Origin of the sequence: Bacillus sp. J14TS2, assembly GCF_018333015.1 — a bacterium.
In the GTDB taxonomy this organism is placed as follows: domain Bacteria; phylum Bacillota; class Bacilli; order Bacillales; family Bacillaceae_C; genus Lederbergia.
This window is the reverse complement of the sequence record NZ_BORE01000020.1, coordinates 1-57219: the sequence shown is the minus strand read 5'-3', so window position 1 is coordinate 57219 and position 57219 is coordinate 1. Positions and strand designations below refer to the sequence as shown.

General features: G+C 37.2%; 64 protein-coding genes and 2 pseudogenes (1 of these 66 only partly in view). 40 read left to right on the top strand and 26 right to left on the bottom strand.

Annotated elements, in window-relative coordinates; translation table 11 throughout:
* On the bottom strand, window positions 1–65 hold the 5' end (the start) of the coding sequence (locus tag KI375_RS23420; protein ID WP_212975807.1) for a VOC family protein. The gene continues 673 nt to the left of window position 1, outside the view; only the first 65 of its 738 coding nucleotides appear in the window; it begins with the start codon at window positions 63–65; its stop codon lies beyond the left edge, outside the window.
* A gap of 349 nt (window positions 66–414) precedes the next feature.
* Between KI375_RS23420 and KI375_RS23415 the strand changes: the two genes are divergently transcribed.
* Together KI375_RS23415 and KI375_RS23410 are read left to right on the top strand one after the other, a co-directional pair.
* Window positions 415–924, top strand: coding sequence for a MepB family protein (locus KI375_RS23415; protein WP_212975806.1), 510 nt, complete (start codon window positions 415–417; stop codon window positions 922–924).
* 244 nt (window positions 925–1168) lie between these two features.
* Complete coding sequence (locus KI375_RS23410; protein WP_244853011.1) at window positions 1169–2428, top strand: HipA domain-containing protein; 1260 nt, start codon at window positions 1169–1171, stop codon at window positions 2426–2428.
* A 457-nt stretch (window positions 2429–2885) separates the two neighbouring features.
* Here KI375_RS23410 and KI375_RS23405 read toward each other — a convergent pair whose 3' ends face one another.
* On the bottom strand, window positions 2886–3437 hold the full coding sequence (locus KI375_RS23405) for an NAD(P)H-dependent oxidoreductase (protein ID WP_212975805.1): 552 nt from the start codon (window positions 3435–3437) through the stop codon (window positions 2886–2888).
* A gap of 32 nt (window positions 3438–3469) precedes the next feature.
* Window positions 3470–4060 carry an NADPH-dependent FMN reductase gene (locus KI375_RS23400; RefSeq protein WP_212975804.1) on the bottom strand — a complete coding sequence of 197 codons (591 nt, stop codon included), beginning with the start codon at window positions 4058–4060 and terminating at the stop codon, window positions 3470–3472.
* A 183-nt stretch (window positions 4061–4243) separates the two neighbouring features.
* Here KI375_RS23400 and KI375_RS23395 point away from each other — a divergent pair, with 183 nt between their 5' ends.
* Complete coding sequence (locus KI375_RS23395; RefSeq protein ID WP_212975803.1) at window positions 4244–4615, top strand: winged helix-turn-helix transcriptional regulator; 372 nt, start codon at window positions 4244–4246, stop codon at window positions 4613–4615.
* A 192-nt stretch (window positions 4616–4807) separates the two neighbouring features.
* On the opposite strand, the gene KI375_RS23390 is transcribed toward KI375_RS23395, so the two are convergent.
* A complete protein-coding gene (locus tag KI375_RS23390) occupies window positions 4808–5209 on the bottom strand; it encodes a VOC family protein (RefSeq protein WP_212975802.1) in 402 nt (133 codons plus the stop codon).
* A 770-nt stretch (window positions 5210–5979) separates the two neighbouring features.
* On the opposite strand from KI375_RS23390, the gene KI375_RS23385 reads away from it, so the two are divergent.
* The gene (locus tag KI375_RS23385; RefSeq protein WP_212975801.1) at window positions 5980–7170 is read left to right on the top strand and encodes a multidrug effflux MFS transporter; all 1191 of its coding nucleotides are present in this window, start codon (window positions 5980–5982) and stop codon (window positions 7168–7170) included.
* A 247-nt stretch (window positions 7171–7417) separates the two neighbouring features.
* Here KI375_RS23385 and KI375_RS23380 read toward each other — a convergent pair whose 3' ends face one another.
* Window positions 7418–7858, bottom strand: coding sequence for a cell wall hydrolase (locus KI375_RS23380; protein WP_212975800.1), 441 nt, complete (start codon window positions 7856–7858; stop codon window positions 7418–7420).
* A 363-nt stretch (window positions 7859–8221) separates the two neighbouring features.
* On the opposite strand from KI375_RS23380, the gene KI375_RS23375 reads away from it, so the two are divergent.
* On the top strand, window positions 8222–8455 hold the full coding sequence (locus KI375_RS23375; RefSeq protein ID WP_374706897.1) for a type II toxin-antitoxin system Phd/YefM family antitoxin: 234 nt from the start codon (window positions 8222–8224) through the stop codon (window positions 8453–8455).
* 290 nt (window positions 8456–8745) lie between these two features.
* Here KI375_RS23375 and KI375_RS23370 read toward each other — a convergent pair whose 3' ends face one another.
* Complete coding sequence (locus tag KI375_RS23370; protein ID WP_212975798.1) at window positions 8746–9735, bottom strand: DUF4179 domain-containing protein; 990 nt, start codon at window positions 9733–9735, stop codon at window positions 8746–8748.
* Complete coding sequence (locus KI375_RS23365; protein WP_212975797.1) at window positions 9728–10261, bottom strand: sigma-70 family RNA polymerase sigma factor; 534 nt, start codon at window positions 10259–10261, stop codon at window positions 9728–9730. The genes KI375_RS23370 and KI375_RS23365 overlap by 8 nt, the downstream gene beginning before the upstream one ends.
* 354 nt (window positions 10262–10615) lie before the next feature.
* On the opposite strand from KI375_RS23365, the gene KI375_RS23360 reads away from it, so the two are divergent.
* Window positions 10616–11197, top strand: a complete 582-nt coding sequence (locus KI375_RS23360) for a GNAT family N-acetyltransferase (protein ID WP_212975796.1) — start codon at window positions 10616–10618, stop codon at window positions 11195–11197.
* Window positions 11198–11439: 242 nt separating this feature from the next.
* Here the strand turns inward: KI375_RS23360 and KI375_RS23355 are convergent, their stop codons facing one another.
* Complete coding sequence (locus KI375_RS23355) at window positions 11440–11877, bottom strand: VOC family protein (RefSeq protein ID WP_212975795.1); 438 nt, start codon at window positions 11875–11877, stop codon at window positions 11440–11442.
* Between the two features lie 287 nt (window positions 11878–12164).
* On the opposite strand from KI375_RS23355, the gene KI375_RS23350 reads away from it, so the two are divergent.
* From KI375_RS23350 to KI375_RS23315, 8 genes are all read left to right on the top strand, one after another.
* Window positions 12165–13082 (top strand): class I SAM-dependent methyltransferase, encoded by a 918-nt coding sequence (locus tag KI375_RS23350; RefSeq protein ID WP_212975794.1) that lies wholly within the window; start codon window positions 12165–12167, stop codon window positions 13080–13082.
* Window positions 13083–13208: 126 nt separating this feature from the next.
* Window positions 13209–13667, top strand: a complete 459-nt coding sequence (locus KI375_RS23345; protein ID WP_212975793.1) for an AraC family transcriptional regulator — start codon at window positions 13209–13211, stop codon at window positions 13665–13667.
* A gap of 23 nt (window positions 13668–13690) precedes the next feature.
* On the top strand, window positions 13691–14281 hold the full coding sequence (locus KI375_RS23340) for a DUF6434 domain-containing protein (protein ID WP_212975792.1): 591 nt from the start codon (window positions 13691–13693) through the stop codon (window positions 14279–14281).
* A gap of 304 nt (window positions 14282–14585) precedes the next feature.
* Window positions 14586–14996: an NUDIX hydrolase gene (locus tag KI375_RS23335; protein ID WP_212975790.1), complete on the top strand. Its 411-nt coding sequence runs from the start codon at window positions 14586–14588 to the stop codon at window positions 14994–14996.
* Window positions 14997–15242: 246 nt separating this feature from the next.
* The gene (locus KI375_RS23330) at window positions 15243–15692 is read left to right on the top strand and encodes a VanZ family protein (protein WP_306419864.1); all 450 of its coding nucleotides are present in this window, start codon (window positions 15243–15245) and stop codon (window positions 15690–15692) included.
* 49 nt (window positions 15693–15741) lie between these two features.
* The gene (locus KI375_RS23325) at window positions 15742–16314 is read left to right on the top strand and encodes a bifunctional transcriptional activator/DNA repair enzyme AdaA (RefSeq protein ID WP_212975788.1); all 573 of its coding nucleotides are present in this window, start codon (window positions 15742–15744) and stop codon (window positions 16312–16314) included.
* A gap of 270 nt (window positions 16315–16584) precedes the next feature.
* Window positions 16585–16794 (top strand): alcohol dehydrogenase catalytic domain-containing protein, encoded by a 210-nt coding sequence (locus tag KI375_RS27725; protein ID WP_306419863.1) that lies wholly within the window; start codon window positions 16585–16587, stop codon window positions 16792–16794.
* Window positions 16795–17107: 313 nt separating this feature from the next.
* Complete coding sequence (locus tag KI375_RS23315; RefSeq protein ID WP_212975787.1) at window positions 17108–17329, top strand: hypothetical protein; 222 nt, start codon at window positions 17108–17110, stop codon at window positions 17327–17329.
* 362 nt (window positions 17330–17691) lie between these two features.
* Here KI375_RS23315 and KI375_RS28045 read toward each other — a convergent pair whose 3' ends face one another.
* Entirely contained in the window at window positions 17692–17778 is an 87-nt protein-coding gene (locus tag KI375_RS28045) for a putative holin-like toxin (protein WP_374706899.1), read from the bottom strand.
* Between the two features lie 173 nt (window positions 17779–17951).
* Between KI375_RS28045 and KI375_RS27580 the strand changes: the two are divergent.
* Window positions 17952–18134 (top strand): annotated as a pseudogene (locus KI375_RS27580) (transposase); the annotation flags it as partial.
* A gap of 29 nt (window positions 18135–18163) precedes the next feature.
* Window positions 18164–18358: a hypothetical protein gene (locus KI375_RS27575; protein WP_244853009.1), complete on the top strand. Its 195-nt coding sequence runs from the start codon at window positions 18164–18166 to the stop codon at window positions 18356–18358.
* Window positions 18359–18948: 590 nt separating this feature from the next.
* Here the strand turns inward: KI375_RS27575 and KI375_RS23305 are convergent.
* A complete protein-coding gene (locus KI375_RS23305; protein WP_212975786.1) occupies window positions 18949–19695 on the bottom strand; it encodes a hypothetical protein in 747 nt (248 codons plus the stop codon).
* A 357-nt stretch (window positions 19696–20052) separates the two neighbouring features.
* Between KI375_RS23305 and KI375_RS28040 the strand changes: the two are divergent.
* A pseudogene (locus KI375_RS28040) lies at window positions 20053–20148 on the top strand (DUF1659 domain-containing protein); the annotation flags it as partial.
* A gap of 201 nt (window positions 20149–20349) precedes the next feature.
* Here KI375_RS28040 and KI375_RS23295 read toward each other — a convergent pair.
* From KI375_RS23295 to KI375_RS23275, 5 genes are all read right to left on the bottom strand, one after another.
* On the bottom strand, window positions 20350–20685 hold the full coding sequence (locus KI375_RS23295; protein ID WP_212975784.1) for a type II toxin-antitoxin system PemK/MazF family toxin: 336 nt from the start codon (window positions 20683–20685) through the stop codon (window positions 20350–20352).
* Window positions 20685–20960: an AbrB/MazE/SpoVT family DNA-binding domain-containing protein gene (locus KI375_RS23290; protein ID WP_244853006.1), complete on the bottom strand. Its 276-nt coding sequence runs from the start codon at window positions 20958–20960 to the stop codon at window positions 20685–20687. Before KI375_RS23290 ends, KI375_RS23295 begins: the two co-directional genes overlap by 1 nt.
* Before the next feature lie 173 nt (window positions 20961–21133).
* On the bottom strand, window positions 21134–22129 hold the full coding sequence (locus KI375_RS23285; RefSeq protein ID WP_212975783.1) for an LLM class flavin-dependent oxidoreductase: 996 nt from the start codon (window positions 22127–22129) through the stop codon (window positions 21134–21136).
* Between the two features lie 121 nt (window positions 22130–22250).
* Window positions 22251–22913, bottom strand: a complete 663-nt coding sequence (locus tag KI375_RS23280) for an NAD(P)-dependent oxidoreductase (RefSeq protein WP_212975782.1) — start codon at window positions 22911–22913, stop codon at window positions 22251–22253.
* A gap of 14 nt (window positions 22914–22927) precedes the next feature.
* Window positions 22928–24118 carry an MFS transporter gene (locus KI375_RS23275; RefSeq protein WP_212975781.1) on the bottom strand — a complete coding sequence of 397 codons (1191 nt, stop codon included), beginning with the start codon at window positions 24116–24118 and terminating at the stop codon, window positions 22928–22930.
* A gap of 264 nt (window positions 24119–24382) precedes the next feature.
* Between KI375_RS23275 and KI375_RS23270 the strand changes: the two genes are divergently transcribed.
* Window positions 24383–24727: a MerR family transcriptional regulator gene (locus KI375_RS23270; protein ID WP_242698492.1), complete on the top strand. Its 345-nt coding sequence runs from the start codon at window positions 24383–24385 to the stop codon at window positions 24725–24727.
* 161 nt (window positions 24728–24888) lie between these two features.
* On the opposite strand, the gene KI375_RS23265 is transcribed toward KI375_RS23270, so the two are convergent.
* Window positions 24889–26043, bottom strand: coding sequence for an MFS transporter (locus KI375_RS23265; protein ID WP_207453086.1), 1155 nt, complete (start codon window positions 26041–26043; stop codon window positions 24889–24891).
* 202 nt (window positions 26044–26245) lie between these two features.
* Window positions 26246–26989 (bottom strand): SDR family NAD(P)-dependent oxidoreductase, encoded by a 744-nt coding sequence (locus tag KI375_RS23260; protein ID WP_212975780.1) that lies wholly within the window; start codon window positions 26987–26989, stop codon window positions 26246–26248.
* A gap of 228 nt (window positions 26990–27217) precedes the next feature.
* Here KI375_RS23260 and KI375_RS23255 point away from each other — a divergent pair, with 228 nt between their 5' ends.
* The 4 genes from KI375_RS23255 (at window position 27218) to KI375_RS23240 (ending at window position 30382) form a co-directional block, all read left to right on the top strand.
* Complete coding sequence (locus KI375_RS23255; protein ID WP_207453084.1) at window positions 27218–27556, top strand: winged helix-turn-helix transcriptional regulator; 339 nt, start codon at window positions 27218–27220, stop codon at window positions 27554–27556.
* 94 nt (window positions 27557–27650) lie between these two features.
* Window positions 27651–27890, top strand: coding sequence for a hypothetical protein (locus KI375_RS23250; protein ID WP_212975779.1), 240 nt, complete (start codon window positions 27651–27653; stop codon window positions 27888–27890).
* 14 nt (window positions 27891–27904) lie between these two features.
* Window positions 27905–28483 (top strand): GNAT family N-acetyltransferase, encoded by a 579-nt coding sequence (locus tag KI375_RS23245; RefSeq protein WP_212975778.1) that lies wholly within the window; start codon window positions 27905–27907, stop codon window positions 28481–28483.
* 180 nt (window positions 28484–28663) lie between these two features.
* Window positions 28664–30382 carry a multicopper oxidase family protein gene (locus tag KI375_RS23240; RefSeq protein ID WP_212975777.1) on the top strand — a complete coding sequence of 573 codons (1719 nt, stop codon included), beginning with the start codon at window positions 28664–28666 and terminating at the stop codon, window positions 30380–30382.
* A 71-nt stretch (window positions 30383–30453) separates the two neighbouring features.
* On the opposite strand, the gene KI375_RS23235 is transcribed toward KI375_RS23240, so the two are convergent.
* The gene (locus KI375_RS23235) at window positions 30454–31362 is read right to left on the bottom strand and encodes a helix-turn-helix transcriptional regulator (protein ID WP_212975776.1); all 909 of its coding nucleotides are present in this window, start codon (window positions 31360–31362) and stop codon (window positions 30454–30456) included.
* A gap of 77 nt (window positions 31363–31439) precedes the next feature.
* Here KI375_RS23235 and KI375_RS23230 point away from each other — a divergent pair, with 77 nt between their 5' ends.
* A complete protein-coding gene (locus KI375_RS23230; RefSeq protein WP_212975837.1) occupies window positions 31440–31895 on the top strand; it encodes a VOC family protein in 456 nt (151 codons plus the stop codon).
* 159 nt (window positions 31896–32054) lie between these two features.
* Here the strand turns inward: KI375_RS23230 and KI375_RS23225 are convergent, their stop codons facing one another.
* Window positions 32055–32597, bottom strand: a complete 543-nt coding sequence (locus KI375_RS23225; RefSeq protein ID WP_244853004.1) for an AAA family ATPase — start codon at window positions 32595–32597, stop codon at window positions 32055–32057.
* A 724-nt stretch (window positions 32598–33321) separates the two neighbouring features.
* Between KI375_RS23225 and KI375_RS23220 the strand changes: the two genes are divergently transcribed.
* The 8 genes from KI375_RS23220 (at window position 33322) to KI375_RS23185 (ending at window position 42134) form a co-directional block, all read left to right on the top strand.
* Window positions 33322–34773, top strand: a complete 1452-nt coding sequence (locus KI375_RS23220; protein WP_212975775.1) for a glycoside hydrolase family 32 protein — start codon at window positions 33322–33324, stop codon at window positions 34771–34773.
* A gap of 312 nt (window positions 34774–35085) precedes the next feature.
* Window positions 35086–35889 (top strand): sulfite exporter TauE/SafE family protein, encoded by an 804-nt coding sequence (locus KI375_RS23215; protein ID WP_212975774.1) that lies wholly within the window; start codon window positions 35086–35088, stop codon window positions 35887–35889.
* 716 nt (window positions 35890–36605) lie between these two features.
* Window positions 36606–37472 carry an aldo/keto reductase gene (locus KI375_RS23210; RefSeq protein ID WP_244853001.1) on the top strand — a complete coding sequence of 289 codons (867 nt, stop codon included), beginning with the start codon at window positions 36606–36608 and terminating at the stop codon, window positions 37470–37472.
* Window positions 37473–37685: 213 nt separating this feature from the next.
* Window positions 37686–38009, top strand: a complete 324-nt coding sequence (locus KI375_RS23205; protein ID WP_242698491.1) for an ArsR/SmtB family transcription factor — start codon at window positions 37686–37688, stop codon at window positions 38007–38009.
* Window positions 38010–38203: 194 nt separating this feature from the next.
* The gene (locus KI375_RS23200; RefSeq protein ID WP_212975772.1) at window positions 38204–39172 is read left to right on the top strand and encodes a cation diffusion facilitator family transporter; all 969 of its coding nucleotides are present in this window, start codon (window positions 38204–38206) and stop codon (window positions 39170–39172) included.
* A gap of 251 nt (window positions 39173–39423) precedes the next feature.
* The gene (locus tag KI375_RS23195; RefSeq protein WP_212975771.1) at window positions 39424–40089 is read left to right on the top strand and encodes a hypothetical protein; all 666 of its coding nucleotides are present in this window, start codon (window positions 39424–39426) and stop codon (window positions 40087–40089) included.
* Window positions 40090–40361: 272 nt separating this feature from the next.
* Window positions 40362–41237: a hypothetical protein gene (locus KI375_RS23190; RefSeq protein WP_212975770.1), complete on the top strand. Its 876-nt coding sequence runs from the start codon at window positions 40362–40364 to the stop codon at window positions 41235–41237.
* 78 nt (window positions 41238–41315) lie between these two features.
* Entirely contained in the window at window positions 41316–42134 is an 819-nt protein-coding gene (locus KI375_RS23185; RefSeq protein ID WP_212975769.1) for a metallophosphoesterase, read from the top strand.
* Window positions 42135–42566: 432 nt separating this feature from the next.
* Here the strand turns inward: KI375_RS23185 and KI375_RS23180 are convergent, their stop codons facing one another.
* A complete protein-coding gene (locus tag KI375_RS23180; protein ID WP_244852999.1) occupies window positions 42567–43313 on the bottom strand; it encodes an SDR family NAD(P)-dependent oxidoreductase in 747 nt (248 codons plus the stop codon).
* 428 nt (window positions 43314–43741) lie between these two features.
* Here KI375_RS23180 and phaZ point away from each other — a divergent pair, with 428 nt between their 5' ends.
* The 4 genes from phaZ to KI375_RS28035 all read left to right on the top strand — a co-directional run bounded on the left by phaZ (window position 43742) and on the right by KI375_RS28035 (window position 46960).
* Window positions 43742–44608 carry an intracellular short-chain-length polyhydroxyalkanoate depolymerase gene (gene phaZ, locus KI375_RS23175; RefSeq protein ID WP_212975768.1) on the top strand — a complete coding sequence of 289 codons (867 nt, stop codon included), beginning with the start codon at window positions 43742–43744 and terminating at the stop codon, window positions 44606–44608.
* A 111-nt stretch (window positions 44609–44719) separates the two neighbouring features.
* Window positions 44720–45607 (top strand): nucleoside hydrolase, encoded by an 888-nt coding sequence (locus KI375_RS23170; RefSeq protein WP_212975767.1) that lies wholly within the window; start codon window positions 44720–44722, stop codon window positions 45605–45607.
* On the top strand, window positions 45604–46530 hold the full coding sequence (locus tag KI375_RS23165; protein ID WP_212975766.1) for an aminoglycoside phosphotransferase family protein: 927 nt from the start codon (window positions 45604–45606) through the stop codon (window positions 46528–46530). The genes KI375_RS23170 and KI375_RS23165 overlap by 4 nt, the downstream gene beginning before the upstream one ends.
* 178 nt (window positions 46531–46708) lie before the next feature.
* On the top strand, window positions 46709–46960 hold the full coding sequence (locus tag KI375_RS28035; protein ID WP_212975833.1) for a zinc ribbon domain-containing protein: 252 nt from the start codon (window positions 46709–46711) through the stop codon (window positions 46958–46960).
* Window positions 46961–47206: 246 nt separating this feature from the next.
* Here KI375_RS28035 and KI375_RS23155 read toward each other — a convergent pair whose 3' ends face one another.
* Window positions 47207–47743, bottom strand: a complete 537-nt coding sequence (locus tag KI375_RS23155; RefSeq protein WP_212975765.1) for a dihydrofolate reductase family protein — start codon at window positions 47741–47743, stop codon at window positions 47207–47209.
* Between the two features lie 104 nt (window positions 47744–47847).
* Here KI375_RS23155 and KI375_RS23150 point away from each other — a divergent pair, with 104 nt between their 5' ends.
* Entirely contained in the window at window positions 47848–48810 is a 963-nt protein-coding gene (locus tag KI375_RS23150; RefSeq protein ID WP_212975764.1) for a helix-turn-helix transcriptional regulator, read from the top strand.
* A 5-nt stretch (window positions 48811–48815) separates the two neighbouring features.
* Here the strand turns inward: KI375_RS23150 and KI375_RS23145 are convergent, their stop codons facing one another.
* From KI375_RS23145 to KI375_RS23130, 4 genes are all read right to left on the bottom strand, one after another.
* The gene (locus KI375_RS23145; RefSeq protein ID WP_212975763.1) at window positions 48816–49574 is read right to left on the bottom strand and encodes an amidohydrolase family protein; all 759 of its coding nucleotides are present in this window, start codon (window positions 49572–49574) and stop codon (window positions 48816–48818) included.
* Window positions 49575–49833: 259 nt separating this feature from the next.
* A complete protein-coding gene (locus KI375_RS23140; RefSeq protein ID WP_212975762.1) occupies window positions 49834–51240 on the bottom strand; it encodes a catalase in 1407 nt (468 codons plus the stop codon).
* A gap of 111 nt (window positions 51241–51351) precedes the next feature.
* Entirely contained in the window at window positions 51352–51882 is a 531-nt protein-coding gene (locus KI375_RS23135) for a DinB family protein (RefSeq protein ID WP_212975761.1), read from the bottom strand.
* Window positions 51879–52640 carry a DUF2087 domain-containing protein gene (locus tag KI375_RS23130; protein WP_212975760.1) on the bottom strand — a complete coding sequence of 254 codons (762 nt, stop codon included), beginning with the start codon at window positions 52638–52640 and terminating at the stop codon, window positions 51879–51881. Before KI375_RS23130 ends, KI375_RS23135 begins: the two co-directional genes overlap by 4 nt.
* A gap of 281 nt (window positions 52641–52921) precedes the next feature.
* Between KI375_RS23130 and KI375_RS23125 the strand changes: the two genes are divergently transcribed.
* From KI375_RS23125 to KI375_RS23115, 3 genes are all read left to right on the top strand, one after another.
* Window positions 52922–53839, top strand: a complete 918-nt coding sequence (locus KI375_RS23125; protein ID WP_212975759.1) for a hypothetical protein — start codon at window positions 52922–52924, stop codon at window positions 53837–53839.
* Between the two features lie 313 nt (window positions 53840–54152).
* A complete protein-coding gene (locus tag KI375_RS23120) occupies window positions 54153–54626 on the top strand; it encodes a GNAT family N-acetyltransferase (protein ID WP_212975758.1) in 474 nt (157 codons plus the stop codon).
* A gap of 116 nt (window positions 54627–54742) precedes the next feature.
* The gene (locus KI375_RS23115; RefSeq protein ID WP_212975757.1) at window positions 54743–55543 is read left to right on the top strand and encodes a CPBP family intramembrane glutamic endopeptidase; all 801 of its coding nucleotides are present in this window, start codon (window positions 54743–54745) and stop codon (window positions 55541–55543) included.
* A 228-nt stretch (window positions 55544–55771) separates the two neighbouring features.
* Here the strand turns inward: KI375_RS23115 and KI375_RS23110 are convergent, their stop codons facing one another.
* Entirely contained in the window at window positions 55772–56188 is a 417-nt protein-coding gene (locus tag KI375_RS23110; protein WP_212975756.1) for an SgcJ/EcaC family oxidoreductase, read from the bottom strand.
* Window positions 56189–56316: 128 nt separating this feature from the next.
* Between KI375_RS23110 and KI375_RS23105 the strand changes: the two genes are divergently transcribed.
* Window positions 56317–56799, top strand: a complete 483-nt coding sequence (locus KI375_RS23105; protein ID WP_212975755.1) for a MarR family winged helix-turn-helix transcriptional regulator — start codon at window positions 56317–56319, stop codon at window positions 56797–56799.
* Window positions 56800–57219 lie beyond the last annotated feature (420 nt).

Sequence of the window (57219 nt, the reverse complement as noted above, 5' to 3'; positions counted from 1 at the left end):
GTCATGACTTCTTCGAGTGAACGGCAAGGAAAAATCGGAACAGTACGATTAATGGATTGTGTCATACAAGTATTCCACCTTTTTCTTATTTTTTATTTAAAAATTAAGCTTACACCCTTATCATAAAACATTAATGCAAATGACTAGGATTTTAATTTGTACTTCTATCTTTAAAGTTTTTTAATACAAAAACCCATCATATAGTTTAACTTTGAATTATAGGGTTGAAGTTCAAATGAAAGGTATTGAATCGCTAAAAAGTTGAAGAGAAAAGAACGAAGGGAATTTTTTAGTATTTATTATGGCTTTATAGTAAAGTTCGATATATGTTAAAAAGGTTTGATACAATAGTATTAAAAAGCTGGATTTTGAGAACAAACAGGTCATTTTGTTTGAATTTTAGGGAGTGAAGAAATGAATGATTTTTTAACAGCATTAACTTATATAAATAAAATGATTTACAAGCCAAATCACTTAACTGTAAAGGCAGTTCAGGAAGAAAAGCAAAATGCAAAGTATGGCGCTGGTACATTTCAATTATCTTCTAAAACAGTTCGATTCAGGGTTGCGAATGTAACACCTACTAAAGTAGGGCAGTTTGTAGCATTTTGGGAGAAAGATGAAGATAATAAAAATCAACCTTACTCATATGATGAAGCACCGGATTTATTAGTTATAACTACCTTTAAAAATGAACATGAGTTTGGGCAATTTATTTTTCCAAAAGAAATTCTTTTAAAACAGAACATTCTTAGATCTGCCTCAACAAAGGGGAAAATGGCAATAAGAGTTTATCCTAGCTGGGATAGTCCGAGCAGTAAACAAGCGATGAAAACTCAAAACTGGCAGTTACCTTATTTTGTTGATATGTGTAATTCGAATAAACTACCCTCAGAGAAAATAATAGAACTGTATTCACTTTAAGCTTCTGCAAACAGACCATTTGATTGATTAGAAATAGGAAAGGGAGGAGCGCAGAAAGTGAAATGCATTATGCGATGATGCGTTTAAAACATGCGCTCCGGAAAACATATCTTGCGCATCAAAAGGATAGGAATATGATCGAATGCTTGAAGGAACTGTTTATTTAGCTAGGTTAGAATGTTTACTAAGAAAATGCTTTAGACAAATCAAAGTTTTAATCATCAATTAAAAGAAGGTGTAAAAATTGAAGTATACTTTGATGCATAAACAAACACCAGTAGTTGAAATAAACCTAGACGAACAAACATCATCTATTGCAAAAATAGGTGAGATACATGATGAAAAACATGTGCCAATTGGTATAGAAGTTAAGAAGGGGAATGTTAATCGCGCTTCATTAAATGAATGGTGGAGATTAAGATCGATACCAGCAAGTAGAGATGGTATTCGGGAAGCCTTAGAAAAATTGAATATAATAGAAACCGAAAAGCTATTAGAGAAATCTTTAGGTTTAAGTCTTTCAGATCAATATTGGATTTGTCCTAAAGGGTCTGATATAAAATGGGCTGAGGTGAACTTTTTTGAAAATACATTTTCTGAGGATGTAGGTAATATTCTAATTGGTTTTCATACAGATAGTGAAGAAATAAGTTTAATGTCTCCTGACAATACATCAGATGGATGGCTGAAAAAGAAATGGACAATCGTTAATGGCAAGCGTTACTTGATGAAAGGTGGAAGTGGAGCAATCAGGCAAGAACCTTATAATGAAGTGTTTGCTAGTAAAATTTGTGAGCGATTAGGTATTCCTCATATACCGTATTCTATAATGAAACAAGAAGAGTATCCCTATAGTGTTTGCAAAAACTTTGTTACTTCAAACACAGAATTAATTAGTGCGTGGTATGTCATGCAAACAGAGAAAAAACAAGATCATGTATCTGTTTATCAGCATTATTTAAACTGTTGTAACAATTTAGGGATACCTAACATAGAAGAATCTATAAACCAAATGTTAGTTCTTGATTATTTAGTTATGAATGAGGACAGACATCAAAACAATTTCGGCGTCATTCGTAATGCAGACAATTTGGAATGGATAGGTGCTTCACCTGTATTTGATAGTGGAACTTCCTTGTGGTATTCGAAACCAGTGTCTCTCATCCAGGCAGATGGCAAAATAAATTGTAAACCATTTAAAAATAACCATGAGGATCAGATCAAACTTGTAACAGATTTTGATTGGGTCGATTTATCTTCTCTTAAAAATATAGAGGAAGAGTATAGAGAAATTGTAAAGGATTCTCTATTTGTTGATGAAGCAAGAACCAATGCTATTTGCTTTGCTTTTCGTGAACGTGTAACAATGCTTCAAGAAGTCATCAATGATAAGTCAAGAAATCACTACTTTGCAGGACTTGATACTACTTCTGATGTAAAAAAGGATATAAAAAATAGCGGACATACGAATTTAGAAAAAAAGGGAAATGAATTTAAACGGTAAAAGAAACCTCTACTTGTATGGTTATTCCATAGGTAATAGAGGTTTCTTGTTTTTTATTTAATAATAGAAAGGCCAGTACCTCAAAAGAGGCTGGGATAAAACTAAAATGCTAACCTCCAAAGACGAACAATGCATTACCTTAGCGGAGGAAATATACGTAGACTCCAGCGGGAGGTCGGCTAATGACGGTCACGTCCTGTGACCAACGCCGACACTAGAACATCGTGTTCGTCGAAAAGGCCTCGATGAGATCCGGGAGTGCGAATAAGGATCAAAGACTAAGTACGCGCCGTCCTGGCGACAGACTCAACCGCGACATCCTTTATGCCTGAGAAAGCTCAGCAGCCGGCCGCGGAAAGCGAAGTATATTTCCGGAGCGGGGATATGCATCATACTAATTCGGTTTTTTCTGTGGTGAAAACACTTTTGTCCCAGCCTCGATAGACCAATCAATTTTCTAAATTAATGCATAAGAATCTAGTGTAACTTCTGGATTTAATGTATAACTCACATATTCTTTTGCAATTTCTGCAAGCTGTTCATCAGATTTATGCTCTACACCATGCAATGCAAATGGTGCTAAATAGTGTGCACCGACAAAGTTACTAGTTGCCTCCAGTGGACGTAATAATTCTGAGACCGAAAATTTAACATCTCCCTCTGGTGAATAATCTTCCTGATCAACTCTTGTAGTCACGGAAACCAAGATTTCTTTGCCACGAAATTTATCTCCTTCTGTTCCATAAGCCCACCCGTAAGTAATGACTTCTTCGAGCCACTTTTTCAACAACGGAGGTGCACTATACCAATAGAAAGGAAATTGTAAAACGATCCGGTCATGTTCTTCTACTAGTTGTTGTTCTGTATAAATATCGATTTTTTCATCGGAATATGCTTCATAAACATTATGAACAGTAACATTAGGCTGTTCTCTTATTTCTTCAACTAAATGACGGTTTCCACGAGATTCAGCCAAATTTGGATGAAAAACTAATACTAATGTTTTCATTTTTATATTAACTCCTTCAATAAATAGATTTATCAGCTCATTACTGTCGTTGAAGTGTTTGTCCTTACAGATTTAAGCGCATTTGACCAAGCGACCACATCATCAATCATCTCACCGAATCTTGGTTTATGAACTTCCAATGGTTTAAAAGTTGTCATGTTTTCAAAGTCATTAAATAAGCTGAATGCACCTTGTGGTTCCACTGTTGCTACTTTTAGGTTGGCTAATGTTGTACGTAGTGCAAGGGAAGCTGCAATCCCTAGAGTAGAACCATAGCTTACGATACCAGCAGCTTTGTGATGCCACTCCGAACCTAAATAATCTAAATGGTCTTTAAGGCCTGAAGGGAAATTCTTATTGTATTCAGGTGTGACAAAAATAAAACCATCCAATGCGTCAATTTTCTTTGACCAAGCATTCTGTTCGTCAGTTCCGTATTCTTTATTTGTCATTAGGGGCGGGATAGCTTCGTTGAAACGTCCAAGACCACTCTCTTTAATATCAACAATTTCAAATGTTGCATCCACATCTCTATTATCTGCAAATTCCTTAATCCATTCTGCGACTTGTAAATTTACACGTACATCACGTGTGCTTCCTGTAATAATACCAATTTTAGTCATATATGAACCCTCCAAATTTATCTTGTTGAATCAATTGATATGTTGTATCAATTTGCTACTAGGGTTATAATAAATCTAAAGTTCCTTTTTGAGAAGAAGGCACATTAATTAAACATAGTTACTTTTAAGAAACCTTTTGATATACAAAGGATTTACGCATGTCCCTAAAAGGAGAGTTATAAAATGACGAACCAGTCTAAAGGTGAAAATTGTAGGGAACTTCAAGCTGCATTAGATATTATATCGGGAAAATGGAAGCCGATTATCTTATTCCATCTTATGGAGAACGAAAAACTACGTTTTAGTGAACTGCAAAGAGCTATTCCAGAGATCACTAAAAAAATGTTAACTTCACAATTGAGAGAATTGGAATATAATAACATTGTTCATCGGGAAGTTTATCAACAAGTGCCTCCAAAAGTAGAATATTCCTTGTCGGAGTATGGGCATGGATTGAAACCATTATTAGTCTCTATGAGAAGTTGGGGAATGGATCATTTGGGACATTTAGAGAAGTTACATGGGGAAGATAATGAAGAACTAACAGAAAACTAATTTTAATTCTACACGATCATTCAGTTACCGAAGCTGAGACAAAATTGTTTTCATTCAAGACAAAACCGAACTACTACGTGCATATACTTCGCTTTCCGCGGGCGAGTGGCAAGCCCATCACTTATCTAACTCTCACTTCCCGCGGGAGTCTGCATCGGCTAAGGCAATACATTGTTCGTCTTTGACGGTATCCTATTCTTCTTTTATATCTAGCTGATACAAGTCAAAGGCATTACCATACAAGTCTTCGAAACCTGCGCCTTTTCCTCCGGGAACTGACTTAGGTTCGCTGTGGAAGACCACACCCTTTGCTTTCATTTCTTGATAGTCCGTTTCAATGTCTGCGCTTAAAAACATCAGCGCTGCCCGGCCTACCAGTTGTCTACCAATCATTCGTTCTTGCTCTGGTGTCTCGGCCTTCATTAATTCCAATTGTGTCTCACTAGTTTCCGTTGGAGAAACTGTAAGATATTTCCAGCCCGGAGAAAACTCTATTTCTTCCCGAACAACAAAACCTAATGCTTCAGTATAGAATTGTTTTGCTTCCTCAAGGTCCTTAACGAGAATAGGTACTTGTGCAATCTGTGTAATCATATCAATATCTCCTTCTTTTACGGTATTTCCAGTCACTTTACGCTAGCCTTTTTTATGTGCTCCCTGGAATTTTTCATCTAAACCATCAAGTTGAAAACTCACTAATTAAACGAATAAAGGTATTGACGTTGGTTAAAATCGCCTTCACTAGTTTAGCCGTGTCTTTCCGTATCAATTAGAAATATACTGAATGGCTTCCTTAGCATTTCCATCCAACATCAAATACGGGGCAACTTTTACTGCCATTTTTCCCTCCTTGGTTTTAACGTAATTCAATCGTATCATAGTCATTTCTTTAACATTTCTTTTCGATTGCTGTCTCATCTTTCCTGTGACCTGAAATTAGAAGGCTTTCATAGTGACTTTATTTCTCTCGGATAGTAGAGTTACAGAAAATAGAATTTTTGTTTGAAATATCTGTTAATCGGCATGTTTTATTAAATAATGCTCTTTTAACTGGTTAGAAAACAAAATAGGCCTGAAGTTCAGGATCAATATAAGAATGATCAAGCTTTTTTACAAAATCGCTACTTAAATCTGTCGAGTAAAAATGGGTTTGCTACCTATTTTTTGATTAAACTTTATTCCAAATCTACAAAAGGAGCGCTGTTTTACTTTTATTCCTTTCAATTGTATAATCTTCTATGTATTTTTTATTAAAAGGAAGTGAATTCATGAGTGAATTAGAAAAGATTAAACTCGTGAAGCCCCCATTTCCCAAGCTATGATGTTTTTCTTTCAAACCTATAATTACCTAGGGGAGGATTATTTTGAGGAAAAACATCGGAAACAAAATACCAGGCTTATTATTATTGATTATATTAGTAGGCTTTCCACAAATTAGTGAAACAATTTTTAGCCCATCATTACCTTCTATCGCAGAAGCGTTGGAAACTTCTATGAGTGATGCACAACTTACGATGAGTGTGTACTTTATCGCTTTTGCTTTCGGAGTATTTTTCTTTGGGCGTTTATCCGATAAAATTGGTCGTCGCAAGGCAATGCTTTATGGGGTGTTTTTATATTTTGTTGGTAACGTACTTTGTTTAGTAGCTGATGAAATGGCGGTTTTATTAGTCGCACGCTTTATTCAAGCATTTGGTGCAAGTGTTGGCTCTGTCGTGACACAAACAATTTTACGCGAAAGCTTTTCAGGCGTTGAGCGTCATAAACTGTTCGCTCAAATTTCAGCTGCAATAGCCTTTACACCTGCTATTGGTCCGTTAATCGGTGGCTTTACCGATTATTATTTTGGCTTTAAAGTCGTATTTTTGGTGTTAGTTACTATGAGCATTATTGTATTTTGCTATGCTTTTTTACGCCTGCCTGAAACAGCCCTTACTACAATTGAAATGAAGCCTTTATTACCAATAATGAAGCGCATGTTTACAAATGCGCGTTTATGGTGTTATGGCGTATTAATTGGCTGTATTAACGGTGTATTATTTAGTTATTATACCGAAGCACCATTTATTTTTACACAATACTTTAAACTAACAAGTGCGATGTATGGTTTTTTAGGCATTATCGTTGCACTCGCTTCTATCGCAGGTGCGTTGTTATCTAAACGATTTGTTAGCCACACAAAACCTGAGAAGATTATCTTACGCGGGTTAGCCATTATGCTCATCGGTACATTGCTTGCTACATGGGTACATTTTTTACCGATTTCATTACAAATGCCAACCATGATTGTTAGTGTGTTCATTATTTTATTTGGCACGGGTACAGCTTTACCAAACTGTTTAAGTTTAGCGCTCATTGACTTTCAAGACGTCATTGGTTCTGCGAGTGCGCTATTTAGTTTAGGTTATTATTTACTCGTCAGCGCTATAATCTATGGTATGAGCATTTTTCATAATGGAACAGTCCTTGCGATGCCACTATATTTTTTAGCACTAGGGGTTATTATGCTTTTAATAAGCTTACCCTTACTTTATAAACAAGATGCGATGTGTTGAAGAATGTCGAAATTCTTTTAAAGCTTACATTTTTAAAAAAGATAAACTGTATTAAAGAGGGGGCAGGTTCATCTTATCATGAACCTGCCCTGGTTTTATTAAATTACAATACTATTTAATGAGTTACTTTAAATGTTAGTAAATAATTATGGTTAACGGATTGTAAATAATCCAGCATAATGTGGTTTCCTGCAAAAACTTTATAGTAGGAAGGGAGGAGTCTTCTCAGATTACATATGCAAAATCATCATCCATTATAAACACTATCACATGTTCCAGGTTGTGGTTCATAAAAACAATGCTGTTTAAATTGGCCAGTAAAAGGTTGATCATACCATGTTGGGGGGCACGGACCAGATGGATTAAAGTACCAAAGGGCATATTTAGCTGGGTGATCTCTCCAACTCTCCAAAGTGCGCCTTGCTAATTGTCTTTCTGATTCTCTTGCTCTTTGATAGAATGCATTCCCTTTTTGAACAGCTTCAAATGAGTAATTTCCTCCTTGTACTTGAAAAATGACCTGTTCAACTGTCCTCAGATCATTAAAATCAATACAATCTGCTACAACACGGTTCACAATTACATTTCCCACATATAGCATTCCTTGTTTTCCTTCACCTTCAGCCTCTGCTCTCATCATCCTTGCCATTAAGTCAACATCTGCATTTCGGTAGGCAACTCTTCCCATTTTCTCACCTCCAAAATATATTTGTGAGGGAAGGCTCACATTCATGTCCTTGTTGGTTTTAATTTTGAAATGAAAATTGCCACTTATAATAAAGTATGATTAAAAGTCCTGTTCATGCTGAATTCTCTTTATTAAACTAACAAATTTTAAAGGGAATAAAATTCGGATGTGTCCTTTCAAATGGTGTGAGTGTTTAAGATCTGTTTTTGGGAAAATGAGACCGTTAACTGATTACAGTTGTGATACATTTTATATTGATCTATATAAAAGATGAATATGATGGCTTTACAGCCGTATTAAATAGGTGTTTATAACTTCACTGGCGTATTTGTAATCTGAGTGTAGAAAGGGGAGGTTGTCGTGTTGAGTGTTAATCCAACGAATGCAAAGCAAAACCTATACCAATTGATTAAACAAGTTAATGAGGATGATACATCGATTGAAATAACTGCCGGAAAAAGTGATGTCGGTGCCGTTCTTGTAAGCAAAAGAGAGTGGGACGCCATACAGGAGACGCTTTATTTACATAATGCTGGAGTTCTAGAGAGAATTAAACGTTTTGAAACGGAAGAAACTGAGGATTTGAGTGATGAATGATTGAAGTACATTATAAAGATTAACAATGTTAAGCAAGGATTACCCCATTGAAGGGAAAATCTTCATAAGATAAACTAATTTCTGTTATAACTTTAAATGGCTATCGCCAAAGTTTTTTCCAATGGGGAGAGTGAAAACAGGTTTAAGGGTTGGAAAAAAGCCTAGATTCTTCATGTTCTAGCGAAGAATTAGGCTTATATTCTAGTCATACTTAAATAAGAATTTCCTTTTAAAATTAGCTTGAATTTCAAAAGGCACTTGCTAATAAAAATCAACTTTTCAATTTGCTCTTATTTCACATCTATTTCAAAAATTTCATCATAGAGAATCTTTTCGTCTGTATTATCAGTAGAATGGATATAAGGAATAATTTTAAGTTTGGTCACATGGTTTTCTAATGCTGCAAATCTATTATAGTTATTGGAACTCATTGTTTGTGCAGAAAATTCTTGTAGTTCCACACCATTTTGATTTTCAAGTCTAAAGTAAAGGTCTGTTGTCACATTTTCCATTTTGTAATCTAGTCTTGTTGAAACGGGAGTTAATACCAACTCTTCCACCTCTACCTTTTGTCCATCTTCTAGTGTAAAATGCTTATCAATCGGTATTGATTTTCTATTTGCCATAAGCTTTTCACCTGAGGCGGTAAATGCAAAACTCCACTTTCCTTTCGTCATTTTCTTAGAATCACTTCGTTCCAAATTATGAAAGACTATTTTAATCTGATGATTATCTTGTAGTTTAATATCTTCTAAATTAGCAGACCAAAAATAATGTACTTTTGAATTGGTTATTTCTTCAGTACGTCCCCCGCCTCCAAGACTTAATTCGCTGCCATTTATATAAATTTTTATGTCTGAATACCAATTATAATTTAAGTCTTCATCCGTTAACTTTGTGTGGAATGTACTACTAATAAGAAGCTGGCCTTCATCTAATATTACTTCATTCAATGTTACTTTCATTCCATTATCTTCTACCGATTCTCCAATAATCGTTTTATAATCTTTCAAAGAATGTCCTCTCGAATATACAAATTCTTCGAGTGTACTTCCGATAATTGGTAGATTCGATAAAGCTTCTGCCATGCCAGTTGAAACGAATCCGAAACCTAGTAATGCCATACATAATCCACATGCAACTAGTATAGAACGCTTCGTAGTTCGTCTAACCTTTCGTCTTTTCTGTCCTTGAAGCATAGCTGCTTTTTCCCTTGTAATTAGCTTGTCAATAGGTATATCAATTTTGTCGATGGAACGATTAAACTGTTCTTTATTCATATAAATACCCCTCCTTTAAAATAGGCCTGAGTTTCTTTTCTGCTCTATTTAAATGCGATTTTACTGTGCCTTCTGGGGAATTCATGATGTGGGCAATTTCTTTAATTGATAAATCATGATAATACCTTAGTAAAATAATCGTTTTGTATTTAGGGTCCAAGAACTTAAAAGCTTCAGACAAATCCATTGAATGTGTTATGTAATCAACGTTTTCTTTAGAAGCTAATTCGGCAAATAATTCCTCATCATCCGTTGTAAAATGCCGCGACTCTTTTCGAATAAAATCAATAGATTTGAAAACGAGAATCTTTATAATCCAGCTCTGGAAACTCTCCGGCTTCTTTAATGACTGAAGCGATGTGTAGGCCTTGTAAATAGTCTCTTGATAAAGATCAAGTGCATCTTGTTCATTTCTAACATATGAATAGGCTGTCCGATACAATTTATGACGAACAGAACTAACTAGCTGTTCAAAAGCTTCATCATTCCCTTTCTTCGCTTTTTTTACTAATTTAGCAATATCCATTTTGTCCATCCCCTCCTTTTCATAATTAAGTCGAACGGGGAAGCAGAAACGTTGCAAAATAATTAAAAATATCAACATTTCTAATTCTCTTTATACATTAATAGAAAGAACATCATTTGGAATTAGAACGGTGGCAAAAATTAAATGTAAAAATATCCTATATGATAAGTAGCATATACCTATCTCGATTAGTGGAGGATGAGTTGTTTGACTTTTTTTATCCCGCATTAACTGGCTGTAAAACCCCACTGATTGAATTTGCACTTTATCTGTCCGTTCTAAATAAACAAATAACACTTTAACCTGGATCAGTTTGTTTATATAATCATACTAAAGAAAAAAAGGAGAAGAGTGATGGAAATAACACCAGTAGTACTAATAGGAGATAGAGTCAAGATACAGCCTATGGAGGATCATCACGTACAGGCATTATTTGAGGCGGGAAATAATCCAGATATATGGGCTTATATGCCAATGAGGGTTCAATCGATTGAGGATATGAAGCGTCTTGTGAATGGAGCACTTCAAGCGAGAGAGCAGGGAAGTGAATTTCCTTTTGTTATCTTTGATAAGGTGTCGGGGGAAATTGTAGGCAGCACCCGTTTTCTCAATATATCCATACCAAACCGCAACTTGGAAATTGGTTGGACATGGCTGTCTCCAACAGTTTGGCGAACTAGAATAAACACAGAGTGTAAGTATCTTCTTTTGAAGCACTGCTTTGAGACACTTGGGGCCATTCGTGTTCAATTAAAAACGGATGGGCGTAATATGCGGTCCCAGCAGGCAATTGAACGACTGGGTGCGGTAAAAGAAGGAGTGCTACGGAATCATGTGATTAGGCCTGATGGTTATTTAAGAGATTCGGTGTTTTATAGTGTAATCGATCGAGAATGGGCATTAGTGAAGGATAAATTGGAGAGTATGTTACAATAACCCCATATTCTCGAAGCATCTTCAGTATTTATATGAATGATCATAGCAGTAAAAACGCCATTAATGGTTTTTACAATATATAGAGCGCATTCCCAGAATTAATTATAAAATCAGATGCTTTCTCAATTCCATTTGTCCATATCGGAGGAATCCATAATTAAATAAGCACTCGAAAACAGAGTCTAAAGCCAGATTCCCATTTTTGAGTGCTTTTCTAGTGCGATAAAAAAGTATTCGTTTAATTATTCATGCAAGTTTGTTGAGATTTGCCATGTAACGCCAAATTTATCCGTTACTTGTCCATATAATGGACTCCAGAAGGTTTCTTGTAGCGCCATAATTTCTTGCCCATCTTCTAATAGTTTTGTAAACACTTCTTTTGATGTCTCAGCATTATTAATGGTAATAGCGATCGTTACTTGTGATCCTAGCTGATAAGTTTCTTCATGCGGCCCAGGAAAAGTATCGGAAATCATTAAATCTGTATCCCCTATTTTCAAATGAGCATTTAAGACTCGATTTTTTGCCTCATCAGTCATTGGTGGGGATCCAGGATTTTCTGGCATATCGCCAAATGTCTGTACATTTAAAACGGTTGCATTCAAAGCATTCTCATAAAATTTAATAGCTTCTTGGCCATTACCATTCATTGTTAAATATGGATAAATATTCACAATCATTGAAACATCTCCTCGCTATATTAGCTTTTTCTAATTGATAATGTAAAATAATCATACCAGTAGTTTGATTCTAGTTTTATTTTAACATGCACGCAAAAATAAATTTCTTATCGATTGCTATTTTTCTCCTATTAGGAGAGACAGGGCAGGAGTAATTATTGTTAAAATAAGGGGTTTTAATTGACAAAAATATTTATTTATGCTATAATTTACAGTTAAAATATTTATGTGTATAATGAGGTTCTCCTGGCCAGGGGAATCTTATTTTTGTTATAGGAGGATTTTGTATGAAGGAAAATGAATCAAGCTTAACTTCCTTAATCTCAGCTTTTGGTCGAGCATACCACAGTCAAAATGACACACCGAAAATATTTGATGATTTTATTGCAAAAGATTTCATTACCCAAAAAGAGTTTTCAGCTATTCGCGAGAACATGGTTAATGGAATTCAATTCTTTAATAAGCAAGTTGCAAGCGAGTTTCAAAATCATCCAGAAGAAATTTTAAAATGGATCACACAAGTCCAGCTTTCTCCAACTCCTTTGGCGCGTGCTGCCTATTGTGAAAATGTATTATTTCAAGAAATGTCGCAAGGGGTAAAGCAATATGTCATTTTAGGTGCTGGCTTAGATACCTTTTGCTTCCGTCATCCAGAATTAGACGACGGCTTAGAGATATTTGAAATTGATCATCCTACAACACAAGATTTTAAAAAGGTCAGATTAACAGAGGCTAATTATCAAATTCCTGAAAATCTTCATTTCGTTTCAGGTGATTTCACACAAAGTTTTACTGTTCAAAATCTAGTGGAAGAAGGTTTTAGGACGAACAAAAATACCTTATTTAGTCTCTTAGGCGTATCGTATTATTTAACAAAAGAGGAAATAGCTAACTTAATTAATACATTATTTGCCGAAGTACCGTCGGGAAGCTCTATCGTGTTTGATTATGCTGATGAGAATCTTTTTAAGGAAAAGGGGTTGTCTAATCGAGTTCAAAATATGGTTCAAATGGCCTCAGCTAGTGGTGAACCAATGAGATCATGTTTTACTTATGATGAAATAGAAGAAATGTTAGGAGATTTAGGTTTGCTTATTGTTGAACATTTATCGCCTGTTATGATTAATGAAAAATTTTTTCGCGATCGTACAGATTATTTGTCTGCATTCGAAACAATTCATTACATCCATGCGGTAAAAAGTTAATAGTAATGCAGCGGAAAATATGATCTTCTCTTTAAGAGATAGACCAAAAAAGTTTTCTAATATTTAAAAAATTGACTGGAAAATCATTTTAAATCGATCTATGCTAATTTCAAGGAGGGGATATACATGTCAATCAAAATTGAGAATTTGGCTGCAAAGAAAATGGCCTTTTTTAGAAATGTTGGACCCTATGGTAGTGAAGAAAACTTTAAAATGATGAAGGAGTTCAAAAAATGGATTCGCGCAAATGGATTATCCAAAAATTGGTTTGAGTATGGAGTGTACGGAATCGCGCAAGACAATCCTGAAGTTACTTCACCTAATGAATGCAGATACGATGTTATCATTCCAGTAGATAACGATGACGAAGTAAAGGAACCGGCTATGTCAGGAAATTTTGCAGGGGGAAGATATGCTGTATTTACCATTACACACACAACAGAAGCTGTAAAAGAATTTTGGCACAATTTAAACATGGAAATCACAGAAAACAATCTCATTCTCAGGAAAGCGCCCATCATTGAACGGTACAAAGAAGAAGAGGGTGAAGATAAGTACTGTGAATTTTTGGTGCCAATTCAATAATCTTTTTTTATGGGAGAAATTATATGACAGAAAGACCAAGCTTAGATATAAATTTAACTGGAGAAGATTTGCGTAGTTTTTATTATTTGAAATCAGAGCTAGTTGATTTTTGCAGGAAACATAACTTACCTATTTCTGGAGGCAAAATAGAACTTACTGAGAGGATTGCGCATTTTTTAGATACAGGAGAGATACGATCAGTTTCTAAAAAAAGTAAATCAGTACGGAAGATAGACACAATAACGGAAGATACAATAATAGAAGCAAACTTTGTTTGTACCGAAACGCACAGAGTTTTCTTCAAAGAGAGGATCGGCAAAACCTTTTCCTTTAACGTTATTTTTCAAAAATGGCTAAAAAATAATTCTGGGAAAACATATAAAGAAGCAATTCGGGCTTATTATAAAATTCTAGAAGAAAAGAAAAAGGGTAAAACAACGATCGATAAACAATTTGAATATAATACCTATATTCGAGATTTTTTTGCAGACAATACGGATAAGTCCTTAGCGCAGGCAATTGAATGTTGGAAACACAAAAAAAGTATAAAAGGGCATAATCGCTATGAGGAATCTGACCTTGTAGCTTTGTCAAATTCCGGATTGAACAACTAAGAGATGAAGGATTTTGACGGGGCTGGGACATAACTAAAAAGCTAAGCTTCAAAGACGAACAAGGTATTGCCTTAGCGAAGTATATTTCAGGAGCAAGGTATATGCACCAAATAGTTCGGTTTTGTGAGTGAAAACACTTTTGTTCCAGCCTCGGCCACAATTGTTTAGGGGAACTCAGATATCTGGATTATGTTAAATAAACATTTAATAAATTGATCATTTTGCTTATGAAGATAGCGGAGTTCTGGAATAACAATCATTCAAGATTGGATGAAAATTAAAAATAAGGAGAGGAGGGGGCAAAATGAAAAGGGTTGATGTAGCATACGTATTTATTTATGATAAAAACGATAAAAAAGTCTTGATGGTGAATAATAAAGGAAGTGGCTGGTCTCTCCCTGGCGGGGCTGTTGAACAAGGTGAAACGTTGGAACAGGCAGCCATTCGCGAGGTAGAGGAAGAAACGAGTTTGAGAATAGAGGTTCAAGATGTTATTGCGGTGAATGAAGCCTTTTTTGAAGAAAAAGAACATCATGCTTTGTTTGTAACATTTAAAGCAGAGATTGTAGGTGGAAAAGTCTCCATACAATACAAAGACGAGATTCTAGAAATCAAATGGGTAGATGTACAAACCGCGAATGAATTAATGCCATATCACCGTGGGGGAGTAGGAAGTCTTTTAAAATCCTCTGCACCTTATACATATCAGGGTTAATTATTAGTAATGATAGGAGCTTCAACAAACGGATTTGAGGAAGAGTCAATTTTACACTATTAATTGATTGACTACACTTTGGACTGCCCTCCCAATCGGAATTAAGATTAATTTAAATATATGTTAATATAGTATCAAAATTTAAAATCAAAATACTCTCGAGTGCATAAACGGCTCATATTGTAAAGTGTTCATGATCAGAAAGGAGTTACTATTTTTTTGAGGTTTCTTTTAAAGTTTATAGTTGTGGTGTTATTGTGTCTTTATCTATGTATACTTTCAAAACAGATATTATTTAAATTCCTACCGTTACAGGTAATTGTAAATCATCTTACATTAAATTTTGAGGGAGAACTTTTTTGGGGTAGGCAAAACTTCATTCCGTTTAAAACTATTTCTTATTATCTTTTTTCAGCAACTGATCTGAGTTCTAGGGTACGGATTGAGAATTTAGCAGGAAATGTAATTGGTTTTATGCCGTTCGGTTTCCTTGTCCCCTTACTATCGAGAAAATTAAACTTAAAGGCTATTACTTTAGCAACTTTTTTCTTGAGTTTAACTTTTGAACTTATCCAACTTATATTTAGGTTGGGGAGTTTTGACGTAGATGATTTAATTTTGAATACCCTTGGAGGCGTACTAGGATACTTGCTTATTTCCTTGATTTTTACTTTCTTACGTTATATAAGGAAATAGGGTATATAAATAACAAGTATAAGAAAAGCCGAGACAGGAGATGAAAGGGATGGTTACTCATACAAAGCTTTCTTTCAATGAAATGATGAAAATTGCTAATAACTGTGACGATTCATATGATGGTCTATTTTTCTACGCAGTGAAAACAACAGGGATTTTTTGCCGCCCATCTTGTAAGTCGAGAAATCCTAATAAGGAAAATATCACCTTTTTTCAAACAGCTGAAGACGCAAGAATAGCCGGTTTTCGACCCTGTAAAAGATGCCAACCGGATATGATCAAGTTCGATCCAATAATGGATATCATAAATGACACAAAAGCATATATTCAAAGACATTACACAGAAAAGCTTACATTGAAACAAATAGCGCAGAATATCGGCATCAGCCCATATCACTTAGGACGGATTTTTAAAAAGCATACATCAAGAACACCACGTTCATACTTAGAGAATATTCGCGTCAGTAAGGCCATCCATCTTTTAAAAAACTTAGATCTATCCATTATGGACATTTGTTATGAAGTAGGATTTCAAAGCTACTCCAGTTTTTATCATGCCTTTCAAAAACAGACACAGTATTCACCTCAACAGTATAGAAATAGTTTTAGCTATGAGCTATGAAGAAAATTAAAAAAGAAAAAACAGAACCTATATTCACTAGTGTTAACAGATTCATTGGCTAATTTCTCATCTGTTTTAATAAAAAAATATATTGAAAAAGGTGAAATAATGTACCAGGAATCACTTGTTTTGTACGGAGAACAGCAACTCGAATGGGTGAAAACGGAAATTCCAACACCCTCCAGGATGATGAAGTTTTCATAAAGACGATCGTTGGAGCAATAAGTATTGGAGCAGAAATCCCTCAGTATATGAACAGTAATTTAGCGGATAAACCTCCCTTATATCCCAATTGAAACAGGATATGAAAGTTATGGTGAAGTAGTATCTATTGGTGAAAACGTAAGGAAATTAAAAGTTGGAGATAGAGTAATAGCTTTTTACGGACATAAAGATTTTAATATAGTAAAAGAAAATGAAATAATACTAGTTCCTAAAGATATAAACTGCAGGGATGCTTTACTAACGATTTTATCCTGAGATGCTGCTAAGGGAGTTATGAAACTTAAACCAAAGCCCAGTGATAAAGTATTCGTTAGCGGTACGGGGACAATGGGGATTTTAGCGGTATATTTTTTAAGACAAAAGTAGATATTATTGAGCCTAAAATATCAAGAGCACAACATGCTTTATTGTTAGGAGTAAATAGCGTTATAGAGAATGATGATACAAGCTATGAAAATAAATATACATATGGCATTGAATGTTCATCGTATAATAACGCATTTGAAAAATTGCAGAAGGCTGTGACTAAAAATGGCTCTATTTGCATACTTTCAGACGGAAATCAGGAATGCAACCTGAATCTTATAAGAGGGAATTAAACATTGTAGGATCTAGTGATGGTTGGGACTATCACAAACACTCTGAATGGCATTTTAATCAAATTAGGAAGAATCACTTGTCTTTAGACAAGCTATTTGAGCTGGAAATTCATAAGGAAGAGTTAATCCATTGTTTTGCAGATCTGGCAAATGGAAAGGCTGATCCAATAAAAGTATTAGTTAAATATTAACATGCTTTTAGAATCTTTATCTTGTCCTGACGGATTATAAGCGAAATACACTCAATTGCATTGTCATTAGAGAGGGAGCAGTAATGAAAAAGTTGACAAGTACAGTTTTAGGTTGTTCACTAATCCTCTATGGTAGCAGGTTTTTACATTGGCTGTGTTCGCAGTGAAAATTCTGTTAAAGCATTGTTTTCTTTTTAAGAAAAAAAGGGTATAATGTAATTAGAAATGAATATATTAAAAACGACTGAAGGTGCTACAACACCTTCAGCCTACACAATAGCTCGGTTCCCTGCAAGGGGGATCAGCACGAATGTTAGATGAATAAAATCCACCGAAACGAGCCGTGAACTCAAGGGTGGATTTTATTTTTTGGTATTTTTATCTGACATAATCGCAACAATTAACGCTCCGAAACTCACCATCAGCATTAACGATTCTGCAATTGTCATAAGGCATCACCCCCTTTCGGGAGTGTGCCGACCACCCTTGAGCTAACCAATATGCTATTGTCCTCTAATTATACCATTTGAACAAGATTGAATACATTTATTTTCTATATAGTAATACCCTATTTTTTCACTTGAATAAAGAAATCAACAGACAGTAGCTCGCGAAGGGAATAAGATTTCCATTATCTGCAATGGCCGAAGAGATCAGTGATCTCTATCGAAATCGGTGGCAAATTGAGTTGTTCTTCAAATGGATCAAACAACATCTTGTCCTGAAGACGTTATATGGAAAAGGAAAAAATGCGGTCTATAATCAGATTTATATTGCGATGATTCCCTACTGTTTAACATTACTCATGAAGAAGAAAGTAGGCTGCAAAGTGAAATGCTAAACGTTATTAGTGATTATTGGTCAAAGCCTATGGTTGAGCTTATTTCAGAGTTGTGTAAAGAACCAGAGCGATCTTCTAATGGTCGACGAAGGCTTGAACATCAGCGGATTTTTGAAGGAACTCTCGCACAATATGAATTTGGAGATATTTTCTATTTGGAGGAACTAACTGACGATCCAATCATTTGAGTCCATGTACATCTCCCATTCGGTTGATTGGAGTGGAAGTCGGCGACTCCTGCGGGAATAGCTTGAGCGGAAGGCCCCACAGGCGCGATAGCGGCGAGGAGACTGAAGCCAAGCCCGCGGAAAGCGTCCGACTGGAGCGGAAATCAACATGGTTCGGATTTTAATACTACATTGTCTACTGGCCACCCTTTCACACTCATCACCAACCTTGTTATTTATACATCTATCGAAGAATGACAGTTCCTGATTGATGCAGAATTCAGATAAAGTGAAACTTGAATCAGTGGGGGTTTTCTTTCATCCCCCACTGATTTTAGAAGATCAAAGGCTAAATTCGCGACGTCCTGTCGGCAGGCTCAAAGCACGACATCCTGTCGTTTCGCCCGCACTAGTACGTCCTGTACGTCGCAACGCCTTTGTGACCAACTTCCTTTCGGCCCGAACAAATCGGGCTTTTACTGGCTGTTGATCCCCCACTTATAATTCTAGGTTTTTTTCCACGAATTCTTGAAGTGGGGGTCTTACAGCCAGTTAATGCGGGAGAAAACCTGAAAAGAATTGTCAACATACTGGTGCCGATGAAGTTACTATTAAGCATAAGAAAAAGTCGTTTTCTTTTGTTTTTGATATTTTTCCTGAATTTCCTGTAATCTCCGTTTTTTTGCAAGCATCTCGGCATTCCATTCTTGTGTGATCCCAGCTGCGTTTTTATGCTCTTCGTGTTGAAACCAATCAGGTACTTTTTCCGTCCGAATAATCTTTCGCTTTGATTCGGTTGTGTTGGCTTTTTGATTGGTTAATAAGATTTTATATGCATATTTCCAAGCGAAAATCGCACGCTCGGCTGTTGCTTCTATGGCTTGTAAAATTTGCTTAAGCGAAAAGGTTTTGCAAGCATGTGTTAATTCTTCTATTTGGGACACGTGAAGGGGGAAAAAATCCAATTTCTTAAGTTGTTTCTCAACGATGGTTACTTTTTCTTGGATGTCCTCAGCTTCATCAGTTTCTGGTTTCTCTTCTGCTGTTTTTTCTTGTACAAAACATTGGCATCCCTTCTCACTAAGGGTATACCAATTTGTACGATCATAGCGATGTTTCCCGTGCTGCTCCATTTGAATAAGGCCCTGTCTTTTCAAAGAAGCAAAGGTTCGTTTAATGGTTGCGATTGACCAAAAAGAAAAGTCCTCTTGCCATTCTTCATAGGTACGCTCGATCCACACCCGTCCGTCCAAAGGTGTTCCTTCTTTTTCAACACGTTCGTTGAGCTTCTCCAATACAATACTTTCGTTCAAGCCAATTGTTTTTGCTAACTCTTTTCCAAATGCGATTTTCTGCATTTTGCATCCCTCCTATCCCTCATATAGTTCCGATCGAGGCAAAAGGACACCTTATTTAATATTATTTTTTATGATTTATAAAATCTTTTAAGATCAAGTACTCAAAGAGGAGGGCAAAGTGATCTGTTCTAAAGGTTTGGTGCATATTTCCCGAGTGGATCAATTTGAATTCACCGAAAGATACAAGGGATACAGAACGAAAATGCTTTCAACGTTTTGTTTTTATTTTAGTGTTTTTCACTTTGGATAAGATTTTGTTCACACTAAAAAATTCTAAACAAGATATCCTTTTTTCGATTCCTCCCTATATAAAAAGCGAAAACGGTCGTGAACATGGCATAAGCCGTTTTAGAAGCATCCAAAATGAAGCTTGTCTTTAATTATGGATTGTACGAGGATAATAAGCCCGGCTATAAAACGAAAACATTTAATCGGATTCGTCTTCAAGCATGAGTGGATCAACATTAGAATATATATAACGACTATGAAGGTACTACCATACTAATGATTCTTTGGTGGAGGCTTTATACAGAAGAATGAATGTGAGAGCAGGGGGAATCGAATTCTTTTTCACTTTAGCTTAATCGGCTGCTTTATGTAGTATGTTTGTCTATTATTTAGAAAGATAAAGCGTAAATCAAACTGTAGTTCTAATCATTCTAAAGATAAAAAAGTATGGATTCGTTTGATACATGTATGAACAGTGCTTTCTGGTGCCTGTCCAACAACTCTAACATTTCGGGAATGACAATCCATGCTTTTCGGTTGGTCAGTTAAAATAACCCCTTCAACTTCCAACCCTTCTGGCAATTCAACTTCAAAAGGATATCCCTTCTTTTGCCTGGTGATCGGACAAACAACAGCAAAATGAGTACGGCTATTAAATATTTCTTTTGATAATACGATTGCAGGGCGATATCCTGCTTGTTCATGACCTGATTGTGGGTCAAATTGCATAAACACAATATCACCCTTTTTCAATGATACCATTACAACAATTCCCTTCCCATTGGTCGCTTGAAATATTCCTCATGCCTGTTTTCGTCAGTAATTCTATCTAACAATTCCTCAAGTGTTGGGTCTTTTTCCACGATTGGCTTTAAAATAATTCCATTTTCTCCGTCAGCTTCTATTTGGATTTCCGTTCCATCATGAACATTGTATTTTTGAGCTATTCTATGCGGAATACGAACACCAACACTATTTCCCCATTTCGTTGCTTTTGTGGTCATTCTCAAATCCCCTTTATGACTATTTGCCTTCATGATATCACACCTTTTCAACTTTGTATATATAGTAGTATATACACAATTGATCTTTTTGATACATGACCATTAGGATTAAATTCAATGTATGAAAAGCATATTATGTTTGAGTATCACAAAGGCTAATGATTCAAGCAATCCCTTATTAATGAATGCTATAATTCGTATACTTTTTATAAGAGTAGCTTTTCCGCCAGTAATCGATAAGATTTTTTCTTTGCTTCAAAGTCAAAGATATTCGTAATGATCATGAATTCATCTGTTTGATACACGTCTTGTAGAGCAGTTAATTGTTCCTTGACTGTTTCAGGTGTTCCGACAATACAACGATTGCGGTTCTGCTTTATAATGGTTAATTCTTCATCATTAAATGCCTGCTTACGAATATCATCTTTTGGCAATACCTTTGTACCCAAACCTTTCCCAACATTTAGCAACCATTTATCCTGGGTTAATGCCAATTCTTCTGCTTCTTCTTCTGTTTCAGCACAAACAACAAAAATGCATACGATCGATTGAGCTTCTTTCATACTGATAGAAGGAGAAAAATGCTCCTGGTACGTTTTTAATGCTGCTCTGCCATGTTTTGGGTCAATAAAATGACCAAAAACAAAGCCGAGTCCCATGTCTGCTGCATTTTTGGCCGAGCGTTCCGATAATCCTAACATCCAAAGAGGTGGAACATTTTCTATTCGTGGTCCCGCTTTTACCATCCGAAATGCATGATCACGTGGTAGGGAATTATGTAAAAATCCCTGTAAATCAGCCACCTGCCTTGGGAAATCATCAAGGCTTTTATTTTGGTTATCTGTTAATGCGGATCGTGTTAGTGGAGAACCGCCTGGGGAGCTGCCTACACCAATATCTATACGGTTTGGAAAAAAGCCGGCTAATGTCTTTGCATTTTCCGCAATTTTATATGGGCTGTATTGTGGTAGAAGGATGCCGCCAGAGCCGACACGAATCTGATTTGTTACTGAGGCAATTCTCGTCATCATAATTTCAGGTGAGGAACTGGCAAGTCCATTGCTGTTATGATGTTCTGCAACCCAGTAGCGATGATAGCCAAGCTTTTCAGTCCATTGAGCTAACTCTAATGTATGTTGTAATGTCTGTTCTGGGCTATCTCCTTTTGGTACAGGTGCTTGGTCTAATACACTTAATTTCATCCTTTATCCAACCCTTTTTTGTACATTTATGCTTTTAGAGTAAATCTAAATATGAAAAATATCAAATTACTATTACTTTGGTTTTTAAGTGGACAAGTATTGAAAGCAATTGCCTCTACTATTATTGTGTAACGCCTGCAACAAGGTATACTCCTTTCCAACGCTCTATGACCGCATCACATACTGCCGTTGCAAAGTCTTCATAGCTGATATTTTTCTGCAAAAACTCCGTTTCATCGTTTGCAGCTTCCCAGCGCTGGTAAGCTCCAACACGTAATCCGTCAGGAATATAGGCTGGTGGTGGAATTAAGTAAGCCCATGATGCCGAGGCAGGTAATACTTCCAAGTAATCACGTAATCTAGTATGCGCTCTTCCTCTTGGTAATGTGCGTTGCGGAAAAGTAATGTCTTGCCAAAATCGTTTGCCATTCTTCATTTTTAGACTGCCGGCTCCACCAACCGTAATAGTTAGCAAGTTTTTTCTGCAAGAAACAGCTTTTCGAATCCGTTTGTCAAGGTCAACCAAGGCGGTTTCAGGAATATCTCCACGCATTCGGATGGCATTGACAATAACATCAGCTTTCTCTGCGGCATGTTGCAAGCTAGAGATATTATTAATATCTACAACGCTTGTCTGAATAGGGTATCTCGTCTTTGGCAGTCTCGACATATCACTAGCCTGACGCAATCCTGCAATAATTTGAATATCCTTATATTCTAATAATTGCTGTAAGACGGAGACACCTGTACGTCCAGTTGCCCCTAAAATAAGTACGTTTGTCATCAATACTCTACTCCTTAAACTAGACGTTCATTTTTTATACAAAACGAGATGATCAAGCTGATACCAAGCAGCAAGGCCAGGCATACAAAAGCCATCCCGTAACTTGCGATCTTTAATAGAAATACAGCAATTATCGGACCAAGACTCGCGCCGATAAATAAAATAAATGTGTAAAGTGAAACAGCTGCTCCATGATTTTTCCCGCCAAGTTGGCCTACTAAAGAGATAAGGGTTGGCACGGTTAACGCAATCCCAGTCACAAAGACGATACTCATCAAAACTAAGAATACTAAATGGGAACTGATTCCAATGATTAAAGAACCTATCACTGCAATAATCAGCGCTCCGCGTAAAATGTTCATTAAGCCAAATTGATTGGTCAACTTTCCTGCAAATGGAGCAAATAGCATTCCAATGATTCCGATGATCCGAACATAAAGAATCCCATCCGAACTCATTGTAAATTCCTCTGTCAAATATTCACCGAGAATCGTATAAAAAGCCACAAAAGTGAGTAGTAGAGTAATAGCGATACTGTATACCTGGATCAAGCTTTTATCGGTTAATAAACGATAAAATTGGGTGAGCATGAGCTTCAGGTTGTTTTCAGCTTGCCCGATAGCTGTCTTTGGAAGCAGAGAAAGTACCAATAAAGTCGTTATGAGATAGATCCCACCAAAGTAATAAAAAACACTTTGCCAATTAAATTGTTGGCTAATGTAACTACTGAATATTTGACCAACAATCGCAGAGATTAAAAAACTAGAGCTGATAAATCCGATGGTGGTTACTCTTTTTACAGGAGGAAACTTATCCACTACATAAGCAATGGCAACTGGTGCAAAGCATGCCGCGGCAAACCCTTGAAAAGAACGCCAGACAATGACCCAAGCCAAGGAGCTAAAGATAGGTAATATAAAAGTCACCAACGTCAACAATAACAAACCGGTTACGATAACTTGTTTTCTACCATATCGATCAGACAGGGGACCAGTAAACAAGCTTCCGATTGCATAGCATAGAGAGAAAGCACTTCCTGTCCAAGCTACATTTGTCATGCTGGTATGAAAATCTTCACTAAATATCGACATGAGTGGAATGGTTAAATAATTGCTGGCTACGACTACTAATCCACACCAAAATAAAACAGCAGTTAATAAGGAGTATTTCGGCTGTGGACTACTAATTTCTTTATTCAAATCCATAAATTAATCTCCTTTGTGAAGTTTATTTTCCCTGTTTGTAAAATATTTATATAGATTGTAATTTATTTACAATTAAAAGTCAATCGTTTATTTGTAGGTTAACTACTTCTATTGTAAAATGGTTACAATAGAAGATGTGGATATAATCAAACTTGAGGCTGCCTTGATCCCACTGAATAAGGCTAAGTTTAGTTATTAGGTTCCAAGATAATGATATGCGTTGATTGCATGAGTTGAAACAATATCTAAGATGGAGCGAGGAGAATGGAATTGAATGAAGATGCGCAAAAGTTAAGTGCTCTATTGGATTTTGATTTATTGAAAAAGTTAGTAGTAGGAATTGGGGAAGTATCCGAAATTACGGGGATTCCAACACGCAAAATTCGTTATTGGGAGGAAAAGGGAGCCATTCAATCTGAATCTGCTACGGAAGGTTCGACACGCAGATATAATTATTTAAACGTGAAAAAAATGCTTCTCATTCAGGAAATGATTGACGAAGGTTTTACATTGGATGCAGCGATTAAAAAAGTAGAAAAAAGAATGGTTACCTTAAACGAGGCCTTTCGCAAGTTGGCAGATACGGTCCCGGATGAAGATAAAGAATAACCGACAGTGGATAGGGAAGAGGCTGGGACATAACTGCTAGGGTGCATATATCCGCTCCGGAAACATACTTTGCTTTTCGCGGGTGAGTGGCAAGCCCCCTCAGGTGGGGTCTTGCCTAGCTCTTACTTCCCGCAGGAGTCTACGTATATTTTTCTTCGCTACTATGCCTTCTGCTGTATATTACCCCGAATAGCCGGAAGCAAGGTAACGAGACCGATCATTGCTAGTATAACACCGACCCACAAAGGGGAAGTGAGTCCGAACCCTGCATCAATTGTCACCCCACCGACAGAGGAACCAATCATCAGACCAAGATTAATCATGGAATTATTCACCGTGGCTACTAATGTTCCGGTATTAGAAACAGTGATAACCCGCTTTGCCATAGCCGGATTCAAGGACACGCCAACTAAACCGATAATCATAACAGCGACAACAGCGATGACTGGAATTTCTGCAAAGAGTCCAAATAGAATTAAAGCAGCTGTCAGAATGAATAATCCAACTGTCATGGTAGGCATCATATACAAGTCTGCAAATCTGCCAACAGTAATATTACCAATAACGGTTGCTACACCATAGATTCCCAAAATAAAGGGAACGACCCCTGGACTAAATCCTGTGACGTCGGTCAAGATTGGCGTAAAATAGCTAAATGCGGCAAAGGTAGCACCTATAATAAAGACATTCGTCGTATAGGCAGCCCATAAATGATAGTTTTTAAAGGAACTAAGCTCTTTCTTGACACTAATACTTTCTTTTTCCTGTGATTCAAGAGTGGGAAGAAAGAATTGTACAAATACTGCTGCTACAAATACCAAGGCAACTACAGCCCAAAAGCTAGCACGCCAGCCTAGATACAAATTAAATGCCATAGCAAATGGGACTCCAGCAGCAGTAGCGATCATTAAACCGCCTAATACAACAGAGGCTGCTCGTGCGCGTAAATGAGCAGGGACGAGTTGATAGGCGAGTGACATGGCTGTTCCAAACGTTGCGGAAGAAGCAATTCCTTGTATAACGCGTGCTACCACCATCACTTCATAATTAGGGGAGATGGCAGCAATTGTCTGTCCAATGAGAAATACGAGCGTTAAAGCCATTAATCCTTTCTTTAATGGAACTTTTAGTAAAGCAATGGTTAGGATTGGTCCACCTACAATCATCCCTATTGCATAAGCTGAAATAAGGTAACCAATTGCAGCAATAGATACGCCAAATTCCTCTGATAAAGAAGGCATTATTCCAGCTACCATAAATTCGGATGTCGTTTGTGAAAAAATAAGAAAACCTAGGATGAAAACTACAAAAGGCAATTGTATCAACTCCAAATTTATGTTCGTTATTTACTGAATAGTACAAAAATATATAATGTAATAAACTTCATCTTCAAACCGAGAAAATCGGCAAGTTTTTTCACCAATGGAAAACCTGAATTCGCAGGATTTCCTCCGCTAAGGTAATACGTTGCTTGTCTTTGGCCTCTTTGCTAGTCACGCATGAAATACACTTAACATTTTATGCGCCAAATCCGCCATCCACTGCTATATTTGCTCCTGTAATAAATCGTCCTCTTTCACTGGCTAAAAAAGCGACCATTTCTGCAATATCTGTCCCTTCCCCGTAATAATCTAGTGCAAGTAACTTTATCTTATCCTCTGCATTGGGACTGTCGGCTGGGTTCATATCTGTATTGGTGGAGCCTGGATCGACAACATTGACGGTTATATCACGGGAACCCACATCACGCGCAAGTCCTTTCGTAAAACCAATCAACGCTGATTTACTCATAGAATAAAGACTAAGACCCGGTTTAGGTACGTGATGGGCAAAGCAAGAACCAATCGAAATAATTCGTCCTCCTGCTTTTAAGTGTTTTAGTGCTGCTTGTGAAGCCAAAAACACGCCTCGTACATTTACTTCCAGTGTGCGATTCAACTCTTCCAGGGTAACATCCTCTGGTGAGCCAGCCGGAAACACACCTGCATTATTGACTAGAATATCAAGCTGATTTAATTCTGTTACAGTTTGTTCGACTGCCTCTTTGATTCCTTTTGGATTCCCACTATCAGCTTGTATAGCGATTCCTTGTCGACCTAGTGCACGAATTTCCGCTAATACCTCCTGCGCTTTTTCTTGTGCATGCACATAAGTAAAGGCCACATTTACCCCTTCCACAGCCAACTTTTTTACAATTGCCGCTCCAATCCCTCGACTTCCACCAGTAACAAGAGCGACTTTATTTTTTAACGTTGAAGTCATTGATTTATCCTCCTCTGATTATGTCGATACCTTTCATTATGGAGGCCAGGATTCCACTTGAAAAGTAGACATATTTTTCATACTTAGTATGGTAAAAGATACAAATGAACCCCCACCTGGTGTACAGCTTCTTATTTTTTATTACTTTTTATCCTTTCCATGGTATGATTAACATACTTAGTATGAAATAGTGACCATTAGCTCGTACTTTAAAGGAGGAAGATTGTTTTGGAAGATCTATCAAAATTCGGAATTGTTTCCGCACTTCGAGCAATTGGTGGTAAATGGAAGCCGCATGTATTATTTATCCTTTTAGAAAAAGGTACAAAACGCTTTGGGGAATTAAGAAGTTTAATGCCTGAAATAACGCAGGGGGTACTAACACAACAACTTAGGGAACTGGAAAAAGACGGACTAGTCACTCGAGTTGTTTATCAGGAAATTCCACCAAAGGTAGAATATTCTTTATCAACCCATGGAAAATCATTGGAACATATTTTACGAGATATGTGTGCATGGGGTTTTACTCATGAGGAATTTATCGAGAAGAATAAACAATCTTCATAGAATATACAGTAAATATCATAATGAAAAAGCAGCTACCCTCCATATAACCGCTGCTTTTTCGGTCTATTTAAGTGTTTAAAAGGATGTGAGCGATATGAGGCTATACGATAAACCAATTAAGGCATATTTGCATAACGAATTAAGTGCTGTTGAGGAACATGACGGTGAACTTATTTATTTTTTTGAAAAAGGGTATGTGACTGTTCTTGGTGAGTTTGAATGTGAGAAGTATGTCGGAGGAACGGCTTGTATTATTTTTAATCAGGAAGATGTTATATCTGTTGGAAAAGGGATGCTGCGATTGGTTGACGATTTTTCACAAAATAGAACATAAAAGAGGTATCAATTATGTTAGAAACGAATCGACTTATTTTACGTGAATTTGAAGAAAATAGGCAAGATTACCAAGCACTTTATTCAATTATGTCTGATGAAGAGGTGAATAAATATTTGCCTTGGTATCCCTTTAAATCGATTAAGGATGCTGAAGAATTTTATAATAAGCAACTTCTTCCCAAATATCAAAATGAATCTGGTTATCATTTTGCTATTTGTTTAAAGGAAAACAATATCCCCATCGGCTATGTTACAGTCAGCAGTGACTCCAATCATGATTTTGGCTACGGGCTTGAAAAAGCTTTTTGGAGTAGAGGGATTGTGACAGAGGCTTCTGAAAAAATAATTGAGTTCTTAAAATCAAAAGAATGGAAGTATATTACGGCTACCCATGATGTCCATAATGTAGCTAGTGGGAAAGTTATGCAAAAGCTAGGGATGGAATATAAATATTCGTATAAGGAACAGTGGCAGCCAAAGGATATTCTTGTTACCTTCAGAATGTATCAATTAAATCTAGATGGTGTTCATGATCGGGTTTATAGAGCATATTGGGAAAAATACCCTGAACATTTTATTGAAGAGGTATAAAGTTTTAATAGCTCTAATTTGGAAACTGCGGTTATTTTCTGAGCAAGACAATATCTAAATGTCCCATCAAGCGTAACAAACATGTAGTTGATTTATGCAAAATAATTTTCATATTCATTTTCCACACATCGTACAGTCTTTCCGCATTCTATATAGGGAATGCGGAAAGGAGCTGGGGAGATGGCTTTAACAAAGTTTGTGGATAAACTGCCGATTATTCCAATACATAAACCAATTGGAACGTATGAAGGGATTCCATATTATGAGGTGTCTATGCGACAGATACAGCAGAAACTGCATCGTGATTTGCCGCCGACGACTGTTTGGGGATATAACGGTATCTACCCTGGTCCAACATTCGAAGCAATCAGGAATCAGCCAATCTATGTGAAATGGAAGAATAAGCTTCCCTTTGAGCATCTCTTACCTGTTGATCGAAGTATAATGGGTGCTGGAACCGACCAGCCTTCCGTTCGTACGGTTGTTCATTTACACGGGGGACGTAATCGACCTGAAAATGATGGTTCACCTGATGCATGGTTTACCCGTGACTTTGGAAAAAAAGGGCCGAATTTTGTTAAAGAAATCTACTATTATCCAAATTGTCAGCGTCCTGCAACTCTTTGGTATCATGATCATGCCCTGGGGATCACACGTCTGAATGTCTATGCCGGATTATCTGGTTTTTATATCCTCCGTGATCAGCAAGAAGAGGCCTTGAATCTGCCAAGCGGCGAGTATGAAATCCCTTTGCTGATTCAAGACAAGTCTTTTTATCCTAATGGTGAACTTTATTATCCTGCTAAACCAGATGAACCACCGACACCTGCACCCAATTCACCACCTATGCCCAATCCCTCAATTGTCCCAGAGTTTTTTGGTGATACCATTTTAGTTAATGGCAAGATTTGGCCTTATCTCGAAGTAGATCCTCGTAAATATCGTTTTCGCATCCTAAATGGATCTAATGCTCGTTTTTATAACCTAGGGTTAAGCAATGGGCAAAAGTTTATTCAAATTGGTACAGACGGTGGCTTACTAGAGTCCCCAATCGAAGTAAATACGGTTCTGCTTTCTCCTGCAGAGCGTGTCGATATTATAATTGACTTTTCTAAAAATAAAGGTGACCATATTATTCTCACCAATAGTGCGAATGCGCCTTTTCCGGGAGAAAGTGGTGATGCACCGACAGCTGATACCTCACAAATTATCGAGTTCCGAGTTAGAGAGAATCAGAAAATTGATGATTCAAGTATAATTCCCTCAAAATTAAGCTGTATGGAAATATTAAATCCTATAGAATCTTCTTATACTCAAGTGAACACATTAGATGAGGATACGGATGAATATGGACGTCCAATCCAATTGCTCAATAAAATGATGTGGGGAGAGCAGCCGATCACAGAGACACCTTCAAACGGTAAAATTGAAATTTGGGAGTTTTACAACACGACCAATGATTCGCATCCGATTCATCTGCATCTCATCCATTTTCAAATCCTCGACCAAGCGACATTTAGTGGAAATCCACTTCATCCAGAAAACCCAAAAGAACCGCTGGTAATAGGAGAACGAATCCCACCTTTGCCAAATGAACGTGGCTGGAAAGATACGGTACGTGTTGATCCAGGAATGGTCACACGGATTATTGCTCGCTTTGGTCCTTACACCGGAATCTACCCATGGCATTGCCATATGCTTGAACATGAAGACCATGATATGATGCGGCCCTATGAAGTGTTGAAGAACCCAGCGTTTGATCCATGTGTGTCGATTCCGTCAGTATGTGTAGATGATTCTTTTGCACAATGCTTTCATGATGGAATCTGTCGAGACTATTGTAAGGACTCCGCTGACATCATAGTGAAAATAGGAGATCGGATAATAAAAAAGTTTTGATGGGGGAGACAGTGAAAGAGGGGTGAAATCAGGGTATATCCATACTAAATAGAGAAACCAACTATGATCTTCTATTTGTAAATTTTCACTGTCTCCTCCAAAAAATTTACATATTTAGCAATAAAGTCTGTTGGCTCTATAATTTTAACTTTATTGCCGAATCCTGCTAAAAACTGGTAGGCAAATTGATTTTCAGGTAATTCAATAGTCGCAAGATAGCTTCTTGGGGTCACTTTTGTAACGACAGTTTTTCCGTATCTCTCGATAAATTGATCTCTTACAGCAACATCTATCAATAGCTGTACACTAACCATATTCGGCTGTTTATTATGTTGCCTTTCTTCCTCCAATACCTTTTCAGGCCTTGGAACAAAAAAACCATCTTTTTCGATATTTGTTATCCTCGTCAATTTAAAGGTTCGGTAGTCTTCCCGTTCTAAACTATAACCATAAAGATACCAATGCATTTCACTTAAACGCAGCATATAGGGTTCTACAACTCTATTTGTGATGTCCCCTTTTTGGTCTACATACTCAAACTTTAATAACCAATTACTTTTAATTGCTTGTTGGATAAATAAAATATCTTCTTTAATTTGACTTCTTCCTGCCCATTCATAAAAAGTTAAATCCATCTTTGGATCTATATCTGTGCTGGTCATTCCTTTGATTTTTTGAATAGTCGTTTGAATTTCTTGATTCGTAATCAGTTGCTCGAAACCACCTAAAGCTACGAGGATATTTTCAATATCTTTGTTAGTTAATAATCGTTTATCGAATTTATACTCTTCCATTAGTGTATATCCGCCTTCAGCACCATATTTCGCATAAATAGGGATGTTTGCATAACTTAGTGTTTCCATATCACGCTGAATTGTTCGTCTTGTTACATGAAAAAGTTGACTAAACTCTGATGCCGAAACAACTTCTTTTTGTAACAAGATCATCACGATCGAGATAAGTCGCTCAATTTTTTTCATATTCCCCTCCTATATACGACATACAGTTGTCACCTATGTGCTATTATACTGCAAATATGAAAAGGAGGAAATAAATGATGAAAGCAATAACTTATCTACAATTTGCTGGAAAAGCAGAAGAAGCGTTAGCCTTTTATGAAAAGGCGTTACAAGCAACAAGTGTAAAAAAGGTGAGGTTCGGTGCTTTTGGTCAAGACCCAAACGCTCCATTAACGGAAGAAGAACAAAACATGATTATGGAATCTTGTATCGAGTTTTCAGGAAATATTTTAATGCTTTCCGATGTTCCGCCCTCTATGCAAGCTGTGACAGGTGAAGTTGTAAAGGGAAATGCTCTCCTAATTAGTATTATTGATGCTGATCCAGAAATGAATAAACCAATTTTTGAAAAGCTTTCAGAAGGTGGTACTGTGATCATGCCATTATCTTCTACTCCATGGTCAGCTAGTTTTGGAATGTTAATCGATAAATTTGGTATAATGTGGAAGTTTAATAGTGAAGCAAGTAAATTTCTAGAAGGTTTCGTAAGTTGAATTTGTATTATGGGGTTAGGACTTTCTAATAGTTAACGGAGACATTATTAATAGACCCTGAAGTTCCTTTGTGAGTAGGAATTTCAGGGTTGAACTCTTATTAAAGTCCCTATAATTGAAGACAGAAATAAATATGGTCTCTAAAGATCATGCTATTTCCTACTCTAAAATGCGTGCCTCAGATTCTGCACGTTTAATAATCTCAGAGAGCGTTTCTTCAGGAGTCATATCTGATGAATCTATCCAAAGACCTATCCTCGGATTTTCATTTATCAATACTTCATAAAGGGGTTCAAACTCCCATGTGGTATACCCTGTTTTATTACGTTTTTTCTCTCTTTCCGCAACTGCTTTAACATTTGGATTTAACGTAATGAAATAAACTGGCTTTGATTCAAATGCCTGAAGAAAGGAATGTACCTCTTTTCCCAAATAAGTGTCCTGCACAACAACAGAAAAACCAGCAGTGTAATACATGTCAGCTACCTTTGCCGCCATATTGTAGCGAAGCGTCAATTGCTCTACCGCTTTTTTTGAATAATCAGGTGTCATATCAATGCTTCCTGTTGCTATCATCTTCCGAAAAATATCCCCATGTACATGAACACCCTTCTCAAATTGTTCTGCCAACATTTGGCCGATTGTAGATTTTCCTGAAGCCATTATCCCTGTTACAATATAAATCCCCTTACCTAGAGCCACTATAATTGCCTCCTTCGCTTGTTTAATCCCTGCTTATTCTATAATGGACCATTAAGCCAAAAAAGGCCTTATTTCTTGCTCTTCTTTTCTGGAAGCCTGCCTTTTATATTAAGTTCTTCTTGCAGAGAAGAAGGCGAAAAAGGAGGCTGGGACAATAGTGCCTTCACCAAAGAAAAAAACGAACTAGTATGGTGTATATCTCGCCGCGGAAATATACTTCGCTTTCCGCGGGCGAGTGGCAAGTCTCCTCAGGCTTCGCCCTCCGGGGTCTTGCCGAACTCTCACTTCCCGCAGGAGTCTACGTATATTGCCTTCGCTAAGGTAATACATCGTTTGCCTTTGGAGCTTAACATATTAGTTATGATCCCAGCCTGTCTTTTTTAGATAATTACAGGTAATTGTTTATCAAATTTTTGCCTATTATTCCGTAGGGATATGCACCCTAGCAGTTCGCTTTTCCTTTGGTGAGGATAGTCTCATATAATTTAATTTGGTTTCAGCAAACAAAGCGGAGGCCCTAAGTTTGTTTAGTCCACGATTCGATGTTGTCAATAGATTACCAACCCAAAATAGTAAACTAAAGCAGACATGCAAAAAATTAACGGGTATAATTTTAATATGGAACGAGAGACCTTTTTATTGTTTTGAAAGCGTTATTAGTAAGACGCTTAAGACGTCAAGTAAGTAATACACGAGTTGAAGTATATAGAGGAGGTTAAGTGCATTGAATAAGTTACAAGCAGCAAACCATTATATAGAAAAAAATAAAGGAACGGTAAACAATCGACCATTTTTTCATTTCACTGCTCAAATAGGTTGGTTGAATGATCCAAATGGTTTTACATTTTACGATGGAAAATATCATTTGTTCTATCAACATAATCCCTATGATATAGTTTGGAATAATATGCATTGGGGGCATGCAACAACAAATGATTTTATCAATTGGGAGTACCAGCCAATAGCATTAGCGAACGATAAAATATATGATGCCAATGGTTGCTTCTCAGGCAGTGCTATTGAAAAGGATGGAAATTTATATTTGATGTACACAGGACATATTGATCCCAATTTAGGATATCAAGGGGATGTGACTCAAATAAAACAGTATCAATGTATCGCTTATTCTGAGGATGGTATTCATTTTACTAAGCATCAAAAAAATCCTGTAATAGCGGAGAAAGAATTACCTGAGGGATACATGATATGTGATTTTAGAGATCCAAACGTAATTGAAATTGATGGTGTATATTACTGTGTTCTTGCAGTAAGGAATAAGGATAGACGTGGAGAAATTATTATGTATAAGTCCGCAAATTTGGTTGATTGGACATTCCATTCGTCATTATATCAAACTAAATATGAAGAGAATATTATGTTGGAATGTCCGGATTTATTCCAAATTGATGGAAAGGATGTACTGACCTTCTCAATTATGCCGTGCGGATCAGAATATGCTGGAGAAATATATAATAAAACAGCTTATGCTGTTGGAAAGATCGATTATGAGAAAGGAGAATTCTTTGCCGAAACAGAGGGGCTGCTCGATTATGGGCGAAACTTTTATGCACCTCAATCGACTGAAGGAAAGAATGGAGAAAGATTAATGATTGGGTGGCTCCAACAATTTAATCAAGAGCGGCAACCGAAAGACTATGGTTTTAATGGAATGATGTCAATTCCAAGGGAATTAAGACTCAAAGACAATAATTTAGTTCAACAGCCTTACCAAGATATGTCAAAAACCTTTGATAAAATGTCAATTTATGATGATGTTAAATTGGGTGTGAAAGAAGAAGTTGAGTTAGGAAATTCGAAAGTTGCCTACTTACAACTGGATTTCTCTGCAATTAATAATGAGCGTTTTAATATAGAAGTAAATAAAGAAGGGGGTAAATCAACTCGGATAACAGTGGACGTTCGCCAAAATACCATTTCACTTGAATCAGATTATGAGGATGGTAATCTGATTGCTATTCCTGATTGTTTTCATAATTCGGATGATGAGCTGAAAATTGAAGTTTTTCTCGATCTTCATTCTATTGAGGTATTTGTAAATTCCGGTGAAAAGGTATTAAGTTTTATTTCCTATCAAAAAGAAAAGGGAGATACCATTTCAATTAAAGGGCTAAGTGAAACAGAAATTAAGAAGCTTACTTATGGAACCTTAAGTTAGCTAAAGTTTTTAATTTTGGGGTTTCCCTATTTATTGAGATTAAGGAGTATATCCCCTATTAATTCGGTTTTCTTTTGTAAAAACAGCATACATAAAACCCCTTTGGACCAGTGACTAACAACTTTGTCCCAAAGGGTTTTTATGTATGCTAGTACCCCACAATTTTTGATTCTGTATTTCTAGTACAAACTCAATCAGTATCGTTTGAACTAGTCAAACGACACTATGCTTTATGGCAACACTGTTCAATATATGATTTAATAGATCTAGGAAATGATTCTTAATTAATTTTAGTAAAGAGAGATGTTTTGAGTGGGATTTTCTTTTTTAATGTTTTTATTAATCGGTATTATCATTGGCGTTCTATCAAGTATGTTTGGTTTCGGGGGCGGTATCGTAGTCGTCCCGATCTTATACGCTTTTTTACCGGATTCTATTCCAAGCGAATATCTAATGCATACGGCTATTGGTACATCATTAGCAGTTATGATTATAAATTCATTTAATTCAACCTATAATCATGCCAAAAAAGGCAATGTGACATGGTCAGTTTTTAAGATATTCGTAGGCTATATTGCAATCGGTTCTTTAGTAGGCGGCGTGCTTGCAGTCTACATAGAGAGCGATTTCCTTAGATTTGCCTTTATTGGTCTATTAATTTACATTTTGATTACGAATATAATCAAAAAATCGTTCACAAGAGAAATCGAAGAACAAGCATTTCGTCTGCCTAAGCAAAGTTCCGCATCTTTTATTGGGATCGGAATTGGATTTCTTTCAACTTTATTAGGTATTGGCGGAAGTACCATGACAATCCCTTACCTTAGAAATAGAGGTATGCGCATGATACATGCTGTGGCTCTAGCTACTCCATTAGGTCTGCCAATTGCTATTGTAGGAGCTTTTGCTTATTTAATAACTGGGATGCAGATTGATGCGATGCCTTCGTCCACTATAGGGTTTATATACTTACCTGCGCTTATTGGGTTCACGGCTGGGGGATTTATTGGTGTACCGATTGGAAGGTCTTGGGCTCAAAAATTATCTGACAAACTCTTCTCAAAAATCTACTTAATTCTTCTGTTTATTGTGGTTATTATGATGATTATAAGTTGATTGCTGGAAGGTGTGGAGTCTCATTTCTAAAAATACCAAGTCCACTATAAAAATGTGACTTGGTATTTTTGTCTGCCAGTTATAAAGTGAAACTTCAATCGGTGGGGGTTTTCCTTCATCCCCCACTGATTTTAGAAGATCAAAGGCTAAATTCGCGACGTCCTGTCGGCAGGCTCAAAGCACGACATCCTGTCGTTTCGCCCGCACTAGTACGTCCTGTACGTCGCAACGCCTTTGTGACCAACTTCCTGTCGGCCCGAACAAATCGGGATTTTACTGGCTGTTGATCCCCCACTTACAATTCTAGGTTTTTTCCACGAATTCTTGAAGTGGGGGTCTTACAGCCAGTTAATGCGGGATAAATGTTTGATAGAGTTACTAGGAGAAGAACACTTATATTAACCATATGAGGTTTCATCGATTCTATAGCCGGGAAAAATAAAATAGCTAAAAGGTATTAGAAGATACATAAATTTAAATATAATTATAAGAAATTAATCTCAGGGATAAATCCTTGATGAATATAGCGTTTATATAAATGGGATAAAAATGCTTGGAATAGGGAAAACTGGATTCCTGGCAAGAAATTGAAAAAATAGGTAATTCAATGTAAGCAAAAGCTGTTGACTTAGAGTGGACTCTAAGTATTATAATGAATTCCAAAATGGAGTTGCATAAAATAAGAGGTTATTCATTTTATTAAAGGAGATGCTCAAATGATTTTAACTGAAAGTTTTCGGTTAGCCAATGGAGTTGAAATTCCTAAATTAGGTCTGGGAACATGGTTTATAGCTAATGAAGAGGCCGCACAAGCAGTAGTAGAGGCTGTGAAAATTGGGTATCGCCACATTGATACGGCACAGGCATATGGGAATGAAAGTGGGGTTGGCCAAGGAATTAAAAAGTGTGGAGTGAACAGGGAAGATTTATTTATTACGACAAAACTTGCTGCAGAAGTGAAGTCATATGAAGAAGCTGTTTCCTCGATTGATCAATCCTTGGAGACAATGGGGCTTGAATATCTTGATTTGATGATTATTCACAGTCCACAACCATGGACGGAGTTTGCGGAAGAGGACCGTTTCTTTGAAGGAAACAGGGAAGCATGGCGAGCTCTTGAAGAAGCCTATCAAGCAGGAAAACTTCGTGCCATTGGTGTATCTAATTTTCAAAAAGAGGATTTGGAAAATATTTTTGATCATTGCACAGTCAAACCAATGGTTAATCAGATTTTAGCACATATTAGCAATACGCCATTTGATTTGATTGCCTATACGCAAGAACAGGGCGTTCTCGTTGAGGCATATTCACCAATTGCTCATGGAGAATTGTTTAAAAATCAAAAAGTGAAAACTATCGCGGAGAAATATGGTGTTTCCATTCCGCAATTAAGCATTCGCTATACATTGCAGCTTGACTTACTTCCATTACCTAAAACAGCAAATCCGGAACATATGAAAAATAATGCTGAAGTGGACTTTACCATTTCAGATGAGGATATGAAATTCTTGAAAAATGTTGAACAGATTGAAGATTATGGAGAGGCAAGTGACATGCCTGTTTTTACCAAAAAGCCAAAATAACAGGATGGTAAAAATACACTAACACGATACTGCATTCCATGGGAGTCTTGATTTCCTCCTACGGAATGCTTTTTTATTTATTAATTAGCTGAGGATTTGTGGGAACATGTTATCATTTCTTAGATTAGCAAAAATAAATATTGTAATATAAATGCATATATGTTAATTTATTCATATAAGGGTTTGACAGTTGTGAATAAGGGAGGGAAAACATTGGAAGAATTTGAATTTGAAAATGGTCCTTCAGATGAAATTGACGAGGAAACACTATTTATTGTTACACAAACATTTAAAGCGTTAGGTGATCCAACAAGGGTGCGAATTCTCCATTTGCTTTTTAAAAAAGAATGCTCCGTTAATGAGATCGCAGAAACATTGGATATCCGCCAATCTACGGTGTCGCACCAATTGCGTTTTCTGAAAAATTTACGATTGGTGAAATATCGCCGTGCCGGCACAACACTTTATTATTCCCATGATGATGAGCATGTGATGCTTATATTGAAACAAATGATCGATCATGCTTGTCATAGTTAGTTGAAAATCACTTATAGTATGTAGGTGATTTTCGGACCATCTTTATATGCATACATGCGAATATAAGCATAGATGAGCTTAGGATTTATTATAAGCAGTATAAAAAAATGACATACTTGCTGTATGTTGTGATGGCTGTTTGCAGTTTATTATATGCGTACATATAAATATAAACATAAAGGGGGAGGTTTCACATGGGACACGATCATCACGGCCATGACCATACACATGGAGCGAATAAAAAAACATTGTTTATTAGTTTTCTTGTTATTACAGTATTTATGATTGTAGAAGTAATAGGTGGATTGCTTACAAATAGCTTAGCTCTCTTGGCAGATGCAGGACATATGCTGAGTGATTCGATTTCGTTATGTATTGCATTGATTGCTTTTAAATTAGGAGAGAGGGCTGCAAACTACGGGAAGACTTATGGATATAAGCGGTTTGAGATACTGGCAGCAGTCATTAATGGAGCAACATTACTGGTTGTATCCATATACATCTTTTATGAGGCTTATCAACGATTGTTTGACCCACCAGAAGTGGCTTCAACTGGAATGCTAATCATAGCTGCTATTGGCCTGCTCGTAAATATTATTGTCGCATTTATCATGTTACGTGGGGGAGACACAGAAAATAATTTAAATATGCGTGCTGCATTTCTCCATGTTTTAGGAGACTTATTGGGATCTGTCGGAGCTATTATTGCGGCGCTTCTTATGATTTTCTTTAACTGGGCATGGGCAGATACGGTGGCAAGTGTACTTGTAGCAGTGCTTATCTTGGTCAGTGGATGGCGTGTAACCAAAGCTTCCATTCATGTTTTGATGGAGGGAACACCTGCTAATGTAAATCTGGATGAAGTGATTAAAACGATGAAACGTGTAGAAGGCGTTCAGAATATCCATGACCTGCATGTATGGAGTGTTACGAGCGGACAGAATGTACTTTCCTGCCATATTATTGTCGATGGTCAGATGACAATAGAAGAAAGTCAACGATTGCTTCGCACCATTGAACATGACCTAGAACATAAAAACATCGGTCATGTCACCATTCAAGTAGAGACAGAGGAACACCCTCATGAAGACTCGATTATGTGTCAAAAAGAATATGCGGCTGAAGGTCATCATCACCATCACCATCATAGTCATAGCCATTAAATGGAGGGGAAAGCAGAGCTGAGTTTCAAATTACGCTCTGCTTTTGTTTGCTAGATTCCTATTTTTAATGGCAAGGATGAGAAAGTGACAAACTCTTTTAACTGCAAAAGTACTTTATGAAGAAGAATTCATTTTAATTTATCTTTTTTAAAAGGGTTTTCGGATTATAGCGTGGAAGTATGAAATAATAAGCCATCTCAACATACTCCTTTTTAAATATACTTATATAAAATTGAAGGTGAGAGACAGACATGAAAAAGTTTCTATTAACATTAATTATTCTACTATTAACAAGTACTATACTAATTGCATGTAATAATAAGGGAAACTCAACTGAGGGGCATAAACAAGATAGTAAGAGTGAAACAACGAACCTAACAGGGGAAGCGGAAGGTACTGACGAAAATGCTACTGAAACAGTTGGAGATGGAGAAGGGGATTCCTCAGATTCAAATGATGATACCTCTAAAGTGACCGAAGAAGACCAAACTGATTTGAAAATTGGGGATACAGGAACTGTTCAAACTTCTATAGGGACGTATGAACTTACAGTAGATTCTGCTGAAATTGTCGGTCCAGAGTTAGATGGCGTCTCAACAGAACTTGAAGAATTAATTGTACTGGATTTAACATTTAAAAATGTAGATGATCAGCCATTGAGTGCTGAAGATATTATGTCCAGCCTTGGAATCACGGATATTTTAGAAGGGTCAAATAATCATAATAGTGCTGAAGCATATGAAAGCATCGATGACTTTGAAGGGGAACTCGCTTCCGGGGAGGAAAGAAAAACGCAATTTATTGCAGATGTTTATACAGCAGAAGAGTATTATTTCAGACAAAATCCCGGCATTGTTGCAGCTGGAACGAGTAATGATGTAATGTGGACAATTACTGCCGAAGAAGCTAGAAAATAATGTTGATGTTGGGAAAGTGATATTCTTAACAAAACGTATATCTCAACGGTGTTTAAAAAAAAGGAAATCTCGATTTCAAAAAGGGAAAACGGCGGTTTTGAATGTGTTACTTTCAAAACCGCCGCTTGTCTTTTAGATCTGGCCTCTTTATTGTAAAAATAATTTATACAGTTTTTCGCCAATGTCTCCTGGGTGAATACCTATTTGCTAAAAGAGGTGGAAGGTAGAATGTAGGAAGAATTAATTTGTGCATTGAGCAAGGGGGATTTGAAATGGAAGTGAATACAAATTTTCTAAGATATTATCGAAATGGTGCTTTGTTAGGAAGGAATTCATGGGAGAGCTTCATTAATTATAAGTTATTAAATGCTGAGAAGTTGAAGTTTGATTGTGATCGTTCGGCAGAAACAAAGGCAGCATTGAAGGAAGTTTTTGATGAGGCTCAATATACTGATACACTCATTAGTCCTCAAAGCTATGTAACGCTTTATATGCGATATTATCATGCTGATTTATTAGAATATAGTGAGCGGCATAGGAGCTTGATTGTGCCTGACATTTCTGAATTAAGAAAACAAATGATTCATGAGGGGCTAGCCGTTGGTACAGTTAACAATTCCTCGGTGTGGGCTTATTTTGCTAAAAAAAATGAGATCAAGGTTCACGATTCAATGCTTACATTTTTACATACTGTTTACACCCTTCCTAATTTCAGCAGTGTATGTCATGGCTTTAATAAGGGGAGGGCTGCCAAAACTAAAGATAATTTTATTATTGCCTTATATCATATTTACTACTATTTCCAAAAGCGAGAAAGTGGGACTCCGAATGCAAATCCTCGTAATAGCTTAGGAAAATTTTTGAGTTCGATTGAGTATAAGAAGGCCGTGTATTTAACGCAAGCTGAAGTGGTTAATGAGGTACAGAACTGGCTGGATAATTATTCGGGCTTTGCAGATTTTATAGAGTACTATTATTTGCAAGATTTTCTGGAAGATCCTGATCACTCTTACTCTAAGCCTAAAGAAGTATGGGCGGGAATGTTTAACGGAAAACTACAGCCATCTAAGAAGGAATTTTTCCCAAGTATAGATTTTTTAACAAAGGCCATAAGGTCTAGGGGCAATAGAATGAAAGGGGCAAATTAGGCTACATAGATCATAAAATAGTTTGATCGCGGAGAGATAATAATACGGGCGATATGAAGTAGTGAAAGGGGAGAGCATATGGCGACGGTATATTCCATTAGTGACATTCATGGGTATTATGAAGCCATGATGGATACTTTAAGTCTAGTTGATTTAGATACTGATAAGGCAAATGAACTGATACTGATAGGAGATTATATAGACAGAGGTAAAGATAGCTGCAGGGTATTGTATCATATAAAAAAACTTGAGGAGAAGTATCCAGGCCAAGTCAAAACTTTACTGGGGAATCACGATAAAATGTTTATTGATTGGTATACAACATTTGAAGATGATTTACAATGGCTTTCGCATGATTTTAAATTACTTACGATTAAAAGTTTCTTCTCAGAAGAACAATTTGGAATGATGGAAGAACAACCAGTAATGAGGCAGGGGTCTTATTCTGAAATAAGTCAATACATCGTTAAAAAGTTGCGGGAAAAACATTCACTGTTATTAAATTGGTTCGCTCAGAAAGACACACAGCTCCCATATTATGAAACTGAAAATCAGATATATGTTCATGCTGGGATTTGTGAAGAAAATGAAGAACTCTGGAAGCATGCAACTAGCCCCAATGAATTTTTATGGAAGTATCCGGCTGAAACTGGTTCTTTCTTTAAAGATATTATCGCAGGCCATATATCCACTGCAGAGATTTCAGATGATAGAAGTTATCTAGGGAGCGTTTTTTGGGATAAGTATAGTCATTTTTATATTGATGGTGAAACACCCAAAAGTAACATAATTCCTTTGCTAAAGTTTGATACTTGTACAGGCGTATATTCAAGTTATAAAAAGCAAGCGGATGGTTCTTGGATGGAATATCGAATAACGAAGAGAAATATTTTATAGTGTGTGTTCAAAAAGGAGGATAAAAGGGCTAAGTCGGCTAAAAGGCGCTGACGCCCTGTACATCGAAATTTGAAGGCACGTTATTTTGAGCAGTGGACTTGCGTGTGTTGTGCTGACTTCTATATTGGGACTGCCAAAAATTCGGCAACGAAAAGAAAATCGCCAAAAAAACCTGTGAGAATAGCATCAGCGGAAGACCTCAAGCGAGGAGGCTGACGCTACCCCAAGGCAAGGGAGTCTTTTTGGCGATTTTCAATTTTGGGGATAGTCGAAGTTTTAGTAGAAGATTATTTTCTCACAGTGCCATTTTCACTGGACTTTTTGCGCCCATCTTATAATGCGACTTGCTGTATACATGATATGCTCCAGCAGAAGATATTTGAATAGCTCACTATGTAGTGGGAGTGCGCCCTGATTAAGAAGAGACTAATTTTAAGGCAAGCTCAGCTTAGTCGTCCGTCCTCCATCTACCGTGTAGACTTGTCCTGTGATGAAACCTGCTTCATCAGCGGCGAGAAAAGCTACAAGTGCTGCTACTTCCTCAGGTGTGCCTGTCCGCCCAACAGGGTGAATTTTTCCGAGATCGTACCTAAGTGTTTCAGCATCTGGCGAATTTCTAATGAAATTAGTATTCAGGTCGGTGTCAATCCATCCAGGTGCCACCGCGTTGCAACGTATGCCTTCATGCCCATGGTCTACAGCTACTGAGCGAGTCAACCCAAGGATACCAGATTTAGTGGTACAGTATGCCGCATGCCTAGGGTTTGCAGCTAGTCCTTCAACCGAACTGGTATTGACGATGCTGCCTTGTGTCTTGCGTAGGTAGGGTAAGGCTGCGCGAATCAGTAGAAAAGGCGCTGTCAAATTTACATTAATGTTGCGTTGCCAATCCTCAAGGGTCATTTCTTCGATTCCTGCCTCCAACATCATGCCTGCATTATTGATCAGCACATCAAGCCGTCCAGTACGGTCAATGACTTCAGCCACAACTCGATCAGGTGTCTGTGGATCGGAGAAATCTGCTGTAACCCAGTCGAATGTCTTATCTTCGCCACGCTGTGCAGTAATGACGGTCGCCCCCTCTTCGTGCAGACGACGAGCGATGGCTTTCCCGATCCCAGAGCGTCCTCCTGTCACCAATGCTACTTTCCCTTCGAAACGCTTCATATGACTTGTCATTATCGTATACCTCCTTGTCCAATCATCTTACATTGTCGAATTTCCGCTGTAAAGTAGAGAGATTATAGGGAAAGAAGTGAATCATTTTTTTACATACATAATATATTCTCTTTTCTTTCTTTAAAGTATTCATTTAGCAGAATTTCTCATATGATTATTGGCGAGGATTAATATTTATAAGAAGTTGGGGAGTGAATCAACTTGGATCATCTAGAGAATGTATATGGCAAAGATAATTATTATCATTTATTATAAAAGTGAACAAAAGATTGAATGGTTTGAGTTATTATGCACTGTATGAAGGGGTAACATATGAGAGAACTTTCAAAACATGATGGAGCTATTTCAAAAGTTTAAGTCTAACATGAGGATTCAGAAGGCGGAAACAAAATATGCCATAGCAAGTTTGAGCAAAGAGGAGTATGTCTATGAATATCACTTTAAGGAATGGTGAGAACCTTTTTTATGTGAAAAGAGTCGGTGGAGAGCATGTTTTATTATTAATTCATGGAAATATGGCATCTTCCACTCAATGGGATTTGCTGCTTGAAGAAATAGATCCAGCCTTTACAGTTTATGCAGTTGATTTACGTGGATATGGACAGTCGACCTACCATCAGCCGATAAATTCAATCAAAGATTTTTCAGATGATATAAAACAATTTATTAATCAACTAGATTTGAAGAAGGTTTATTTAATAGGCTGGTCCAATGGTGGTGGTGTAGCCATGCAATTTGCTGCTGATTATCCAGAACATGTCAATAAAATTGTTTTACTCTCATCTATGTCTACGCGAGGTTATCCAGCTTTGAATATCGATAGTGAAAGGATTCACTCAAGAGAGCAATTAGTAGAAGATGTTGGGTTAAACATGCTGCTGGATGCTCAAAAAACAAATAATAAAGTGCTTTTTAGAGCCGCTATGGACCAAACGCTTTATTCCACTAACCAGCCAAATGAAGAACAGTATCAAAAGTATTTAACAAGTGCAACACAGCAAAGGAATATATTAGATGTGGCGTATGCTGCGAATGTGTTTAATATAAGTACCGTGTCAAATGGTGTGGTTGATGGGACTGGGGAAATACGTAATCTTAATGTTCCTATTCTAGTAATCTGGGGAAAAAATGATTTGATTGTATCGGGAGAGATGACGTTAGAAATAGTGGAGGATTTAAAGCAGGCTGGAATTGACTTTCGTTATACAGCAATAAATGCTGGTCACGCTTTATTGTTAGATAATTTAGCAGCCGTTTTGAAAGAAACATATACATTTTTCGATGTAAAAGGGTAATATATTCCTCACTGAAAAAAGTGTTCTTAACCATATAAAGGAGGTGCAGCATGGGAATTTGCAAAGAAATCTTGTAAAAATAATATGTTATTATTACAGGAGGTAAAAGGAATGGAAAAGATATTCCTTGATACGGATATTGGTGGCGACATTGATGATGCAATCTGTTTAGCATACTTACTAAAGGAACCTCAATGTAACTTGATGGGGATTACAACGGTGTGCGGGGAACCAGAAAAAAGGGCTGGGGTTGCTGATGCGATCTGCAAAACGGTTGGTCGGAAAGTGCCAATTGTTGCGGGCTTAGATACAACGTTACAACCTGTGCCCGTATATCCGACCCCAGACGGAGCTGCGGCATTACAAGCTTGGGAGCATGACATCTACCAAAAATCGAATGCACCAGCATTCATGTATCAAATAATTAAAGAGCATCCTTACGAAATTATCCTAATCGGTATTGGCAATATGACGAATATTGCTACCTTATTTCGTGACTATCCAGACACACCTAATCTATTAAAAGCCCTTTATGTGATGAATGGATATTTTGCAAAGGAACCACTGCCAGAGCCTTGGTATAATTGGAACGCTTGGGCAGATCCACTGGCTGCAAAAATGGTATTTGCTTCCGATGTGAACGTTCACAAAGCAATACCGCTTGAGGTTACCGAGCTGCTGACGATTGATGCAGTGAGAGCAAACGAATTGTTTCACACAAACTCAAAACTAAACAGAGCAGTCCTCGACTTTGGAAATGCTTGGTTAGAGAGCTCGAATCAATTAACGTTACATGATCCTTTAGCGGCCGTTACCATTTTCCATCCGGAAATATGCCAATTTGAAAAAGGGTTTGTAACGGTCGAAACAAATGAGAAATCTTTAATGGGAGCCACCACCTTTACAACAAATAGAAAAGGAAATGTAGACATTGCAAGAACAGTGGATAAAGAAGCTTTCTATAGTGTTTTATCATCTACATTAAATAAACCAATATGATGTATAAAAGAGAAATTCCACCACTTGTTATAAGTAGAGCCACTGCCGCTGGTGAAGCAGGGAAAGAGTGGCTGGCGAAACTGGATGATACTATTTTGGAAATTGAAAAGCAATGGGAGATTACGGTGGGCCAATCCTTATTTGGCGGTTCGACTGCTTTTGTGGCAAACGCAAGCGATAAGCAAGGGAAAAAGTATGCGCTAAAACTGGAGATGCCTGATAGCGTCGGGCAAATTGATTTTTCCATGGCAATTAAGGTTTTAGAATTGGTAAACGGCAATGGGTATGTAAAACTGTTTACCAGCGACCATGAGAAGAAGGCTGCTCTGTTAGAACGTCTTGGAAAGCCTTTAAAAGAGACCAGTATCGCTATTCCCGAGCAGATCAATATTATTTGTTCGACCTTACAAAAAACATGGTTTGTTCCTCACAGCCATTCCACATTGCACAATAGCAAAGAGGTTTTCTCCTGGTTTGCTAGATTTATCGAACCTACTTGGAAATCGTTAGATCAGCCATGTTCTGAGAAAACGATCGAACAAGCCTATCGTTTTCTCCAATCAAGGCAAGCGAATGAGCAGCCAGAAAAGCATGTGCTCATTCACGGTGACGCCCATAACGCAAACATTTTACAAGATTTATCCGCAAGCAATCAATTCAAATTGATTGATCCAGATGGTATCTTTTATGAAAAGGCTTATGATTTAGGTGTGCTAATGCGAGAGTGGCGTGAAGAGTATCAGCACCATCCCGTGACAAAAGGTATCGAACGCTGTGAACAGTTGAGCCTTCTTACAGGAGTGGATAAACAAGCCATTTGGGAATGGGGATTCTTGCAATGTGTCTCCACTGGGTTGTTATTGATGACCTTCGATAATAAATCAGGCAGGGAGTTACTGGCAGTTGCAGAGGCTTGGACATAATTAAAATATTAAGCTCCAAGAACGAACAATATATTATCTTAGCGGAGTATATTTCCCGAGCGAGAGTTATGCACCCTAGTCGTTCTTTGGGGGGAGGGGGGCGAACGTTTCGGTAGGAAGCAAGAATACAACAGCCTTCCCTGTGGAATCAAGGGAAAAACAAAACAGAAACTAACGTATAAAGCAGACCCAAAAGGGGCTCAAAGTCGAAGGAACAGAGGAGAGTTATACTTCCCAATCCTGTTCATTTTGCGGAGGGAAACATCAAGCAAAAGGAAGAGGATTTATTTGTTCTGTTTATCAAACAGAAATCCATTGTGATATCAATGGTGCAGTCCGGCCGTGCCTGTTTTCGTGGAAAAACGCGAAAAGGGTAACGGCGATCGGTTTGGGCCGTGCCCGTTTTCATGAAAAAGCGGAAAAAGGGTAACGGCGAGCCGTTTGGCTGTGCCCGTTTTCGTGGAAAAGCGGAAAAAGGGTAACGGCGATTAGGTTGGCCGTGCCCGTTTTCGTGGAAAAGCGAAAAAAGGGTAACGGCGAGCCGTTTGGCCGTGCCCGTTTTCATGGAAAAACAAAAAGGGTGACGGCCCACAGTAGTGCTGTCCCCTTTTTTTGTAAGATAACCTTTGATCTTCAGAAATCAGTAGGAGTAAGAATTTCCGCTTTATCAAGTGCTTTACTTTTTTACCGTATAATGCAATTCTACAAATTGATTGAATTTCCTTGTCCCTTTTAATGACAATTCTAAGTGATAATCCCCGTTCTTAAACAAAGGAATCCCGCTTCCAATGAGGGTTGGTGCGACAGTTATGATGAATTCATCAACAGCATTTTCTTTTAGGAAGGAAGATAGCAGTTCTCCTCCTCCAAGCATCCAAATATTTTTCCCTGCCTGTTCTTTTAATTCATTTACAAAGTCCGGAATATTGGGATTAATAAATTTCACTTGTTTCGTATCAGCCATTGAAGATCTGGTGAACACGTAACAATCTTTATCAGTATATGGCCAGCTATTGTTACCTTCATGCTTTATAATCCAATCGTAAGTTGTTTTCCCCATTAAAACGGTATCAATCGTGTCAAAAAACTCAGAAGTGCCATTATCCCCTTCTCCCTCTACCTTAAACAACCACTCAAGTGACTCCTCTTTTGTCGCAATATACCCGTCTAAACTTGCAGCAATAAATAATACCACTTTCCGTTTTTCAGTCATCAACCATTCTCCTTTCCGTTTCTATAGATAAAGTATAAACTATTTATATGACATCTCTTGTCATATAAAAACAAACTTGTATTTTGAAAGAAGGTTGCGAGATTATGCGGGCTGATCGATTACTCAACATAATGATATTGCTACAAAATAGAGGGAAAATGACAGTTAGGGAGTTGGCAACTGAACTTGAGGTTTCAGAAAGAACAATTCTAAGAGATATGGACGCTTTAAGTCATGCGGGGATACCGGTTATTTCGGATCGGGGGAGAGATGGAGGGTGGCGTCTGTTAGATAATTTTCGTGCTCATTTAAGTGGATTGAACACTGGCGACGTCAAATCACTCTTTCTGTTCCCTTCGGAAGAATTGCTGAAAGACTTAGGATTCAATAAACAAACATTGGATACGAGACAAAAATTATTCGCCTCTATCCCAGAAACCTTTCAAGAAGAGGCACAAGGGAGCTGGGAAAGAATTCATATCGACTCAGGTACTTGGCGACAAACTAAGGAAAGTGTTCATGCTCTTAAAACAGTCCAGCAAGCAGTTTTGGAAAGTAAAAAGCTGACAATCGAGTATGAACAGGCGAATGGAGAACAAAAGGAAAGGTTGGTTGAACCATTAGGGTTGGTAGCGAAAGGAAATCGCTGGTATCTTGTAGCATCAAGAAATGGAGAGCTACGTAATTATAGGGTTTCACGTATACGCATTGCAAAAGTTGAAAATGAAACTTTTAAAAGGCCGGCTAATTTTAATTTGGCGGCATACTGGGAACAATCCAAGATCGATTTTATAGAAAAATTACCCAGATTTGATGTGCAAGTAGAAATACATCAGTCCATCATGAAAAGAATTAATTTTACAGGTAAATTTGTTCAAAGTATAAAAGCAGAAAATCCAAATAAAGATAATTGGGTACCCGCTACTTTAAGATTTAATGCTAAGCACGAGGCTATCGAATTCATCTTAGGATTTGCTAATAAAATCAAGGTGATTTCTCCAAAGAAACTTTCGGATGAAATTGTGTCATCGGCTTTAGCTATTATTAAATTTTATGAAAATAAATAGCTATTTTAATCGAAACTAAACGACTTAAAATACCATTTTAACGCATTCGTATATAAAATTTTATCGGTAGTTTTTTTATCAAATAGCTCCTGAACTATTTCAATGTCCGCATATTCAAAAGGTCTTTTCGCCCTTGTAGATGGCAAATCTGTTCCAAACATTAGAGCGTCCGGATTAATATCATTAATTGATTTTAAGGCATTCTGGATATTCAATTCCACACGACCAAAACCAGTGGCTTTAACTCGCACTCCTTTATCGACCAACCTTAATAAATGCGGTAAACCTTCTTCAGATAATCCTAAATGGTCAATTGAGATTGCTGGTAACGTTTCAATTGTTGATGCAATTTCGGATAATTCTTTTGCATCAATATAAAGCTCGCTATGCCATCCTACTAAATCATAAACTCTTCTAGCAAAGTAATCGAGCTTTGATAAATCTTCTGAACCCCCTCGTTTTATATTAAAACGTAATGCTTTTACCCCATTTTCGTTTAAATTTATAATCTCTTCGTCCGTTGCCGAAAAGGGTAATTGCGTTACACCACAAAATGTTGGGCCCATTTGTTGGAGTGCTTTTAATAAATATTCTTGATCAAATCCTTGGAAGGATCCAGATACAATTGCTCCACCTAATACATTCAAATCAGCAGTTTCATGTTGATAATCTTCTACAACATAGCTAGGTGGAAAGTAGCCTTGATTTTCGGTGATTGGAAAATCAAAATTAATAATATGAAAATGTGCATCAAAAATTCTCATTTCAACTACCCTTTCTTTTTCGTTCTAATGCAAACGATGATAGTCCAATTATAAGGTTTATTTAGGGGAAATGATATGGAGAGTATACGGGCAGAGAGCAAGAAGATACGAAATTGAAAAACGAAAAAGTGGCGAGGAAATCAAGTGGAGCCTTTCAGGATTGACTGGATGATAATGATCCTTGTGGGTTAAGCTCAAATAACCTGGGAGAAAGACAAAGTGCGCTTTGCTTTCCCCTCAGGTTATTTGCTTGTATAATCTACTCTCGTAAGCCGTCCGATACACGTTCGCCGAGCTCGCGGGAAGCAAGGGTAAAATACTCGATCGCCTTGTCCTGTAGATCCCGCCGTATTCCTGTCAGTGCGGTGACAAGATTTGAGACAAGCTGAGACTTCCCAGTTTGCGATAATGATAGATAGAAATCTCCAGCTTGCGAAAAATCATCTTGCTTTACTATATCTGAACGCACGAGTTTCCCCTCTACAAATCTACCTTCCCCACTTGTCTGTAAATCGTCTGGCCGCCAATGCTCTTGCGCATTCACCGGCACCTTACGGAATTGTGGACCGATACGATAACGCTGAGAATCCCAATATATATTCGCCCGTCCTTGTATGATCTTATCATCGGACAATTCAGCTCCATCTAATAAGTTTGAAGGTGAGAATGAAATCTTTTCTACTTGCTCCATATAATTTTTGGGATTGCGATTGAGCACCATCTTCCCGACAGGATGGAAAGGGTACGCTTCTTCGTCCCACACTTTTGTATCATCAAGGGGATTGAATGGCAGCTTTTCTGCATCCTTTGGGTCCATAATTTGTACATACAGCCCGTATTCTACTGATTTCCCATTAGCGATCGTTTTGAAAAGATCTTCACCGGCATAATCGGGGCTGATCGCTGCAAGTTTCTCTGCCTCCTGGTTTGTAATATATTCAACTCCGTCAAATGGATACCAAAGGTATTTAATGTAATGGCGTTTTCCTGCTGAATTTCGCCATACGTACGTACTGACGCTGTGGCCAGGAATATGTCGCAGGCTTTTGACCGTACCATGGTCGGAAAAGAGTCGGACAAAAAAATGAGTGGACTCCGGGGTAGTGGCGACAAATTTCCAAAGTCGTTCCGGATCCATTAAGTTATTCCTTGGTGAGGGCGCCATTGCTTCAACACTTTCTGCAAAACGCCTTGGATCGCGCAACGAAAAGATCGGGATATGGTTGCAAATAAGGTCGAAGATACCCTCGTCTGTATAGAACTTCGTTGAAAATCCCCGTACATTGCGCAATGTATCCGGGGTGCCTTTATTGCTCGCCCCAAGCGAAAAACGGACAGCGACAGGGACTGTTGTACCAGGCTGTTGAAGAAAGGGAAGCTTGGTATATTTACTCATACTATTCAATGTTTCGAAATAGCCAAAAGTACCATAACCTTTCACATGTAAAGGGCGTTCCACGATTTTCTCGTGAACCAGTGTTTCCAGTGATTCATGCAGAATATTATCTTGCTCAAGTATTGGACCGTCCTTGCCAACCGTTTGTGAATATAATGATTCAGGATTGACCGATTGCTGATGTTGACGATCAGGTTGCTGGTTTTCTGTTGCTGGTTTTCGAACAGGTAGGCGTCTTCCTTGTTGAGGATTATTTTTGTTATCGCTCATTATTTCCTCCTTATGAAAAAATGCTCTATATTATATGTTATGAATGATGCTTGTTTCAATATGCATCATTTGAGCGACCCACCTGATAAGTCTCTTGCTGGCCATCTCGCTTTATTTTTTTACAGAAGCGTATTCAAAACGAACATAACCAATCTCAGCAGTGTTTTTCATTAATTCAAGATTTAACCACGAAGCCAATTGATGGAATTCTACTTCGTTGTTGAATGGGAATTTACTATAGGATGTGCTATAGAGATCTTCTTCTTTTAAGTTGTCCAAGATATTTTCCCATTTTTCCATAAGCAAATGGATGGCGTTTTTTACTGATTCAACATGTTCATGAACCTTGATATCCTCTTTCGTCAGTGTTCCTTCACCGAATGAGTGATCCAATACCATTTCCCACCAGAAAGTGATATGCCATAATGTCCAGGCGATACTAGGCGTTCCAATATGATAAGCTTCAGAATCAGGCAAATCAACATGCCATTTTCCAGCTTTTTCTTGAATATAGAGTCCGGCGTTTGGTGAACACCATCTATATTCTTCTTGTTCCAGAGTAGCAAGGTGGTATTCCAGCAGTTGTTTAGAGATACTAAATTGAAATTTGATGTTATTAAGCAGGGCATTAGTTTCACTCATACCCAATACTCCGTTCCATCCTTACTGCGTTTCATAAATCCGTACTCAATTAAATATCTTCTAATAGTAGCAAAATCACTGTAAATCGGTTTTAGTATGTGATTTATTTCTTTCTCCGTATAGACCGTATTTCCTTCAAACTGCGTCATTATATTTTGCAGGACAATCAATTTTCTTTTTTCCTTACTTGGAAATGTATCTAACGGCCCATCCAATCCTTCTTTGAAATAAGTTGATAAAATTTTCTCTTTCTCTGTCTCTGTTATTGCATAACGATCGTCCACCATTTTTGCCCCCTTATGAAAGTGAATAAACTTATGATCATTTTCCTGATTTGACTTTTTATTTAATAGATTCATTAACGTAAGGAATATTTTCGCACGTTTTTCTTTTTCCTTTAAATTAAATCGATGGCTTCGGATAGTAGAGGGGTTCCCGCCATTTTGTTCTTTTACAATTTCTTTATCACTTAATCCTTGATGAAAAAGTGTAAGTAAATTTTTTTGATGGTCTGTCAATCCGGTGTATTTCTTATCAAGATGAATGAAATGATCGAATAAAGAACCATGGATCTGTTCTATATGCTGGATGATAGCTTTTTTTGCTTCGTATAATGTTCCGTCCACCGGATAAATGATTCCATCCTCAAAATGTTCGTTGCATAGCAGACATACATAGCTGTCATTATTTTTATCAAAAGTATAGCCAGTTGAAAGTTCTTCGACTGTAGCATTCCAAAAGTAATTTTCGTAGGACATTTATTGGACAACCTCCACTTTTGCTTTATTAATTATAAACATAATACAATAACGTCCAATATTATTCAATGGTATTCTGCTGCAAGTATGGTCTATTCTTCAATTTATATAAAAGTGCTGGTGAAAAAGTATGGACAGCGAACATTATGGAGTTGAAAATACTTCTTAAGGATAAAGCATGAAAGTATTGAGGGAGCCAAATCAGATGTGTACTTACACCGAAAAGCTCGTGTGTTATAATGAACACGATATTTTTGAGCACACCAGGAGGAAGTTGAAATATGCGTGCAATACCAGTTACTTTTAAAAATATCCTCGTTATCTTGATATTCATTGCCATGACGTATGGATTCACCTGGCTTTATATCAATTTCAACGAAACTATTAAAGATAAACCAGTTGAAGAGACCATTGAAATAAAATATAGCAAAAAAGGACTGTATCTATACCCTCGTTTTGAAATACTTGTTTCAAATTCAGAACGTCCAAGCTCGGTTACCAAAGAACAATTTGAATCAATTCATGTAGGGGATAAGATTTCTGGGTATATGAAGAACGAAGAGACTTTCGTCACAGAAAAGGACATACAATTCGAAAAATTATTAGGCATACCTATTCTTGCTGTTTTATACTTAGCTACATTTTCCTTTGGCATCGGACTGTTGAAAAACGTAACCTGGATTAAAAAATGGACAAATATTTTACAAAGGATCGTAAAAGTAAGTATCTCTATTCTACTAATCATCTATGTGACGACAGGATTTGTCTTGACTGTACTAGCTGCGACCAATATTTTTCATAAAATCAATAAATGGAATCTAACGGAAGTAGAGGCCACGGTTTGGGGTGGAGATTATGATATAACACGTTCCTATAAAGGAGCATCCTATACAACCTATGAATTATTGCTACACTATCAGGATGAATCAGGTAAAGACCATCTCACAAAAAAAGCTGTAACCAACACTACATACAAACAATACGATGTTAACCAAGCCATTCCACTTCTTTATCGTAATAACGATGTTTATGATACGTTTGTTTTTACAAAAAGTATTAATGAAATCTGGCCCGCATTTTTCAATTTATATACATTCTTCCTAGGTTTTTATTATGTTTCAATATTTGCCATGCTTAAAGCTTGGCGTAAGAGGAAACGTAAACAAGTAGAAGAAGAGACGAGGCTGGGACATAACTAAAATGCAAAACAACAATGTATTGCTTTAGAGAAGTACATTTCCGGAGTGAGGTTAGTAATTTGGTTTTATCTTGAGTGAAAACATTTTTGCCCGATGTGTTGTTTCGATACATTCTACATAAAAGAAGTTGTTCGCTTGGATCTCTTAAAGATTGAAAAGCGTGTAAGAAATTTGTAAGGAATAAGAAAGAAAAATGAGAGAGCTGTTCCTTATGATGAACATAGGGGCATTTGCTCCTTTGATCATCTATGACGTTCAAAAACGAACAATATGAAGATTACATATTCACACTTTATTGCGGGAGGGATTTTAAATGAGGATTCGTTTAGTGAAAAGTTCAGATTATCATGCTATTTCACCATTAATTAACAAGTGGTGGGGAGGCAGGCAAATGGCTGATATGTTACCAAAATTATTTTTTAATCATTTCAATCAGACTAGTTATATAGCTGAGAACGATGGTGAGATTGTTGGTTTTTTGATAGGCTTTCTATCTCAATCCTATTCTGATGAAGCTTATATTCACTTTGTCGGAGTTCATCCTAACTATCGAAACAATAATATTGGAAAGAAACTATATCATGAATTTTTTAAGGTTGTGAAAGAGAATGATAGACACAGTGTCCGTTGTGTAACATCCCCTGTCAATAAAGTCTCAATTGCTTATCATCTTAAGATGGGATTTGAAATTGAAAAAGGGAATAAAGAAGTGGAAGGCGTTTCTGTTTTTGCGGATTATGACGGCCCTAATCAAGATAGAGTGCTATTTGTTAAGAAATTAGACTAAATAAAATAAAAAAGTTTTAAAGAATGATCAAGTAGCATTAGGGGCGATCTAACTCTTTACCTTTTCGAAAAATCTGTATTCTATCATAGTCATTTTGTGGAAAAAGGGGAAAATGAATGAGCAATAAAATAAAAAGGTCAAAAATGGTTATCATCGTAATAGTCTATTACATCGTCACTTTGTTTGCTGCTGGATTTTTTGGGGTTATACAACCTAGTACAGCCATCCCAAACGAGGTTATTCAGCTGACGCAGTTTGGTCCAACGCTTGGTGTTGTGATTGTTATACTGCTATTTAGAGGAGATTCCCTTCAAATTACATTCGGATTTCGTTTTAATTCAAATAGTCTCCGTAATCTGCTGATTGTTCTTGCATCAATCGTATTTGTGTTTGCAATCGCGGTCGGCTGGTATCGAATATGGGGCGTTTCCGTGGGTTTTGTTCATCCTGCGGATTTGTCGAATCCGTTTTGGTTGATCATCATTGCACAATTTATCGGGGCTGCAGGTGAAGAGTTTGGCTGGCGTTGCTTTCTTCAACCTTTCCTACATACCCGTTTAAGAATGCTTAATGCCTCGATGCTTGTTGGTTTGTTATGGGGGATTTGGCATGTTGGTATTTTTTCTGAAGGATTCATGTTTGCTGGTTTATTTATTTTATCGACTGTTTCCATGTCAGTATTTCTCGGTGAAGTGTTAAATAGAGCAAAAGGGAATCATCTTATATTAGCGGTGTCTTTTCATGCATTGATGAATCTGGGAATGTTATTACTATTTGATGAAGAAAATGGAAGTTTATTCGCAATGGCAGCTCTTGCGGGAGCTGTGACGATTTTAGCTTTATGTTCCCTGGTTTTCAGGTGGAATAAATTTTCACGACAAGGCAGGCCTGATTATTTGGTGATCCCAAGGAAATAAAGAAATGACTGAAGTACTCAGAAGGTGATAGCAGTGCATACTCAAAAATAGCAAGCATTTTTCACAACTCTGCTACTTTGCCATAAAGGTTAATCAGAAATGACGCATAATCCAGATTTGCTAGTACTTTTAACGTTAATTATACAAACAGGACAGGATATGGAACAAAAAACATATTTCCAATTTCTAAGCAGGCATACTAAGAAATTGGAAATGTAGTACTTCATTTTAATGATTATCTTGAATTCGACAATTATGAAAGGCAGTTATTTTCCACACTCCACCTGTTTTCATGACTATGTTTGTGTTAATTGAGCCTCTATCTCCTGGATCTTGGTTAGGATCAGCAAGTTTTGCTTCTCCTGCCCCGATGACAATTGCAACATCGCTAGTAATAAAACGGGGCTGTAACTCTGAAGTAGTGGCTAATTCCATCTTTGATCCGTTTAGTGGTCCGTCAAATAACCATTGATGGACATCAGCGATCTGTTTTCTCCCCTTTAAATGCTGTCCCATAAATGTGATGTAATCTGCATCTTCAGTAAAGCAGTCTCCATACAAAGCTCCGTCACCTTTGTTCCATGCCTCGTAGAGATTTGTAAATAGGGCTTGAATATCCTCCGCTGCTTCTTTTGGATTTTTCATTGTGAATCATCCCTTTCCGTACTAAGTTTGAATACAGATGTCCCTTATGGTATATTAAAAATAATATCTTGATAAACCTATTATCTCGATTAATCAAGATAAATACATAATACATTGTGAGGTGCATCATGTCAAGTAGTCATGATTCTTCTTCGGAACTTACTTCAATTCAGAGAGAATTAATTCTTCAACTACGTCAAAACAGTGGCTATGCTGTAATGTTTCATCAATTAATTTCAGACAGATTGGGTTTGAATCCCACCGACCATAAGTGTTTAGACTTTTTGAATCGCAATGGAGCTGTTACAGCAGGAAGGCTTGCCCAATTAACAGGTTTAACTACAGGGTCCATTACCAGTGTAATCGACAGATTAGAAACTGCGGGGTATGTCATTAGGGATAAGGATCCTAAAGACAGAAGGCGTGTTGTTATTAAGGTAGTTCCCGAAAAGGTGGATAAAATTTCACCTATGTTCCAATCAATCTTTGAATCCACTTCCGAAATTTTAACCCAATATAATGAACAGGAAACTAAACTTTTACTCAACTTTATAAAACAATGTAATGATATGACTTTAACTGTGATGAATCAATTTAAGCAAGGTGGATAATGATTTTATCTGTCTCTTAGCAACCAGGCGCGTTTTTGGAACAAACAGGATAGCATATAAGAAAGTGCTATCCTGTTTTGCTTTTAGTTGTTGGAGATTAGGCTTCTTAAGTCACTTCAGCGAGGATGCCGTAAATAAAATAAAGCAGCGATGACTAGTAACTTTATATTGTCAGTTGAACTAAATCAGATCATGATCGCGTATGTAGGTCTGTTTTTATTTGTCTCTATTTTTACTACTGCCTTATTATACAGACGACCAGCGTGGAGAGGAGATAAATAGTAACAAATTATAAAGAGGCTGGGACAAAACCCAGTAAAAACAGAAAAAGTGATTTTCTACTAAGATGAAGTAGGAAATCACTTTTTTAATTTGATTAAAAAATGAAAAAATATACAAAAAAAGGATACCTTCTGATAA

What these genes read in the sequence shown, in the direction of transcription:
- KI375_RS23390 (WP_212975802.1), bottom strand. Translation starts at nt 5,209, where the DNA reads ATGATTACACAGATTGCACAAGTACCTATTCTCGTTAAGGACCTTGAG.
- KI375_RS23350 (WP_212975794.1), top strand. Translation starts at nt 12,165, where the DNA reads ATGAAGGAAAATGAATCAAGCTTAACTTCCTTAATCTCAGCTTTTGGT.
- KI375_RS23180 (WP_244852999.1), bottom strand. Translation starts at nt 43,313, where the DNA reads ATGACAAGTCATATGAAGCGTTTCGAAGGGAAAGTAGCATTGGTGACA.
- KI375_RS27575 (WP_244853009.1), top strand. Translation starts at nt 18,164, where the DNA reads ATGCTAAACGTTATTAGTGATTATTGGTCAAAGCCTATGGTTGAGCTT.
- KI375_RS23135 (WP_212975761.1), bottom strand. Translation starts at nt 51,882, where the DNA reads ATGAGTGAAACTAATGCCCTGCTTAATAACATCAAATTTCAATTTAGT.
- KI375_RS23270 (WP_242698492.1), top strand. Translation starts at nt 24,383, where the DNA reads ATGGAATTGAATGAAGATGCGCAAAAGTTAAGTGCTCTATTGGATTTT.
- KI375_RS23185 (WP_212975769.1), top strand. Translation starts at nt 41,316, where the DNA reads ATGGCGACGGTATATTCCATTAGTGACATTCATGGGTATTATGAAGCC.
- KI375_RS23415 (WP_212975806.1), top strand. Translation starts at nt 415, where the DNA reads ATGAATGATTTTTTAACAGCATTAACTTATATAAATAAAATGATTTAC.
- KI375_RS23370 (WP_212975798.1), bottom strand. Translation starts at nt 9,735, where the DNA reads ATGAATAAAGAACAGTTTAATCGTTCCATCGACAAAATTGATATACCT.
- KI375_RS23245 (WP_212975778.1), top strand. Translation starts at nt 27,905, where the DNA reads ATGTTAGAAACGAATCGACTTATTTTACGTGAATTTGAAGAAAATAGG.
- KI375_RS23240 (WP_212975777.1), top strand. Translation starts at nt 28,664, where the DNA reads ATGGCTTTAACAAAGTTTGTGGATAAACTGCCGATTATTCCAATACAT.
- KI375_RS23235 (WP_212975776.1), bottom strand. Translation starts at nt 31,362, where the DNA reads ATGAAAAAAATTGAGCGACTTATCTCGATCGTGATGATCTTGTTACAA.
- KI375_RS23365 (WP_212975797.1), bottom strand. Translation starts at nt 10,261, where the DNA reads ATGGATATTGCTAAATTAGTAAAAAAAGCGAAGAAAGGGAATGATGAA.
- phaZ (WP_212975768.1), top strand. Translation starts at nt 43,742, where the DNA reads ATGAATATCACTTTAAGGAATGGTGAGAACCTTTTTTATGTGAAAAGA.
- KI375_RS23380 (WP_212975800.1), bottom strand. Translation starts at nt 7,858, where the DNA reads ATGGGAAGAGTTGCCTACCGAAATGCAGATGTTGACTTAATGGCAAGG.
- KI375_RS23305 (WP_212975786.1), bottom strand. Translation starts at nt 19,695, where the DNA reads ATGCAGAAAATCGCATTTGGAAAAGAGTTAGCAAAAACAATTGGCTTG.
- KI375_RS23290 (WP_244853006.1), bottom strand. Translation starts at nt 20,960, where the DNA reads ATGAAGGCAAATAGTCATAAAGGGGATTTGAGAATGACCACAAAAGCA.
- KI375_RS23105 (WP_212975755.1), top strand. Translation starts at nt 56,317, where the DNA reads ATGTCAAGTAGTCATGATTCTTCTTCGGAACTTACTTCAATTCAGAGA.
- KI375_RS23275 (WP_212975781.1), bottom strand. Translation starts at nt 24,118, where the DNA reads ATGGATTTGAATAAAGAAATTAGTAGTCCACAGCCGAAATACTCCTTA.
- KI375_RS23200 (WP_212975772.1), top strand. Translation starts at nt 38,204, where the DNA reads ATGGGACACGATCATCACGGCCATGACCATACACATGGAGCGAATAAA.
- KI375_RS23355 (WP_212975795.1), bottom strand. Translation starts at nt 11,877, where the DNA reads ATGATTGTGAATATTTATCCATATTTAACAATGAATGGTAATGGCCAA.
- KI375_RS23115 (WP_212975757.1), top strand. Translation starts at nt 54,743, where the DNA reads ATGAGCAATAAAATAAAAAGGTCAAAAATGGTTATCATCGTAATAGTC.
- KI375_RS23210 (WP_244853001.1), top strand. Translation starts at nt 36,606, where the DNA reads ATGATTTTAACTGAAAGTTTTCGGTTAGCCAATGGAGTTGAAATTCCT.
- KI375_RS23165 (WP_212975766.1), top strand. Translation starts at nt 45,604, where the DNA reads ATGATGTATAAAAGAGAAATTCCACCACTTGTTATAAGTAGAGCCACT.
- KI375_RS23395 (WP_212975803.1), top strand. Translation starts at nt 4,244, where the DNA reads ATGACGAACCAGTCTAAAGGTGAAAATTGTAGGGAACTTCAAGCTGCA.
- KI375_RS23360 (WP_212975796.1), top strand. Translation starts at nt 10,616, where the DNA reads ATGGAAATAACACCAGTAGTACTAATAGGAGATAGAGTCAAGATACAG.
- KI375_RS23155 (WP_212975765.1), bottom strand. Translation starts at nt 47,743, where the DNA reads ATGACTGAAAAACGGAAAGTGGTATTATTTATTGCTGCAAGTTTAGAC.
- KI375_RS23230 (WP_212975837.1), top strand. Translation starts at nt 31,440, where the DNA reads ATGAAAGCAATAACTTATCTACAATTTGCTGGAAAAGCAGAAGAAGCG.
- KI375_RS28045 (WP_374706899.1), bottom strand. Translation starts at nt 17,778, where the DNA reads ATGACAATTGCAGAATCGTTAATGCTGATGGTGAGTTTCGGAGCGTTA.
- KI375_RS23340 (WP_212975792.1), top strand. Translation starts at nt 13,691, where the DNA reads ATGACAGAAAGACCAAGCTTAGATATAAATTTAACTGGAGAAGATTTG.
- KI375_RS23280 (WP_212975782.1), bottom strand. Translation starts at nt 22,913, where the DNA reads ATGACAAACGTACTTATTTTAGGGGCAACTGGACGTACAGGTGTCTCC.
- KI375_RS23145 (WP_212975763.1), bottom strand. Translation starts at nt 49,574, where the DNA reads ATGAGAATTTTTGATGCACATTTTCATATTATTAATTTTGATTTTCCA.
- KI375_RS23120 (WP_212975758.1), top strand. Translation starts at nt 54,153, where the DNA reads ATGAGGATTCGTTTAGTGAAAAGTTCAGATTATCATGCTATTTCACCA.
- KI375_RS23260 (WP_212975780.1), bottom strand. Translation starts at nt 26,989, where the DNA reads ATGACTTCAACGTTAAAAAATAAAGTCGCTCTTGTTACTGGTGGAAGT.
- KI375_RS23315 (WP_212975787.1), top strand. Translation starts at nt 17,108, where the DNA reads ATGCAACCTGAATCTTATAAGAGGGAATTAAACATTGTAGGATCTAGT.
- KI375_RS23130 (WP_212975760.1), bottom strand. Translation starts at nt 52,640, where the DNA reads ATGTCCTACGAAAATTACTTTTGGAATGCTACAGTCGAAGAACTTTCA.
- KI375_RS23335 (WP_212975790.1), top strand. Translation starts at nt 14,586, where the DNA reads ATGAAAAGGGTTGATGTAGCATACGTATTTATTTATGATAAAAACGAT.
- KI375_RS23195 (WP_212975771.1), top strand. Translation starts at nt 39,424, where the DNA reads ATGAAAAAGTTTCTATTAACATTAATTATTCTACTATTAACAAGTACT.
- KI375_RS23285 (WP_212975783.1), bottom strand. Translation starts at nt 22,129, where the DNA reads ATGAAATTAAGTGTATTAGACCAAGCACCTGTACCAAAAGGAGATAGC.
- KI375_RS23110 (WP_212975756.1), bottom strand. Translation starts at nt 56,188, where the DNA reads ATGAAAAATCCAAAAGAAGCAGCGGAGGATATTCAAGCCCTATTTACA.
- KI375_RS23400 (WP_212975804.1), bottom strand. Translation starts at nt 4,060, where the DNA reads ATGACTAAAATTGGTATTATTACAGGAAGCACACGTGATGTACGTGTA.
- KI375_RS23125 (WP_212975759.1), top strand. Translation starts at nt 52,922, where the DNA reads ATGCGTGCAATACCAGTTACTTTTAAAAATATCCTCGTTATCTTGATA.
- KI375_RS23170 (WP_212975767.1), top strand. Translation starts at nt 44,720, where the DNA reads ATGGAAAAGATATTCCTTGATACGGATATTGGTGGCGACATTGATGAT.
- KI375_RS23325 (WP_212975788.1), top strand. Translation starts at nt 15,742, where the DNA reads ATGGTTACTCATACAAAGCTTTCTTTCAATGAAATGATGAAAATTGCT.
- KI375_RS23150 (WP_212975764.1), top strand. Translation starts at nt 47,848, where the DNA reads ATGCGGGCTGATCGATTACTCAACATAATGATATTGCTACAAAATAGA.
- KI375_RS23140 (WP_212975762.1), bottom strand. Translation starts at nt 51,240, where the DNA reads ATGAGCGATAACAAAAATAATCCTCAACAAGGAAGACGCCTACCTGTT.
- KI375_RS23345 (WP_212975793.1), top strand. Translation starts at nt 13,209, where the DNA reads ATGTCAATCAAAATTGAGAATTTGGCTGCAAAGAAAATGGCCTTTTTT.
- KI375_RS23250 (WP_212975779.1), top strand. Translation starts at nt 27,651, where the DNA reads ATGAGGCTATACGATAAACCAATTAAGGCATATTTGCATAACGAATTA.
- KI375_RS23295 (WP_212975784.1), bottom strand. Translation starts at nt 20,685, where the DNA reads ATGGTATCATTGAAAAAGGGTGATATTGTGTTTATGCAATTTGACCCA.
- KI375_RS23190 (WP_212975770.1), top strand. Translation starts at nt 40,362, where the DNA reads ATGGAAGTGAATACAAATTTTCTAAGATATTATCGAAATGGTGCTTTG.
- KI375_RS23405 (WP_212975805.1), bottom strand. Translation starts at nt 3,437, where the DNA reads ATGAAAACATTAGTATTAGTTTTTCATCCAAATTTGGCTGAATCTCGT.